49 protein-coding genes and 1 pseudogene (1 of these 50 running past the window's edge) are annotated in these 57,671 nt (G+C 37.7%); 36 read left to right on the plus strand and 14 right to left on the minus strand.

The features are described 5' to 3' along the window. The 6 genes from QK255_RS06475 to QK255_RS06500 all read left to right on the plus strand — a co-directional run. On the plus strand, positions 1–1,047 hold the 3' portion of the coding sequence (locus QK255_RS06475) for an amidase (RefSeq protein WP_002290740.1). It extends 405 nt beyond the left edge of the window; 1,047 of the gene's 1,452 nt are visible here — the last part of the coding sequence; the start codon falls outside the window, past its left edge; it ends in the stop codon at positions 1,045–1,047. Positions 1,048–1,068: 21 nt separating this feature from the next. Beyond that, on the plus strand, positions 1,069–1,905 hold the full coding sequence (locus QK255_RS06480) for a transporter substrate-binding domain-containing protein (protein WP_002290741.1): 837 nt from the start codon (positions 1,069–1,071) through the stop codon (positions 1,903–1,905). Further along, positions 1,905–2,564 (plus strand): amino acid ABC transporter permease, encoded by a 660-nt coding sequence (locus tag QK255_RS06485; protein WP_002290742.1) that lies wholly within the window; start codon positions 1,905–1,907, stop codon positions 2,562–2,564. The genes QK255_RS06480 and QK255_RS06485 overlap by 1 nt, the downstream gene beginning before the upstream one ends. Positions 2,565–2,687: 123 nt before the next feature. Beyond that, complete coding sequence (locus tag QK255_RS06490; protein WP_002290743.1) at positions 2,688–3,377, plus strand: hypothetical protein; 690 nt, start codon at positions 2,688–2,690, stop codon at positions 3,375–3,377. A gap of 5 nt (positions 3,378–3,382) precedes the next feature. After that, positions 3,383–4,378, plus strand: a complete 996-nt coding sequence (locus QK255_RS06495) for a sce7725 family protein (RefSeq protein WP_002290748.1) — start codon at positions 3,383–3,385, stop codon at positions 4,376–4,378. A 6-nt stretch (positions 4,379–4,384) separates the two neighbouring features. Further along, complete coding sequence (locus tag QK255_RS06500; protein WP_002290750.1) at positions 4,385–4,897, plus strand: GNAT family N-acetyltransferase; 513 nt, start codon at positions 4,385–4,387, stop codon at positions 4,895–4,897. A gap of 192 nt (positions 4,898–5,089) precedes the next feature. Here the strand turns inward: QK255_RS06500 and QK255_RS06505 are convergent, their stop codons facing one another. From QK255_RS06505 to QK255_RS06515, 3 genes are all read right to left on the minus strand, one after another. After that, positions 5,090–5,647, minus strand: coding sequence for a guanylate kinase (locus QK255_RS06505; RefSeq protein WP_024636323.1), 558 nt, complete (start codon positions 5,645–5,647; stop codon positions 5,090–5,092). A gap of 87 nt (positions 5,648–5,734) precedes the next feature. Beyond that, complete coding sequence (locus QK255_RS06510; RefSeq protein WP_002290754.1) at positions 5,735–6,916, minus strand: NupC/NupG family nucleoside CNT transporter; 1,182 nt, start codon at positions 6,914–6,916, stop codon at positions 5,735–5,737. 622 nt (positions 6,917–7,538) lie between these two features. After that, complete coding sequence (locus tag QK255_RS06515; RefSeq protein ID WP_002290758.1) at positions 7,539–9,047, minus strand: DUF1846 domain-containing protein; 1,509 nt, start codon at positions 9,045–9,047, stop codon at positions 7,539–7,541. Between the two features lie 158 nt (positions 9,048–9,205). Here QK255_RS06515 and QK255_RS06520 point away from each other — a divergent pair, with 158 nt between their 5' ends. The 13 genes from QK255_RS06520 to QK255_RS06580 all read left to right on the plus strand — a co-directional run bounded on the left by QK255_RS06520 (position 9,206) and on the right by QK255_RS06580 (position 22,483). Beyond that, positions 9,206–9,397, plus strand: a complete 192-nt coding sequence (locus QK255_RS06520) for a hypothetical protein (RefSeq protein ID WP_002290760.1) — start codon at positions 9,206–9,208, stop codon at positions 9,395–9,397. A gap of 213 nt (positions 9,398–9,610) precedes the next feature. Further along, entirely contained in the window at positions 9,611–10,528 is a 918-nt protein-coding gene (locus QK255_RS06525; RefSeq protein ID WP_002290761.1) for a coiled-coil domain-containing protein, read from the plus strand. Beyond that, on the plus strand, positions 10,521–11,594 hold the full coding sequence (locus tag QK255_RS06530) for a hypothetical protein (RefSeq protein WP_002290763.1): 1,074 nt from the start codon (positions 10,521–10,523) through the stop codon (positions 11,592–11,594). The genes QK255_RS06525 and QK255_RS06530 overlap by 8 nt, the downstream gene beginning before the upstream one ends. A gap of 147 nt (positions 11,595–11,741) precedes the next feature. Continuing rightward, on the plus strand, positions 11,742–12,260 hold the full coding sequence (locus QK255_RS06535) for a hypothetical protein (RefSeq protein WP_002290764.1): 519 nt from the start codon (positions 11,742–11,744) through the stop codon (positions 12,258–12,260). Next, complete coding sequence (locus tag QK255_RS06540; protein WP_002290765.1) at positions 12,241–12,633, plus strand: DUF4430 domain-containing protein; 393 nt, start codon at positions 12,241–12,243, stop codon at positions 12,631–12,633. The genes QK255_RS06535 and QK255_RS06540 overlap by 20 nt, the downstream gene beginning before the upstream one ends. Before the next feature lie 74 nt (positions 12,634–12,707). Next, positions 12,708–13,643 (plus strand): cation diffusion facilitator family transporter, encoded by a 936-nt coding sequence (locus tag QK255_RS06545; protein ID WP_002290766.1) that lies wholly within the window; start codon positions 12,708–12,710, stop codon positions 13,641–13,643. Positions 13,644–13,775: 132 nt separating this feature from the next. Next, a complete protein-coding gene (locus tag QK255_RS06550) occupies positions 13,776–14,555 on the plus strand; it encodes an AzlC family ABC transporter permease (RefSeq protein WP_002290767.1) in 780 nt (259 codons plus the stop codon). Further along, the gene (locus QK255_RS06555) at positions 14,548–14,865 is read left to right on the plus strand and encodes an AzlD domain-containing protein (RefSeq protein ID WP_002290769.1); all 318 of its coding nucleotides are present in this window, start codon (positions 14,548–14,550) and stop codon (positions 14,863–14,865) included. The genes QK255_RS06550 and QK255_RS06555 overlap by 8 nt, the downstream gene beginning before the upstream one ends. Before the next feature lie 243 nt (positions 14,866–15,108). Then, a complete protein-coding gene (locus tag QK255_RS06560; RefSeq protein WP_002290770.1) occupies positions 15,109–16,719 on the plus strand; it encodes a polysaccharide biosynthesis protein in 1,611 nt (536 codons plus the stop codon). Positions 16,720–16,876: 157 nt separating this feature from the next. Further along, a complete protein-coding gene (locus QK255_RS06565) occupies positions 16,877–17,725 on the plus strand; it encodes a DegV family protein (RefSeq protein ID WP_002290771.1) in 849 nt (282 codons plus the stop codon). Between the two features lie 233 nt (positions 17,726–17,958). After that, positions 17,959–18,438 carry a DUF6530 family protein gene (locus tag QK255_RS06570; RefSeq protein ID WP_002290778.1) on the plus strand — a complete coding sequence of 160 codons (480 nt, stop codon included), beginning with the start codon at positions 17,959–17,961 and terminating at the stop codon, positions 18,436–18,438. 32 nt (positions 18,439–18,470) lie between these two features. Then, a complete protein-coding gene (locus QK255_RS06575; RefSeq protein WP_002290780.1) occupies positions 18,471–20,711 on the plus strand; it encodes an AAA family ATPase in 2,241 nt (746 codons plus the stop codon). A gap of 128 nt (positions 20,712–20,839) precedes the next feature. Then, positions 20,840–22,483 (plus strand): glycoside hydrolase family 13 protein, encoded by a 1,644-nt coding sequence (locus QK255_RS06580; RefSeq protein WP_002290782.1) that lies wholly within the window; start codon positions 20,840–20,842, stop codon positions 22,481–22,483. A 63-nt stretch (positions 22,484–22,546) separates the two neighbouring features. On the opposite strand, the gene QK255_RS06585 is transcribed toward QK255_RS06580, so the two are convergent. From QK255_RS06585 to QK255_RS06605, 5 genes are all read right to left on the minus strand, one after another. Beyond that, positions 22,547–23,092, minus strand: a complete 546-nt coding sequence (locus QK255_RS06585; protein ID WP_002290783.1) for a TIGR01440 family protein — start codon at positions 23,090–23,092, stop codon at positions 22,547–22,549. Between the two features lie 21 nt (positions 23,093–23,113). Next, entirely contained in the window at positions 23,114–23,599 is a 486-nt protein-coding gene (locus QK255_RS06590; RefSeq protein WP_002290784.1) for an ECF transporter S component, read from the minus strand. Next, entirely contained in the window at positions 23,589–24,401 is an 813-nt protein-coding gene (locus QK255_RS06595) for a hydroxymethylpyrimidine/phosphomethylpyrimidine kinase (protein ID WP_002290785.1), read from the minus strand. Before QK255_RS06595 ends, QK255_RS06590 begins: the two co-directional genes overlap by 11 nt. A gap of 269 nt (positions 24,402–24,670) precedes the next feature. Further along, positions 24,671–26,203: an AMP-binding protein gene (locus QK255_RS06600; RefSeq protein ID WP_283341515.1), complete on the minus strand. Its 1,533-nt coding sequence runs from the start codon at positions 26,201–26,203 to the stop codon at positions 24,671–24,673. 103 nt (positions 26,204–26,306) lie between these two features. Continuing rightward, a complete protein-coding gene (locus QK255_RS06605; RefSeq protein ID WP_002292437.1) occupies positions 26,307–27,338 on the minus strand; it encodes a tyrosine-type recombinase/integrase in 1,032 nt (343 codons plus the stop codon). A gap of 211 nt (positions 27,339–27,549) precedes the next feature. On the opposite strand from QK255_RS06605, the gene QK255_RS06610 reads away from it, so the two are divergent. The 4 genes from QK255_RS06610 to QK255_RS06625 all read left to right on the plus strand — a co-directional run bounded on the left by QK255_RS06610 (position 27,550) and on the right by QK255_RS06625 (position 31,142). Beyond that, a complete protein-coding gene (locus QK255_RS06610; RefSeq protein WP_283341516.1) occupies positions 27,550–28,581 on the plus strand; it encodes a GtrA family protein in 1,032 nt (343 codons plus the stop codon). 12 nt (positions 28,582–28,593) lie between these two features. Then, positions 28,594–29,520, plus strand: a complete 927-nt coding sequence (locus QK255_RS06615) for a phosphodiester glycosidase family protein (RefSeq protein WP_002292435.1) — start codon at positions 28,594–28,596, stop codon at positions 29,518–29,520. 16 nt (positions 29,521–29,536) lie between these two features. Continuing rightward, positions 29,537–29,914, plus strand: a complete 378-nt coding sequence (locus tag QK255_RS06620) for a hypothetical protein (protein ID WP_002292434.1) — start codon at positions 29,537–29,539, stop codon at positions 29,912–29,914. 241 nt (positions 29,915–30,155) lie between these two features. After that, positions 30,156–31,142 carry a DUF2382 domain-containing protein gene (locus QK255_RS06625; protein WP_002292433.1) on the plus strand — a complete coding sequence of 329 codons (987 nt, stop codon included), beginning with the start codon at positions 30,156–30,158 and terminating at the stop codon, positions 31,140–31,142. A 199-nt stretch (positions 31,143–31,341) separates the two neighbouring features. On the opposite strand, the gene QK255_RS06630 is transcribed toward QK255_RS06625, so the two are convergent. Both QK255_RS06630 and QK255_RS06635 read right to left on the minus strand, forming a co-directional pair. Continuing rightward, positions 31,342–32,682, minus strand: coding sequence for a sensor histidine kinase (locus tag QK255_RS06630; RefSeq protein ID WP_002290385.1), 1,341 nt, complete (start codon positions 32,680–32,682; stop codon positions 31,342–31,344). Positions 32,683–32,686: 4 nt separating this feature from the next. Next, the gene (locus QK255_RS06635; RefSeq protein ID WP_002290386.1) at positions 32,687–33,361 is read right to left on the minus strand and encodes a response regulator transcription factor; all 675 of its coding nucleotides are present in this window, start codon (positions 33,359–33,361) and stop codon (positions 32,687–32,689) included. A gap of 158 nt (positions 33,362–33,519) precedes the next feature. Between QK255_RS06635 and QK255_RS06640 the strand changes: the two genes are divergently transcribed. The 3 genes from QK255_RS06640 to QK255_RS06650 are packed head-to-tail and all read left to right on the plus strand — an operon-like array spanning position 33,520 to position 36,779. Further along, entirely contained in the window at positions 33,520–34,254 is a 735-nt protein-coding gene (locus QK255_RS06640; protein ID WP_002290387.1) for a polyphosphate polymerase domain-containing protein, read from the plus strand. After that, a complete protein-coding gene (locus QK255_RS06645) occupies positions 34,244–34,918 on the plus strand; it encodes a DUF4956 domain-containing protein (protein WP_002290388.1) in 675 nt (224 codons plus the stop codon). The genes QK255_RS06640 and QK255_RS06645 overlap by 11 nt, the downstream gene beginning before the upstream one ends. Positions 34,919–34,940: 22 nt before the next feature. Then, positions 34,941–36,779, plus strand: a complete 1,839-nt coding sequence (locus tag QK255_RS06650; protein WP_002290389.1) for a carbohydrate-binding domain-containing protein — start codon at positions 34,941–34,943, stop codon at positions 36,777–36,779. A 209-nt stretch (positions 36,780–36,988) separates the two neighbouring features. Here the strand turns inward: QK255_RS06650 and QK255_RS06655 are convergent, their stop codons facing one another. After that, positions 36,989–38,413 (minus strand): AcpB/EbpR/MafR family transcriptional regulator, encoded by a 1,425-nt coding sequence (locus tag QK255_RS06655; protein WP_002290390.1) that lies wholly within the window; start codon positions 38,411–38,413, stop codon positions 36,989–36,991. Positions 38,414–38,624: 211 nt separating this feature from the next. Here QK255_RS06655 and QK255_RS06660 point away from each other — a divergent pair, with 211 nt between their 5' ends. From QK255_RS06660 to QK255_RS06675, 4 genes and pseudogenes are all read left to right on the plus strand, one after another. Continuing rightward, positions 38,625–42,014, plus strand: coding sequence for a SpaA isopeptide-forming pilin-related protein (locus QK255_RS06660; protein ID WP_002342198.1), 3,390 nt, complete (start codon positions 38,625–38,627; stop codon positions 42,012–42,014). Position 42,015: 1 nt separating this feature from the next. Continuing rightward, complete coding sequence (locus QK255_RS06665) at positions 42,016–43,437, plus strand: SpaH/EbpB family LPXTG-anchored major pilin (protein WP_002342199.1); 1,422 nt, start codon at positions 42,016–42,018, stop codon at positions 43,435–43,437. Continuing rightward, a pseudogene (locus tag QK255_RS06670) lies at positions 43,434–45,309 on the plus strand (SpaH/EbpB family LPXTG-anchored major pilin). The gene QK255_RS06665 and the pseudogene QK255_RS06670 overlap by 4 nt, the downstream one beginning before the upstream one ends. Before the next feature lie 91 nt (positions 45,310–45,400). Then, entirely contained in the window at positions 45,401–46,243 is an 843-nt protein-coding gene (locus QK255_RS06675) for a class C sortase (RefSeq protein WP_002342203.1), read from the plus strand. Positions 46,244–46,364: 121 nt separating this feature from the next. Here the strand turns inward: QK255_RS06675 and QK255_RS06680 are convergent, their stop codons facing one another. After that, positions 46,365–47,240: a MurR/RpiR family transcriptional regulator gene (locus QK255_RS06680; protein WP_002342204.1), complete on the minus strand. Its 876-nt coding sequence runs from the start codon at positions 47,238–47,240 to the stop codon at positions 46,365–46,367. Positions 47,241–47,446: 206 nt separating this feature from the next. Between QK255_RS06680 and QK255_RS06685 the strand changes: the two genes are divergently transcribed. From QK255_RS06685 to ulaA, 5 genes are all read left to right on the plus strand, one after another. Continuing rightward, positions 47,447–48,478, plus strand: a complete 1,032-nt coding sequence (locus QK255_RS06685) for a Gfo/Idh/MocA family oxidoreductase (RefSeq protein WP_002342205.1) — start codon at positions 47,447–47,449, stop codon at positions 48,476–48,478. Positions 48,479–48,574: 96 nt separating this feature from the next. Continuing rightward, a complete protein-coding gene (locus tag QK255_RS06690) occupies positions 48,575–48,880 on the plus strand; it encodes a hypothetical protein (RefSeq protein ID WP_002342206.1) in 306 nt (101 codons plus the stop codon). A 186-nt stretch (positions 48,881–49,066) separates the two neighbouring features. Further along, the gene (locus tag QK255_RS06695) at positions 49,067–51,082 is read left to right on the plus strand and encodes a BglG family transcription antiterminator (RefSeq protein ID WP_002342207.1); all 2,016 of its coding nucleotides are present in this window, start codon (positions 49,067–49,069) and stop codon (positions 51,080–51,082) included. Position 51,083: 1 nt separating this feature from the next. Continuing rightward, a complete protein-coding gene (locus QK255_RS06700; protein WP_002309270.1) occupies positions 51,084–51,368 on the plus strand; it encodes a PTS sugar transporter subunit IIB in 285 nt (94 codons plus the stop codon). 25 nt (positions 51,369–51,393) lie between these two features. Then, positions 51,394–52,767 (plus strand): PTS ascorbate transporter subunit IIC, encoded by a 1,374-nt coding sequence (gene ulaA / locus QK255_RS06705; protein ID WP_002313768.1) that lies wholly within the window; start codon positions 51,394–51,396, stop codon positions 52,765–52,767. Between the two features lie 82 nt (positions 52,768–52,849). Here the strand turns inward: ulaA and QK255_RS06710 are convergent, their stop codons facing one another. Beyond that, the gene (locus QK255_RS06710) at positions 52,850–54,865 is read right to left on the minus strand and encodes an alpha-L-rhamnosidase-related protein (RefSeq protein WP_002342208.1); all 2,016 of its coding nucleotides are present in this window, start codon (positions 54,863–54,865) and stop codon (positions 52,850–52,852) included. A 21-nt stretch (positions 54,866–54,886) separates the two neighbouring features. Further along, positions 54,887–56,092 (minus strand): MFS transporter, encoded by a 1,206-nt coding sequence (locus QK255_RS06715; protein ID WP_185953546.1) that lies wholly within the window; start codon positions 56,090–56,092, stop codon positions 54,887–54,889. A gap of 222 nt (positions 56,093–56,314) precedes the next feature. Between QK255_RS06715 and QK255_RS06720 the strand changes: the two genes are divergently transcribed. Further along, a complete protein-coding gene (locus QK255_RS06720; protein WP_024635189.1) occupies positions 56,315–57,259 on the plus strand; it encodes an AraC family transcriptional regulator in 945 nt (314 codons plus the stop codon). Positions 57,260–57,671 lie beyond the last annotated feature (412 nt).

Here is a 57,671-nt window from a genome sequence, read left to right on the forward strand (position 1 = left end):
CCCTGGAACCTTGAATGTACACCGGGCGGATCAAGCGGAGGCGCTGCTGCTGCAGTCTCAGCGGGAATCGTTCCTTTAGCTGGCGCTAGTGATGGTGGTGGTTCTATTAGAATACCCGCTTCGTTTTGCGGATTGATTGGGCTGAAACCTTCGCGAGGGACGATGCCAGTTGGTCCATATGCTTGGCGAGGATGGCAAGGAGCTGCTATTGATTTCGGTTTGACGGTTTCTATGAGAGACACGGAGGCTTTATTTTATGGGATGAGAAGCATCCATTCCGGTGCGCCATATCAAGTATCGCCAGTTGAATGGCAAACACATCCAAGAAAAAAACGTTTGAAGATAGCTTTTTGTGTTGATTCACCGATCCACTCACAGATTAGTGAAGAGGCAGTACTTGCTGTAAAAAAAGCTGTAGATTTCCTTGAAAAAGAAGGACATGATTTGACGGAGATTCCTTATCCACTAGATGGTCGTAAACTGATTACGTCTTATTATCAGATGAATGGCGCAGAGACAGCAGCAATGATCCACTCGATTGAAGCAGGCATCCAGCGAACTGTCAGAAAAGAAGAACTTGAGCCGATCTCTTGGACTTTGTTCCAATATGGTCAGAAACTTTCTGCCGCTACTTACATCGATTCTCTGCATGTATGGGATGAAGCAGCAATTGCCATGGAAAACTTGCATCAAGAATATGATTTATTCCTTTCACCAACGACTGCATTTACCGCCCCTAAAATCAGCGAAGATTTGCAAAGTGATACGATAAGAGCACAGATGGAACACATCCATGATTGTTCTGAAGTACAAGCTTTAGAAGTTGTTTCTTCTATGTTTGAGGACAGCTTGAAGATCACACCTTATACACAATTGGCTAATCTGACTGGACAACCAGCAATCAGCTTGCCTACTCATTTGACAAAAGAAAACATGCCTCTCGGAATTCAATTTATGTCCGCAAGAGGAAGAGAAGATTTGCTGCTTCAAATCGGCTATCTATTTGAAGCAAGTCACCAGTTCCATTTACCAAATCCATGGAAATAGCAGAAACAAGGAGAAGAAAAAATGAAGAAAAAAAGATTGTTTGCTCTAATAACTAGCACCTTTTTTATTTTAAGCGCTTGCGGTACAGCTGCCGCTAACCAAGAAGATCACAGCTGGAGTAATGTGGAAAAAAAGAAAGAATTGGTAGTAGCAACTTCTGGCACACTATTTCCCGCTTCTTATTATAATGATCAAAATGAATTAGTTGGTTATGACGTAGACTTGGCAAAAGAGGTAGCCAAACGTTTAAATGTCAAAGTCTCCTTTAAAGAATACAATGTGGATGGACAAATCACTTCTGTTTCAAAAGGAGAATCAGATTTTGCTGCGAACGATTTTGGTATCACAAAAGAAAGAGAAAAAAAATTCTCCCTTTCAGAGCCTTTCAAATATTCATTTGACAGTATGATCGTACGAAAAAAAGATGATTCAGGAATCCACTCACTTGATGATCTTAAAGGAAAAAAAGCAGCTGGCGAACCCAATACTAGCTATATGCGTTTAGCGGAAAAATACGGAGCTAAATTAGTCACTTACGATAACGCCACGAATGATCAATATTTAAGCGATGTAGCAAACGGTCGAACAGACGTTATTTTAAATGATTATTATTTACAGAAAATGGCCGTATCTGCTTTACCAGATATCCCCGTAAAAATCTTGGAGAACGTTTATTTCAATGAAAACGAAAGTGGTTTTTTATTGAAAGAAGGAAATGATGCTCTGAAAAAGAAAATCGATGGCGTATTAAAAGAGATGAAAGAAGACGGGACGACAAAGAAAATATCTGAAAAATATTTTCAAACTGATGTTTCAGTCAAACCGAAAGAAACGATGACTGAGTCGGTGAGTGATTGATGTACTTTCCTCTCATTGATTTTTCCCTCATGTGGACTTCACTTCCTTTCGTACTGCAAGGCTTGGTATACACATTAGGGATCGGCTTCGTGTCTTTTGTTTTAGGAAACTTGGTAGGGTTACTTTTGACAGTTCTAGGTCTTTTGGATTGGCTACCTCTGAATGTATTTATTCGTTTTTATTTATCGTTCTTTAGAGGTATTCCCGCACTAGTCTTGCTGTTCTTGCTATATTTCGGGTTACCTTATCAATTAAGTGCCTTAACGGCTTCAGTCATCTGCTTTACGATTACCAGCAGTGCATTTATTGGTGAAATCTATCGAGGATCACTAGCAGGCGTTTCTTCAGGTCAGTGGGACGCTGGTTTAGCTTCCGGTTTTTCTTTCTTTGGGGTATTGAAATATATCGTTTTGCCGCAAGCCTTTCGAATCTCGGTACCGGCACTCAGTAACGTAGCTATGGATTTAGTGAAAGGTACTTCGTTAGCGGCAACGATCACAGTGCCAGAAATATTTCAAAAAGCAAAGATCATAGGTGGTCGGACATTCGATTATTTTTCTCTCTATATTTTAGTTGCACTGATTTATTGGGTCATTTGTATCGGGATCGAAAAAGTGCAACAGTATTTAGAAAAACGTTCCGTCCATCAGTCAATCTGAAAAATAGAAATGGTGCTAGCGTGGCAAGCATCATTTCTATTTTTGTTTCTTGTGTATTCTGTCTAGTATTTTAAAATCATTTCATGTAAAATGTAAGACGAAAATATGTTCGGAGGTAAAAACATGAAAACCCCGCTAACCATCGAAATAGAATCCTCATTATACCAATATTGCATCGAGCAGGGCGGCTTAGTCGTAGAAGAAGTCACGATGCCTGATGACCAAGGAATTGTAGATACGCTTAGCTGCTTGACAAAATTTGATGGAAGCCGAGAATGGCGATGCTATGAGCTGAAAGTGACAAAAGCAGATTTTCGTTCTACAGCCAAACTGTCATTTGTCGGGCATTATAATTATTTTGTTTTGCCAAGTAAACTATATGAAGAAGTGAAAACAGAGATCCCTACAGGAATAGGTGTACTAGTATATCGCCCGTACACGATCGAAGAGGAAATGCCTGCATCTGGTACATTTATGATTGCGAAAAAAGCAGCAAAGAAGGAGCTTGCTGTACCGGAAGAAGCTTTGACAAACCGTTTTATGGCTTCTTTATTCAGAGAAGTAAGAAAAGCAAAGCAAATGGAGCGAGGCGTAAAATATTTTCCAACAGATCAATTGTACAAAGAATTGAAAAGACGTTCAGAAAACCAAGATCCATTTTCTAACGAACGATATTATGAACGGTTTTTAGAGGAAATAGCTAGTCAGGCAATCAATGAGTTGCAAGAAGAAGTTGCTGCGCTTCAACATGATTATGAATACTTAAGGCAACAACAGCAGATCCGGCGGTTGCCCACAGAGCCATTGGAGTGAAAAATATGTACTATCCTTATTTAAGAGGAAAACAATTTGACCTATTAGCATTAAAAGAAGCATTGTCGCGAGGACTGCTCTCCAATAAAATCCATCCGGTAATCGAACCAGTACGTGATTCCGCTACGCTTAAAAACGTGATCGAATTATTTCAAAAAAAGCACCATCCAATCGCTGTGATCCAAAATCCCCAAGTAGGACAATTCAAATTATTCGATCAGCATGTGCACAGTTGGACAGTCAAGGAACATAGCTCTGTCGTCTCTGCACAGATTTTAACGCCAGAAAATCTTAACGACGTACTGGATTCACCTCCAACGTTTCTGATTTTCGATGGACAACACTACCCAAAAGACGCAGAGGTATGGAAACAGCTGGCAGGAGTCGATTCGAAATTCTTGATACCAGATGCTAGCCGCTTTCGCATCTGGCTGCCCGAAAACAAAATTGTGATCCGTGACTCTTTTCAAACGAGAAAGCATGTTGAAAGTTATGCAGATAAAACAGACGACTTTTTTAGCGATGACTATCTTTTTTTCCACGAAGACGGATATAGTGGATTTTCTGATTTCACGATCGAAGGCAGCCGTTATTTCGATAAAGGGTTTCCTAGCCGAGCGCTTGCTATCCATCTAACGTATATCGATGCTTACGGTAATATTCGCGTAAAGCATTTTGTCTCTGACAGTAATGATTCCGCTAAAGATCAAGCATTGAAGTTTCTTGAAGCAGGAGATAAAATGAAAAAATGGATCATGCGTCACCATCATCAGCTCTTAATCACTTCAGGAATGATTGAATTACTGGCTCTCTACCAGCAACAAAAATTTCCAGGACTCGGAGTATTGAAAAAATGGTCGCTAATGCATCATTTGGAACTTATCAGTCAACTACTGGATCATCCAAAAAATTGGCTTAGAAGTTATTCAAAAGTTCCTGAACTGTATGAAGTGATTCAAAAATTAGAGAATATAAATGAAAACGAAACAGAAAAGAGGTAACTGGATGTGTATATTCGGCTAACAAGAAAAGAAGAAGTAGAAGAAGTGGTAAAAATTATTGATGCTGCAGCGGAATTTATTGCTTCGCAAGGCTCTCCCCAATGGCAGAACGGGCAGAAACCAACAAAAGAAACGATTTTGAACGATATTGAAAGAAAAGAAAGCTATGTATTAATAGTCGAAGATCAAATTGTTGGAACAGCTGCATTAGTCTCAGGCGTGGATCCCGTTTACACAAAAATAGATGGTAGTTGGAAAAAATCAACTGGTCCTTATTTATCGATTCATCGTGTTGCTTTAGCAGAAAGTACTCGAGGAAAAAAACTAGCAAAACCGTTCTTAGAACATTTATTGACGATTGCAGCCAGCAAAGATATTCAAGATGTCCGTATCGATACTTATCCAGCTAATGAACCGATGGAAAAGACCATCTATTCTGCTGGATTCACTTATCAAGGGATGATTGAATTCCCTTTTGAACATGGTGAAAGAAAAGCGTATCAAAAAATAATCAAGTGAGTATAAAAGCATCTTCACAAGGATGAAGACTTAATAATACGAAAAACAACTAGCTGATCGCTAAGAGAGTGGGACAGTAGTGGTGAGCTTCAAGAAATAATTTTCGAAGAAGCTACTTCTGAAACACCGTTCAACGAGAGGTCGTGACACCATTTTTGTCGCGGCCTCTCAGCTTATCTTATGGATATTTAGCTAATCTGTTTCTATCAATAATCCTTTTTTTATTTTATCTGCTGCTTCTTGGAACGCTCCATCGTTTGACACGACTAAAAGTGTGGGAATAGCTGCCAACCGTTCCAGTTGAGCTAAGTCTTCCGCATAAACTGCCATTCTGGCCGAAATCTGTTCGGGTGAATCTCCACGCTTTTTCAGGCGCGATTGTAATGTTTCTTTAGAAATCGTAATAAAGATCGGACGGACTACCGTGCCAAAATACTCGTATAAATGCCAAAAACCATTTGCCGTCAAAACGACATAACAATTTCCTTCCTTCAGTTTTTTGGTAATCTCTGCTTTGCTGGAACCATATTTATGTTGAGCATATTGATCCCACTCTGCAAATTCGTCTCGCTTGATCATCTGATTGAATGTATCGTCAGATACAAAATAATAATCCTCTTGATCTTTTTCTCCAGGTCTTGGTGATCGATTCGTGTAAGTAATGATCTTTTGTTCCGGCTGAAAAACAGCTTCTGCGAGTGAAGTTTTCCCAGAACCAGAAGGACCGATAAACACATAGCAATAATTCATCATCATTTCTCCTTTGATATTTGAGCAACTGAAAAAGCTTTGGAAATATTTCCAAAGCTTTTGAAAGCAACATTGCTTTTTTGTTTATTATACCAGTAATCCAGTCACAATAGCACTTAAAAAGCTGACTAAAGTCGCTGTTAACAAGATCTTCAACCCATGTTTTGCAACAAGATTTCCTTTTTCTTCGTTTAACCCCTTCATCGCACCGGAAATGATCCCGATAGAAGAGAAGTTGGCAAATGAAACAAGGAAAACAGATATGATCGCTGTTGTGCGTTCAGTAAAATGGAAATGACCGTTAGCTAATTCTGTCATAGCAACAAATTCATTTGTAACCAATTTAGTCGCCATGATACTACCAGCATCCACTGCTTCTTTCCATGGGATTCCACTGATGAAGGCAAGAGGGGCAAAGATATAACCTAAAATCTCTTGGAAAGTAATACCGAATATCCCATGAAAGATAGCATTGATCATGGCAATCAAGGCAACGAATCCGATAAGCATAGCAGCAACCGTGATTGCCACATGGAAACCATCAAGAATGTATTCTCCCAACATTTGGAAAAAGGTCTGTTCTTTGTTTTCTTCAATAATTAGTTCGTCTTCTTTTTCTTCTAATACATAGGGATTCACAATCGAAGCCAGAATATATCCGCCAAATAAATTTAAAACAAGGGCAGTGATCACATATTTAGAATCGATTAGTGCCATATAAGATCCGACGATTGACATAGACACGGTAGACATAGCCGAGACACTCATGGTGAATAAACGTTTCTCAGATAAGAAAGGTAATTCCTTCTTTATGGAAATAAATACTTCCGATTGCCCTAAAATAGCAGAAGCTACTCCGTTGTAGGATTCTAATTTGCCCATTCCGTTGATTTTGCTTAACCCAAGACCAACGGCTTTCATAAACAATGGAAGAATTTTGATGTAGCGTAAAATCCCGATAATAGCAGAAATAAATACGATTGGCATCAATACGGAAAGAAAGAAAGGTGCACTTCCTTTATTTGCTACACCGGCAAAAACAAAGTCAACACCTTGCCCAGCGAAAGCAAGAAGATGATCAAACATTTTTGCCAATACAGAAACAACCGCTGTACCAAAAGTTGTACGTAATAATACGAAACCAAGAACAAGCTGTAAAACGAACATCACAATTAGTGGTTTCAATTTGATTGCTTTTTTGTTGCTACTAATCAAATAAGCAAGACCTAATGTGACAAATAAACCAATAATACCTAATAAATAACTCAAATAATCACTCCTATTCCAAATTCCGTTTTATTTTACCTGTTTTGTAAATAAAATACTAATCTTTAGTGAAATTTTCATTACTTTTTTAGAGTAAAACGCATTCATTTTCCATTAGAATATAAAGCAACCAAAATAAATCGAAAAAACAGATAAAAGACGCTAAAAAACTGATGTTCCATTGTTTTTTTTACTTTCCAAAAGACTATTAAAGGACTAATTAAGAGGTTTTTGATAATTAATGGGTATGAAATACATTTTCTGATGTATGAAGGAAGTCGTTATGAAAAAAATTTTTTTATTATCGGCAGTATTCTTGTAGGAATTAAATGTTTTTCTATTCTAAAAAAAATAAAATGACAGATATTTAGTGTTTCCGTTAAAAAAATGATGGGTTTCAGATAGGAGACAAGATTACTGTTTACTATGAAGGAGGAATTTTAGAGGTATCTCCTGCAAAATTTCAACAGGTCCTAAGAATAGAGGAGGAAAGTCGGAAATGAATAAACAAATAAAGACATTATTGATAGCGTCAATGTTATTTATGCTATTAAAAAAGAAAACGAAACTATTGTTTAAGCTAATGCTAATAGTTTCGTTTTCATCCTTTATAAGTGAATTTTTTCTATTGGTAGTATAGATTTTCTGAAGGGTAGACAGGTGCGCAAGTAATATCGATTCCTAGTTTTTTCAATGTTTGTTCATCATTTTTATTGACCATCACAGTGGAGTGGGCTTGCGCTCCCTCAAGTTCAGCTAGTTTATCATAAGCAACTTGAGCGATTGGATTCGTTACTGCACTGATTGATAAAGCGATCAAGACCTCATTGATGCTTAGTGCATCCAAAGAGGAATGAAGTGTCTTTGACTTCAATCCTTGTATTGTTTCAAGAACTAATGGTGATAATAAAGGAATGTCATCTGCAATATGCGCTAAATGTTTTACTGCATTTAAGATGACTGCCGCTGACGCATCCATCAATGAGCTTGTACGTCCGGTAATAATGACTTCATCTGGTAATTCGATGGCAATCACAGCAGAAGGATCTTTTGTAGGACTTTGTGCTTGAATTTTATCTGCATAATCATGGGCAGGAACGACAACGTTTCGGTCTTCAGGGCGTAATCCGACTTCTTCCATAATCAATTTGATTCGATTAACTGCTTCTTCGTCAATCAATCCTTTTTTGAAGTCACACTCTGTTTGGAAATAGCGGCGGATGATTTCTTGTTTAGAAGCTTCTTGGACAACCGCATCATCCACGATACCAAATCCTACACGATTCACACCCATGTCAGTAGGAGATTGATAAACAGATTCTTTACCAGTAATTTTTTCAATAATACGTTTGATTACAGGGAAGGTTTCAACATCTCGATTATAATTTACAGCTACTTTATTGTAGGCGTCAAAGTGGAAGGAATCGATCATATTGACATCCTTCAAATCGACTGTGGCTGCTTCATAGGCAATGTTCAATGGATGTTTCAACGGAACGTTCCATACTGGAAAAGTTTCGAACTTGGAGTAACCAGCTGCATGTCCTTTTTGGCTTTCATGATACAGTTGGTTCAAACAAGTAGCGAGTTTTCCGCTTCCTGGTCCAGGAGCTGTCACTACAACGATTGGTTTAGTTGTTTCAATGTATTCGTTTTTCCCAAACCCATCTTCTGAAACGATTTTTTCTACGTTGACTGGATAGTCTTCGATTTCTGAATGTTTATAGACTTTGATATTTCGTCTTTCTAGTTTATTGATAAAGACTTTCGTGGCAGGCTGGCCGCTATAGCGAGTGATAACGACACTGTTGATCAATAATCCATAACCACGTAATTCATCAATCAGCCGCAAGATATCCATATCATAAGTAATCCCATAATCACCGCGGATCTTATTACGTTCAATGTCTCCGGCATAGACGCAAATCAGTATTTCAGCCTGATCTTTTAATTTTTGTAGCAGTTTGATTTTCGCATCTTCTTCAAATCCTGGAAGTACACGTTTTGCATGTTTGTCATCCACTAGCTTTCCACCAAATTCCAAATATAATTTATCATAGTGGTTCACTCGTTCCAAAATATACGCGGACTGCTCTTCAATATATTTCTCTGAATCAAAACCAATTTTTTTCACTGGGTTCCCTCCTTAAGTACTAAAGCATTTTTTCATTTTTTTTTGGATTCGTCAACTGGAAGAGCAAAATTCCTCAAAAAAACAAAGAAAATGGTTTAAACCAACTTGTCTATATAGTTATTCATTGGTATGATAGTTTTTGATAAGGAAGGTGCTACATGAAAAAAAGACAGAAAAAGAAAAACGCATATAAACACTATATCCGTTCGATTTTTACCGGTTATGAAAAAATGCTTGAAGATCCCGAATTAGAACAATTGACGTTTACTTATTTAAACGAAGAAACGCAACTAACTCGTGATGACCATCAGCGCATTCATTTCACAACAAGAGATCTGCCTAGTAAATAAAAGAATATGATAAAAGTCATTGCATTCGATTCTGTCCTATCAGATGAATCAGATATCAAAGACTAGTTGATCGAAAAAAAGGCTGTGCCAAATTTTGGTGCAGCCTGTTTTATGGAGCATTGCCCGCTCTTTTTTATAACAATTTTTTACAGAAAATGGTACTATTGAAGTATTAATAAGTGAAAATCAGATGAGTAAGAGGAGGCAAGTAGTATGAAAGAACCAGATACAAACACAAATTATGAGCAAGGCGAACTAGAGGAGACGAGCACGAATCAGGATACAGCAAAAGAATCGTCTTCTTTTTATGATATCAAAGAAAAAGCAAGCATGAATCTTTCCCAATTATTAGAAGATTTACAGGCTTTTGAAAAAGCTGTCCGCGAAGAAGATATTCCTGAGATCTACCGTTTGTACAACGGCCGATTGAACGAAGAATTAAAACGAAGCTCAAATGAAAATCACGAGATTGACCAATTGCTGATGCGTAAGATCCATGATCGTTTTTTGCAAGAATTTCCTTTTATGGAACAAGTAGAAAGCATCTCACCAACGATGAGCTATTACAAAATCGGCACTTATTACCATGATCGCCCTACAATTGGTATCGATGCAAGTTTGCCAGAAATTTTTGTTTTGCCTAGGATCGATGAAGAGTGGGAGAAATATTCCCAACCGGAGACAACGGACTATGACAAAAAAATCAATGAGCTAGACGCGAAGGTGATCACAGCCCAGACAGAGATCGAACGTCTAGACGAACAGATAAAAGAAATCAATCGGCAGATGACTGATTTGGACGATAATAAAGGATTCTTGAATCGTAAGAAAATCGAGGAAGAAATTCAAGAATTAGAGAAGAAGAAGCAAGTGCTATCTAATGAAAAATTAGGCTGGCTTCCTTATATCGAGACACCTGAAACAATCCAGCAGCAAAAAGAAGCATTGAAACAAGAAGCAAGAGCGGACCAACTTCGCGCAGCCATCGTAGAAAAAGAGCAACGGCAAATCAGTCGCTATTTCGGTAGCAAAGAGGGGTTTGGTCAAGCAATCCATGAATTCTTGATGAATTATCTTGGTAATGAAAATCCTAATAATCAATCTAATGAAGGAGGTTCCGAGTATGAATGAACACGATGAAGCAGAATGGACAAAAAATGAAGCACAGACAGAAGATCATGAAGAAACGAACACTTCATTAGAGGAACAAACAAGTAAGCCACTGGATGACACAGAAGAAGTCCCTATGCCAGAAGAAACAAAAATCCATGAAAAAGAAAAAGTAACTCCGACGAATACGGATACTTCAGAAAACACGCATGCTTATGAAGTATCTGAAAATCCCGGGTATTTAGAAGGAAAAGAGCAAGATCATCAAGATATCGTCAGTTTGATTGAAACAGCGGAAGCAGAATTAGCGGATTTACGTATGAGAAAATATTTGATTGAATCAGATTTTCCCGAATTATTAGAATCATATGACCGCTTTATATTGAATGAAGAACCGATCTCAACGATTGGAAAGACAAGTCTGATCGAATACTTCACATATGAATTACTGAAACCGTTGAATGATATTGGTCTGGAACGATCAAATTCAGCTTATGACACATGGAAAACAAGACATTTCTCTATCAATTATACGTTGAATGGACAAAACGAATTAGTCTTTTCCTTTGTATTACCGACCATCGATCAACGATACCAAGTGGAATCGATGAGTCTTCTAAATGTATCACCAGAGACGATGGAAATCGATGTCCAGGATGATCGAGTGCTTTCTTTGATCCGATACTGGTCAGTTGATCGAGTATTCTCAGCAGGACAGATCACGATCTTCAATCACAAATTGAATCAATTATTAGCCCACGCTAGAACACTTGGTTTTACAGTTAATCAGACACTACTAGACAATACGAAGCCACTTCGTTTGAACCTTCAGAGCGAATTTGAATTGACGAATGAAGTATTGGATGATATTTTTATCGTGGCGATGAAAAATCCATCCTATGATATGGAAAAGATCAACGAAACTACTTATCAAGTACGATTAGATAAAGGACAGTCTTTAACGATAGCAACAAACGAAAAAGATCAAACGGTCTTGTCGATCTCATCTGGAGATTACCCACGATCCGTCATTGATTTCTTTATCAATTACGAATTCTTGGTTCCGTTAATGGTGAGAAAGTCCTGATTGGATAAGTTGGATTACCAGAGGTCATTCAGATAATTCTGTTCCAAAGGACTTGCGGCAGTTATCCAGAATAATTGTCACAAGTCTTTTCTGTATGTACTGAATGAACGTGAATCATCTGCTGGTGAAGGAGGAGTTACATCAAGAATGTCCACAAATAAAATCGCCCAGCTTAGCTTATTGTCTGCTGCTTGTGTAGCAGGTAGGATCGCTTTTCAATTTATTCCGAATTTCCAGCCAATGACTGCTATTTTTTTGTTTATAGTTCTTTACTTAAGCTTGAAAGATGCGCTAATTGTCATGAGTCTTTCTATCGCAATCAGCAGTTTTTATTTTGGTGTGGGTCCATGGGTCTTCGGTCAGTGGCTCAGCTATACCGTCGTTCTGGCGTTGTTTTCAATTTTCTGCTCGAGAAGAACAATCCGAAGGAATCTCTGGTTAAAAGGAACCTGCTTTTTTCTAGCAGGTATAGTTTATGGAATAGGGATGACTGTTTTCGATACGCTGCTCTATCATTTACCTCAACCTTGGGTCTATTACCTTCAAGGGGTGTCGTTTGATCTGATGCACAGTATAGGTAATGTTGTGTTCTTCCTTGTTTTTCTGCCAGTCGTCAAACGTTTTTACAATCATTCAGGAGGAAAAAATGAAAAAAATAATTTATAGTCTGCTTGCAATGAGTGTCAGTGTACTCATGTTGACAAGTTGTAGTACAACCAACACACCATCGACTTCCAACCAAAAGGAGGAAGTAAAAACATCGCAAAAAGCAACGATCACGTTACAAGAAAATGGTCAAAACTTTTTGAAAAAAGAAGTGACTTTCAAAAAAGGAGAAACTTTGCTGACTATTTTGAAACAAAATTTTGAAGTCGAGGAAAATGATGGCTTCATCACTTCGCTTGAAGGGCATTCTCAGGATGAAAAGAATCAAACCTATTGGATGTTTACTGTGGATGAGAAAAGTGCTACTACTGGGGCAAAAGAGATCGAATTGAACAATGGACAATCGGTCATTTTCAATTTATCTAAACTATAAGTTTCATAAAAACTGTTAAAGGGCGGATATTGCCGCACTTTAGCCAGTTCACTTGATGAAAGAAGGAAAAGAATATGGAAAATTTTAAAAAAAGCGGAATGTTTTCCGTAATTGCTGCTCTAGGGGCTAATATTCTAGTCGCTATCAGCAAATTTGTCGGCTATGCAATCAGTGGCAGTGCCGCCATGCTGAATGAAAGCATCCATAGTATCGTTGATTGTAGTAATCAGATTTTGCTGCTATTTGGCGATAAACAAGCTAATAAAGGTCAGAGCGACTTGCATCAATTTGGTGAAGGCCGAGCAAAATATTTTTTTAGTACGATCGTCGCAATGATGCTTTTCTTCGGTGGGGGAGCACTAGGGGTGATGGAAGCTTTTGAAAAATTGACGCATCCATCCCATGAAGTTGGTAATCCAATCATTGTCATTGCCATTTTGTTATTTGGTTTGGTAATCGAAGGAAGTTCTTTGCGTGTCGCAATGAAGGAAATCAAAGAATTGAATACTGAAAATCTTTCCACGATGCGCTTTTTGCGCGAAAGTCGACATAGTGAAATACTGATTATATTTACGGAAGACTTGTGTGCTGTAATCGGTTTGGTCTTGGCTTTAGCGGGAACAATCTTGACTTATGCAACCGGGATTGCTGCATTTGATGCTATCAGCGGATTACTGATCGGTTTCTTACTGATGGGAGCTGCGATTTTCCTAGCAAAAGAATTTTATAGTCTGATCATTGGTGAAAGTGTGACAGCAAGCGATTTATCAAAAATCAAGTTAGCCTTTGAACGACCTGAGATCAGTCGGCTAATTGATATCAAAACCGTTCATTTAAGTCCAACGGAAATTTTAGTCGCTGCAAAAGCAGATATTGTTGGAAACAAAGAAAATGAAACGTATTCGATCATCAATGATATTGAAAAAAATATGCGTCAGTCTCTTCCTGACAAGAAGATGTATATATACATTGAAACAGATAAATATGACCCAAATTATTCTCACAAATAAAACGTATGTTCATGAATTGAAGCAAAAATGAGAAAAATATAATCTTGTTTTTAAATAAAACGGCTACAATTTAGCGAATTTATGTTACAATGAGTCCGCTGTTTATTTGTTGTAATTAAAGGAGATATTTTAATGAACAAAAAAAAAAGTGCGCCATGGCTTCAAGCTTTGCATGCAGTGATGCCGCTTTGTATAAGCTATATACCAGTGGGATTAGCTTGCGGAGTATTGTTGCAAAAAGTTGGATTTGATCCTCTCTTATCAGGGCTGTTATCGATTCTGGTCTTTTCCGGCGGCGCGCAGTTTTTAGTTGCATCTATGCTTACGACGCAAGCATCATTTGCAACGACATTATTGATGGTTTTCTTTTTAGAATTACGCTATACATTATTAGGAGCAAGTCTTGCCGGTTTTATGAAAAAAGAAAAGCGGACGTTTTTAGCTGTCTTTTCTCAATCACTGAATGATGAAAACTATGCGGTGAACTACTTAAAGTTCTCAACTGACCCCTCTTGGAACAAAAGAAAGGCTTTATATGTCAATTGGTTCTCAATGGCTGCATGGGCCGGTAGCAACATGATCGGTAATTTTTTTGGCTCGGTGATTCGAGTAGATGCTGACCTTGTCCATTTTGCTTTGACTGCTATGTTCATATTTATGTTTGTCATGCAAATGAAAAACGCACTACTGATCTTTACAGGTTTGTTTTCAGGTGTATTAGGGGTGATCTTCATGGTATTATTCCAAAACACATTCGGCTTGATTGCAGCTACTGTTATTGCTTCATTTGCCGGATTTATGTTGGAGAAGGTATTTAAAAAAGAAAAAGCCAAGAAACTAAGGGATCGCGGCAAAGATGTCAATGAACCGCTCTTCAACTTCCCGGAACAGGAGGCCAACCATCATGACTAAACTATATTTGCTGTTTTTAGTTGCTTGTCTGTTCATCGTTGCGTATATTCCGCGCTTGTTCCCGATGCTTTATTTTACTCATCGAAAAGTGCCATCTTGGTTTAGTGACTGGATGAAGTATGTACCAGTAGCATTGTTTGCGGCGTTAGCTTTCAAAGATGTCTTCATTACTCATGAACATCTGGATATTGCTTGGAATATCAAAATAGCTGCAATGATTCTAGTAGCAGGTGTGGCTTACAAAACACGTTCGATGGCATTGTCAGTTTTGACAGGACTTGCGTCTGTCTTTTTACTGTCCATGCTTTAAACTGTTTTATTCCCTAAAAAAACAGAGATTGCGACATAAGTTGTTCAAACTGATCTATCCAAACTGCATTTGCATCAGCCAATTGTGGATGCAAGTTCATTTATTCGGAGAAAAAGATTAGTGTTGACTTATGATGCAAGCTCTTTTTTGTTTTAAGAATTAAAGAGGGATTTGTCCTTCTATGTTTTTTTGCTATAATAGGGAAGATGTTTATTTTATGAAAGAATAGTTGAGGGAAATTAGATGAATAAAAAATTGATGCAAGGAACATTTTGGCTAACCTTTGCTAATCTTCTATGTAAAGTTTTAGGGGTAGTCTATTTGATTCCCTGGCTAAGTATGATGGGGAACAATCAAGATGGTATGCTTGCTACGACATTATACAATGTTGGCTATCTTCCATATGGATTGTTCCTGATGCTTGGTACAGTCGGATTTCCAAATGCGATTGCAAAAAAAGTAGCTGTAGCAACAAAAGAAGGAGATAACGCTGCTTGTCGGCTGATTTTTCGAAGTACGATCAATATCATGTTCGTCATCGGTATCGCCTCTGCTGCGTTGATGTATTTATTTGCTCCTTTACTAGCCGGAATCAGTCCAATCGCTAACGTTAACAACGGGATACTAGCTATCCGAAGTTTATGCCCATCTTTGGTTGCTATCCCGATTTTGAGTGCAATGAGAGGATACTTCCAAGGGAAAAACGATTTACGACCTTATGGAACTTCTTTGATTATTGAACAAGCTGTACGAGTGATCGTTATCTTGGCTGGTACTTATTACTTGCGCGTATTGACTGACGGAACCATATTAGAAGCTGTATTGATCAGTACAGTTGCTTCTTTCTTTGGTGGATTAGCTGCGATTATCCATATGTATATAGTCGGACGCAGAAAAGACTTCTTTGAACTTAAAGACTTTTTGATTTCCAGCCGTTACTTCGAAAGAGAAAACCGATCTGCCTCTGTCTCTATCATTCGGGAAACACTACCGTTCATTTTTGTCGGCTCCGTCATTACTATCGTTCAAATGATTGACCAAGTAACGATGAAACCACTGCTTCACTTTTTCCGTCCAGAGATTGCAGATCAGCAACTGGAATTCTTATTCAGTCGTGCTTCTGTTAATCCAAACAAACTGACATTGATCCTGATTTCCATGGTAGGAACAGTTGCTATAAGTAGTTTGCCAATACTAAGCACAATGAAGAAAAAAGATCGTTTACAAATCGAAAAGACAGTAGGAGACAGTTTTTCGATTGCGTTATTGATCCTTCTTCCTTCATTGACCGGGATGTCTTTATTAGCTGGTCCATTATACACATTGTTTTTTGGTTATGATCCTGAAAGTGTTGGTTATTTCCAAATGGCTTTGTTAGCTTCTTTGTTTTTCTCTTTATTCACGATTCTGTCTACGATGCTTCAATCTCTGAACCACCATCGTTTTGCGATTCGACTAACTGTAGAAGCAATTATCCTGAAAGTCATCTTCCAAGTAATCGGACTAGGTCTAGTTGGCGGATACGGGATGAGCTTATCAAATGGCTTGGGATTCGGCATCGTCTTTGTTCGTGGTTATCACTTTATGTGCAAAGAATACCGAATAGCACCTTTAGCAAAAATCAGCAGTTTTTTCTTAAAAACTTTCCGATCTACCTTGATTATGCTTGCGGTATGTTTTATCATTTTCTTTTTGCTGAATCAGCGATTGTCAATGGAATCAAAAAGTTATGCAATGGTTTATTGTGTGGCTTTAGGAAGTATTGGGGGTTTAGTATTTTTATTTTCTCAATTCGGAAAAAATGGGTTCCGAATGTTGAAAAATGTTAAACATCGTAGCGGAAGCAAAGAATAGGCTAACTAGTCGTCTTTTTGCTGTCACTAGAAAAACGGCAACTCGTATGATTACGCTTGTCGTTTTTCTATTTTCCAATTTTAGTTTCATATCTAATCTTACTTATGATATAGTTATGAGGTCTGGAAAAATTCTTTGAAACGAGGAAATTAAACACATGAAACTTGCAGTAGTTACAGATAGTTCGGCGTATCTGCCGGAACGTATCAAGAACCATCCCGACTTATTCGTGATTCCAATCCCTTTGATTATGGATGGGAAAATTTATAACGAAGGAATCGATATCGAAGCGGATGAATATTATGGACTTTTAAAAAACAGTAAAGATTTTCCTACTACTTCACAACCTGTCGTAGGGGAAGTTTTGGCTTTATATGAGGAATTGAAAGAGAAAGGGTATGACACGATTTTAAGTATCCATCTTTCTTCAGGTATCTCTGGTTTCGTCAACACCTTATTTGCGATGAAAGACGATATCAGTGGAGTAACGGTCATTCCTTATGACTCTAAGATCACTAGTATGCCGATGGGACATATGGTAGAAGCTGCCTTAGACTTAAATGATGAAGGTCAGCCCCTTGATGAGATACTTGCGCATGTCGATCGAATTCGAGATAATACTTACGCTTATCTAATTGTAGATGATTTGAACAATTTAGTACGGGGAGGGCGATTGACCAATGGCGCTGCACTGATTGGTAGCCTATTGAAAATCAAACCGATCCTGACATTTTCTGAAGGAAAAATTGTTTTATTCGAAAAAATCCGTTCAAGTAAAAAAGCATTTGCTCGGGCTGAAGAAATCATTGGCAAAAGAAATAACGAAATACAACCGCCAGTCAAACTTTACGTGATACATGCAAACAATTTAGAAGTAGCGATTGCGGAAAAAGAGAAATTGCAGAAAAAATATCCAAATGCAGAAATCGAAGTTGGTCATTTTGGACCAGTCATTGGTACACATTTAGGCGAAAAAGCCATCGGCATCGCCATTTCAGCGCAATAATTCCTTTTATTCAAAAAACATACCAAAAATATTCTACATCATCTTGCTCTTTATTCACGCGATAAATGAACGTGCAGAAGAGCAAGATGATGTTTTTATATATTTCTAACAAACAGGCTCTTTTTCTTTGCATTTCTTTCTTCTGTCATTTATAATGTCGCATATAGTTTAGTAAATTAGTAAACTACTGATTTACTAATTTACTAAAAATAGAAAGACGAGGAGTTAAAATCATGGAAATACCTACAAATTTAAAACATAAACCAGTGCTCGTTGTAGAAGACTACGATAAAGTTGATGGAAGAAATGCATTGAATACGGACGCAAAAGGTCTTTCTTTGGGTCTTGCTCAATGGAATGACCGTGGAAAAGTCGACATATCAGGCAAAGTATGGCGACATACTGGAGAAAAATGGTCTCGACAATCAGAAGAATTACCAATTACACGTATTTTAGATTTAGCGATCTTAGCTGCACAAGGAAGTTTATACTTTCAAGATGCTTATCGTTATGAAAAATTCTATGATCCAGAAAATCCAGTTGTGGACATCATTGGTTTGCAGGGAAACCGGATGACAGTCGAGGTAGATACCAAAAATCCAAAGATCGATGAAGACATTATTTTGTATTACGATACACTACAAAAAGACGGAGAACTGATTGGGGAACGATTCCGTATTTTAAAACGTCTTTTAGATGAGTTAGGATATTAATAGACAGAGATGATCAAAAGGGGAAGAGAAGCATGGAGAATTTCTCACTAACAGAAAACCGGACCTTTTCACGGCTAGAAAAGCAAATGATCTGGAAGAAACCGAAAAGCCATCGGACAAGTGCAGAAGAGTGGCGGATCGCCTCTGAAATCAAAGAAAATTGGCAAGATCCTGAAATGAAAATCAGTAACGTTCTTTTAGAAGGAGACGCCGGATCGGGTAAGACACAGTTAGCAAAAGCACTATCTGCTGATTTGCAACTTCCCTATACAAAAGTGACATGTTTTGCAGATATGGATAAATCAGATGTGTTCGGCGCCTTATTACCTGTAGTAGATTCCGATAAAGAACAAGACCAAGAATTGCTGGAAGCTATTTACCAAACAGATACACTTGAAGCTGTACTGACACTGATCCAGAACCATTACGGCATTGATTCTTTTTCTGCCAAAGAAAAATTAGCAGAGTTAGTTCAAAGAATCGAAGCCGATTATCCAGATGCAATCCATTATAGTTATTATCCTTCTGAAATCGTTCGAGCGATCGAAAAAGGATATCTATTAGAGATCCAAGAGCCGACTGTCATCCGTGATGCTTCTGTTCTTGTGGCACTTAACTCAGCGCTCGAACCCAATGGGATGTTGAATTTGCCAACAGGAATCATTCGTCGCCATCCAGATTGTATTATTGTCATTACCACAAATCGAAACTATCAAGGAAATCGACCCTTAAATGAATCCTTAAGAGATCGGATGCAGCATGCGGAAAAAATGGATCTTCCTGCCTTAGAAGTCATGGCAGAACGTGCGATGGCGAAAACCCAGATTCAAAATCAAGAACTCCTTATGAAGATGGCAGAGATTATCCGTTTATTGGATGAAACTGCAAAAGCAAATGCCATCAAAGGTGTAGCAGGAATGCGTTCATATTTTTATTGGGCGAATACCTATAAGCAAGGACAAGATTTACTCCAGTCGATTTATCCAAAAGTTTTGTATAAATTATCCACTGATCCAGATGAATTGGCGATCCTTGAGCAAGCTTTGTCTGAGAGTGGATTGCTATTGGAACTTCAAGACATTTTGAGAAAAGAAAAATGGGGCTATCCTCAAATAGAACCTCAATCTGAGCATGCAAAAGGAAGAACTATCAGCGCCGAAGAAGCAAACGAACGAAACATCACTGAAGATGCTGAAGAAACTTTGCGCTTAGATGAAAAGAAACAACTGTCTGCTGAAGAACCAAATGAGGGAGCAGAGAGACTAGAGAAAACAACAGAAAAAAACGAGATGCCTCCTCAAATGCAAAAAGAACGCAAGAGCGATATCGAAGGGAAAAATCAAAAGGAACAACAAACAGAAGAGGATTCCCAAGAAATGTCTGCTTCTGACATGGAAACACATGATAAGGAAATCAAGAAGCAATTAAATAAAGAAGCGCGGCAAATCATGAAGGAAACGATTCATGAAAAAGAAGGTCTCATCGTTCACCGACCAGCTTTCCAAGGAAAAACGCAAGAAGCACGTGAGCTACAAATGCAAGTCATGCCGATAGTAGAATCACTTAGCCGACAAATTTTAGAATTACTGGATAATGAACAAACAGAGACGTACCAAAAGGGAAAATATGAAGGACAGCGGTTTAACGCAAGTAGAGTAGCATATGGTGATTTGAGAAATTTTGACAAAAAGAACCCGCCACATGAGCAACCTTCCTTAGCGGTAGCTGTGCGGATCGATGAATCTGGATCAATGATACGGGATGATCGGATCGAAGCGGCAAAAAAAGCAGCGATCGCCATTGCCGAATTTGCTAAGAAAGTCGATATCCCCTTGTTGATTTACGGGGATACAGCAGACCGCTCAGCAAGAGAAAAGACTTCTTTGTTTTCTTATAAAGAATTTGAAGACGGGTTTCAATGGTTAAATGAAAAATTAGTCACTATGAAACCAAGACAAAACAATCGTGATGGAGCGGCACTTCGTTTAGCAGCGGAAAAATTAAACAGACAATCCGCCACAACCAAACTGTTGCTTAATATTAGTGACGGTCAGCCAAAGGCGTTGCCAGATTATACTGGCAAAAAAGCAAAAGAGGACATCCAGTCTGTTTTGAAAGAATACGAGCGTCAAGGCATATTATTTGTTTCCGCAGCTATTGGTCAAGACAAAGAAGAGATCAAGTCGATCTACGGTGAAAGCCGTTTTGTAGATATTACTGACCTAAATGAATTTCCCAAGCAAATGATTCAATTGATTGCCCGTTATCTATGATAAAATAAAGCTCAACGAACGCACTTAGCAGATTCGTTGAGCTTTTCGTTTCTAGTTACCGGTAACAAGGATACTTCTAAAATAGAATCGGTTATAATCAAGAGGGACCGTTAAAGGAGTGAAACGATATGATACAAGAACAAAAATGGTGGAAAGAAGCAGTAGGCTATCAAATCTATCCGGCCAGTTTCAAAGATAGCAACGGCGATGGACAAGGAGATATCAATGGGATCCGCGAAAAACTTGGATACTTGAAAGATCTTGGCATCGGATTTATCTGGATCAATCCAATCTATCAATCTCCATTTATCGATAATGGTTATGACGTAAGTGACTATCAAGACATAGAAAAGCGATTCGGAACGATGGAAGATTTTGATTTATTGCTGAAAGAAGCACATGAACTAGGAATCAAAGTCATTATGGATCTTGTCATCAACCACAGTTCGGATCAGCATCAATGGTTTGAAGAATCGAAGAAATCCAAAGAAAGTCCTTATCGAGATTATTACATTTGGGTCGATGGAGTAGATGGCAAAGAACCAAATAATTGGACATCGATTTTCGGCGGCTCTGCTTGGGAATATTCTCACGAAACTGGACAGTATTATCTGCATGTCTTTGCGAAAGAACAACCAGACTTAAATTGGGAAAGTGAGAAATTGAAAGAAGAACTATTCAATATGATTCGATGGTGGCTAGATAAAGGGATAGACGGATTTCGCTTAGATGCGATTTCTCATGTAAAAAAAGATGAATATTCAGTAAAAGCCACAGAGAACCCTTTTTCACCCTTTCAAAATGTCTCGGGAATCGAAGAACATTTGACTGATTTAAAACATGTTTTCGAAGAGTACGATATCATGACAGTCGGAGAAGCAAGCGGCGTCACTGCAGAAGAAGGGCCGGAATGGGTAGGAAAAGACGGTTATTTCGATATGATATTTGAATTCGATCATATCCATATTTGGCAGCAAGAAAAAGAAGGGCAATTAGACGTCCTTAAGTTAAAACATGCATTAAGTGCTTGGCAAACTTCCCTAGATGGTATCGGATGGAACGCTTTATATATGGAAAACCATGATGTTCCTCGTGCCGTTTCTGTGTTCGGAGATACCCGTCCCGAATTTTGGGCTATGTCTGCAAAAGCAATCGCTATGATGTATTTCTTTTTGCAAGGAACGCCATTTATTTATCAAGGACAAGAAATCGGAATGACGAATATGCCTTTTGAATCGATCGATCAAGTTGATGCAGTGGATTCGAAAAGACTTTATGAAAGGCTTCTTGCGGAAGGTAAGACAAGAGAAGAAGCATTGGATATTATTCGTGAAACCACCAGAGACAATAGCAGAACACCCATGCAATGGACTTCAGAAGAATATGCTGGCTTTTCTACACAGGAGCCTTGGATGATCACTAATCCAAATACCAAAACGATCAATGTAGAACAACAAGAACATGAACCGGATTCGATCTTGCAATTCTATAAGAACATGATCCGCATTAGACAAATCAATAAAGGCCTGATATATGGTTCTTTTAAAGAATATCTTCATGAACATCCACAACTATATGTCTATGAAAGAGATTTAGAAGATGAACAGTATCTTATTATGGTAAACTTGACAGAATCATTTGCTGACTATGAACTCCCAAAAGAAGCAGATCAGTCATGGACATTACTCTTGTCAAATTCTTCTAACGGAAACTTTGAAAAAAAAGGAACACTAGCACCTTATGAAGCTTGTCTGTATAAAACAAACAATTAAAAAACTTCCTCGTTAAAGTTCAATAGTTGGACTTTCCGAGGAAGTTTTTCTGATTTACCCATCTTAATAATTTGCTCTAGGACCACCGATATATTTAGGACGAGAGCGAAGGGCTGTCACATGGGCTTGTCCCAAGGTTTTCAAACGAGGTCTGACAGGCACTTGGACATGTTTGATATGCATACCGATCGAAGTGTCACCGATATCAATGCCGGCTTGCCCAATTACATGCTCCACTTCGACAGGGTCATTGAACTGTTCAAAAGCAGCAACAGAACAAGCACCTCCAGCATGTAATGCAGGAATAACAGAGACGATTTCGAATTTTTTTGCTTCTGCCACTGTTCGTTCTACCACCAATGCTCGATTCAGATGTTCGCAACCTTGGACAGCTAACGCAATTTCTTTAGGATCTAATAGCTCTTTTAACGTACGGATGATCCACTGACCAACTTCCGCACTGGAATTTTTTCCAATATGTCCACCGACGACTTCGCTTGTGCTGCACCCTAAAACAAAGAGATCTCCTTTTTTCAAGTGTGCCTCAGCCAATACGTCATTAACTATTTCAGTCAATTGAACTTTCAATTCTTTTTCTGACAACTTCATTCTCTAAAACCTTCTTTTCAATTAATATTGCTTCCGTGCTTGAATACGTTGAAGACTTGCAGTTATAGGAAAGGCAAGGCCCATACCGATAAGATTTTGAAAGATATTCCCTGGGATAGAAGCCACTCCAGCCGGCCAATCATACAAAATCCAACCGGCGATACCATAGCCGACGATCATAACTAAGCTTCCTAAAAAAAGACCAAATAGCCACATGCGAGTAGAAGATTTACTGAAAGATCCGGCAACATATCCTTGTAATCCGTGAATCACTAATGAAAAAATAGCCCATTGCGGATACCCTGAAATCAAATCGATTAATAGTCCACTGGAAGCACCGACAACTAATCCACCCATTGGACCATAAAGAAAAGAAGCAGTATAGATTCCAGCCTCACATAATGTCACAAAACCGTTCGTAGCCGGCACAGGGATCAAAATAGTTAATGAAAGTGCAACGGTCAACGCAATCAGCATTGCATAGATTGTTAGTTGTTTAGTTTTCATTTATCGTTCCTCCTTTTTGGATACCGCCAGACCAGACGCTTCCCGTATGATCATTCATCAGCACACCATTGGAAATACAATGGGCAACAAATTTTTTACTTTCTGCTACGGCTTTTGAAACATCTAATCCTAATACAAGATTCGCTGTTATTGCAGAAGAAAAGGCACAACCGGCACCATTTACTGTTGGGGTGTCGACTTTTTTCTGAGAAAACACCTCATGATGGTCAACTGAATAGAGAAGATCCACAGCTTGTTCGCCAGCCATCCTTGTGCCGCCTTTTATTACAATTTTCTTTGCTCCTGAAGCAGTGAGCTCTTTAGCGAGATGGATCATTTCTATCAACGAAGAGGGGAGAGCTTGACCAGAAAGTAAAGCAGCTTCTGCCAAATTAGGCGTAATCATCGTAACAAGTGGAAAAAGTTCTTCGATGAGCTGTGAAATATACAATTGATTGATCACAGTTTCAGTTTCTTTGAATGCCAAAACCGGGTCTAAGATGATTGGGATATTTTGTTTTGCTTTTATGAAGTCTCGAACAACCATGATTGCTTCACTTGAATTTAATAACCCGATCTTGATTCCATCTAATGTAGTCATTTGATCAATTGAAGCCAACTGTCGTTCAAGCAACTCTGAAGGAATAGATTCCAAGATAAATTGCCCATTCGTATCTAGTACCCCTATAGATGTCAGGGCGCTTAGCCCGAATAGACCAAAATCTTCAAAAGTTTTTAAGTCTGTTTGGATTCCTCCGCCAGCAAATGGATCAGAACCACCAATCGTCAAGATTCTTTTCATAACATTTCCCTCCATGAATAAGAGTATAACGAAATTTTCAAAAAAGAAAAACAGCCAATTGGCATATTTTTATCTCATCCAATTTTCAAAAGAAGCGAAAAGGGAATGTGACAAAAATCGTGTCACATTCCCTTTTTCCAAATAAACGATGTTCAATTAGCTGGTCCTCGATATTAGCTCAACAAACGGCAAAATATGAGGAACCACTTTTGTTTGGCTGTTCTTATTACTTGATGCAGGACAGCTTTTTCACAACCACTTAAAAACGATTAGTTGTTTTGTGTTTTTAATTCTTTCTCGATTTGAAGCCGCTGAACTTTCATTGTAGCTGTTCGCGGGATTGCATCAAAGTCAAGGATGATAGGGGCGTTCAAACATGGAAGTTCATGGACTTGCTCCCACCAGCGATTCCAATCCATTTCTTTATCAGGGGCTAAAGCAATAATCGGCTGTGGAGAATGATTTTTATCCCTTACAATCACTACTTCTGCCAAAAAATCTAACGAGTCTAATAAAAAGTCTTCAATAGCTAATGTACTGTTGATCGTTTCGATCAAATCTACTTGCCGATCTTTCAAAAATAGGTGACCACGATTATCCATAAAACCGTAATCTCCGCTATCCCACCAATCGCCATAAACATTTTCCTGGAACCGTGCATCTTCCTTATAATAAGTCAAAGCCCGTCCTTTAGACAGTAATTGTATATGACCATCTGTATTTTCAGGAAGGACATTCCCAACTGAATCTGTGATCCGAGCGCTTGTCATGTCTTCCAGTCCAACGCCCATATCTCTTGCATCACTCGTTTTCAAACTTTCCAGTGTATGAGCCTTAAGAATCATTGGTCCACATTCACTTTGGCCATATACTTGAAGGAATACCGCATCTTGTGTTATTGATGTTCGCAAAAATGTTTCCATTGTCTGATTGTTTATGGCATCAAAAGTAGAGTGATAATAACGGATGCCAGAGAAAGCTTCTGGATGTTCTTTAGCAGTAAAACTCCACTGAACAAAGTTATTCGGATGAGTCTCTAATGCGATTGGTCGGTGGGTTTCCAACATACGAATAACTTTTGAACTTTGTGCGTCTGCTAAAGGCATCATAGGAAAACCCATGGACATCAAAGAAGAGATGCCAATATTGAATCTAGAATGTACGGGGGAAATGTGAAAAGCGATTAATTTCTTTTCTGAAATTTTCGCAAAAACAGTTTTTTGCCATTTCGTTCGCCAACCCATAGAATGAGCAGAATGACAAATAAGCTTAGGGATACCAGTTGTACCAGAAGTATGGGTCATATAAGAAATTTCATTTTTAGCTAAAAACGATTGGGGAACAGGAAAAGTAGGTTGCTCCAGTAAATAAAAAATAGGAATCTGTTTTGACTTAGTCCCGTTTGAAATTTCTCCCACTCGTTTTTTTGTCTCATCATCAAATAAAATGAAGGGGTCTTCTAAACGGTCGATAAATACTTCCATTGTCGCTGTTGGTAGATGATAAGAAGTCATGACAGGCACTGCACCAAGGTAAGACACAGAAACAGCGAGAAGGTATGTGTCAAAAGCGGAACTCTTATAGATAATGACTTTGTCTCCAGATTTCACACCAAGATGGGCTAATTGATAAGCTCGATCTAACACACTTTCAAAGCATTTTTTGTAGGTTGTTTCAAGTCCTAACTCAGGAAAAGCAGAAAGCGGCTGATCACAGATAATCAGGGTCTCGGAAAAGCCAGCTGCAGCTTCTTGAAAATTCGTAAATAAATTCAAAGGGGAATACGTTATGGTCTCCATCATTCACACTCCATTATCTTTTGTTAAGTAATATACAAACTCAAGATAATCGTAACATAAACCTTTATACAATAATATAGTTTATTGTGAAAAAAAGTTCAGGTTCCTATGTGACAGAAACCTGAACGAATGCCGCTAATTCGTGATAAGAAAAATCAACCATTTTTTCCCAGATTTCTTGAAAAGAGTGGGAAGATAGGTATCGATTACCGCATAAATAGTTTACCGCGTCAGCATCATCTAAATATAGTTCGGTATAATAGCGATAGGTTTTTCGGCATAATTCTGGTGATACATTCTTATACACTGTGATTTTGCTCAAAATTTGGCGAATAGTCCGAGGAGAAATTTGTTGATCATGCGAGGAACGAAAAACAAAAGAATTTTCGTCCGTATTTTGTGCGGTTAACTTAAAATAGTTCTCCAGAAACGGCATCGCTTCTTTTGGTATTGGTACTTTACTCAATCTGTTTTCTTTTCTATTCAGATTAAGAATCTGCTTGGTCAAAGATACATCTTTACGTTTAAGTTCTACTACTTCATGGATCTTTAATCCGCAATACAGAAGAATGGCAGTAATCGCAAGGTTCCTCGGTCTATTCTTTTCTTCAAAGCTAGCTTCTCTGCTTGTTTGAAAGCCTTCAATCGGGATAAACAAATGCTCAAAATCTTTGAAAAGTTCTGCATCGATATATCGCGGAGCTGCTTTAGTTGTTTCCGGTAAACTTGTACCCAAAAGAGAGATCTCTTCTTCAATTAGTCCTTTTTGATATAAAAATCGTAAAAAATGATTTAATGAATATTGCTTCCTCGAAATCCCGTAATAGCTATTTTCAAACAATTGCTCCGTTTCTTGGTTCGCTGTAGTTTGGAACGAACGAGTATGTCGATAGATTTTAGCTAAGAAATTCTGATAATCTTGTTTTTCTAAACGGATAATCAGCTGATCATCCACTTCTTCAGAAAATACTTTTCTCAAATAATCAGTAAACAAATGGAAATCTTTTGCATATTCATAGCGACTACCTAATGATAAAGAAGAGCGATTTTCTTCTAAAAACTGTTGAAAGACGGAAGGGAGCAAATGTGTACGTTGTTTTAATTTTTCTTGCAGTTGTTTTCTAGTTTTGCTGTCCAATACAAATCCCTCCAGTTATTGTTCATTTCCTTTATTTTACCGCATTTCCTCAAATGACGATAGGGAATTTGTCTTGCTTTGATAACGAACATCCATGTAACTGTCTTTTAAAAGTCTTTACAAAATCAGAGGTGATTCTCTTAGTTTTTAAGAAGCCCTTAAGTTTCACTTGCAACAATAACTACAATTTCAAATAAAAGCAGGTGAGTATATGTCAGCTATTCTATTAATTCCAATCTACGAACCCACAGAAAACACTGTATTCTTCATTAATCAATTAGCACAATCTGTAAACGTACCGATTATCATTGTTGATGATGGAAGTGGGAAAACCTATCAAAAACTGTTTCAGCGAATGGAACATCCTAATATCACTAAAATCAGCTATTTTGACAACAAAGGCAAGGGATATGCATTAAAATTCGGCTTTTCAGTTATACTTGATTCCTATCCAGACATTACTGGCGTTGTCACAGCAGACAGTGATGGTCAGCATGAAATCGAAGACATCCAAAAAATGCTAGTGGCAGTAGATCGATTAGCTGGTCAGGAATTCCTTTTGGGTGTAAGAGATTTTTCGTATGAAAACACGCCCTTTCGAAGCTATTTCGGGAATCGAATGACGAGCGGTTTTTATTATCTTTCCTCAGGTATCCACTTACAGGATACACAAACAGGACTGAGGGGATTTTCTATCTTTAGTTTATCTGAACTGCTCAAAATCGAAGGAAATCGGTTTGAATATGAAATCAATCAACTGCTAGTTTTACCAAAGATCGGCTATCGAATGACTACGATCCCTATCAAAACAATATATAGCGATGGAAATAAAGGTTCCCATTTTCGAATATTCCAAGATTCCTATCTTGTTTATCGTCCGTTCATTCGTTTCTTTTTTTCTTCGATTTCCTCTTCATTGGTGGATATTGGACTATTCTATTCCATTATATTTTTTATTGGAAATCATACAATGGCTTCTTTGTTGATTGCTACCGTACTTTCTAGAGTACTATCAGGAATTTTCAATTATCAAATGAATCGACATTATGTGTTCAGAAAACAAAGAGCCCGTACTGCTTTTTATAAATACAGCTTGCCGTTTCTCCTTCAACTGATTTTAAGTTGGCTAGGTGTGTCGATCCTTTCGGTTATTATTCAGTCGCTTTTGCTTTGTAAGGCCGTTGTGGATATTTTATTGTTTTTTGCCAGTTTTTCGATTCAAAGACGCATAGTCTTTTGTTAGGAGGAAATCTTTATGAAACATTTTTTACGAAAAAAATATATGTGGGCATGTCTATCGAGTGTTTTCTTGTTAGGAAGTTCAAGTTATATATTATTAAAAACATTTGTTTTGCCTCAGGAAATAGCAGCAGTAGAATCGGTATCCAATGAGACTTCCACTTCGACAACAGACACAAAAAATACGAGTAACTCAAGTTCTTTTGAACCAGTGATTACAGATAATAGCTACCAAGATGAAAATATCAATATCACATTATCTTCAGAACGTGTTGATGAAACCACAGTTTATGTTGCTGATATTACAGTAAGCGATTCTAGCTATTTAAAAACAGCTTTGGCAAACAATACGTATGGACGCAACATCAAAGAAACTACATCTGCGATCGCACAAGAACAACAAGCGATTTTAGCGATAAACGGAGATTATTATGGTTTTAGAGATACAGGATATGTACTTAGAAATGGCACACTATATCGTGATACACCTAGTGAAGATGAAACAAAAGAAGACTTAGTAATTGATAAAAATGGTGATTTCTCAATAATAAAAGAAGCAGAAACATCTGCTGAAAAGCTAGTAGAAGAAGATGTACAACAAGTTTTATCTTTTGGTCCTGCTTTAGTTGAAGATGGAGAAGTCACTGTTTCTGAAGATGAGGAAGTGTCGCAGTCGATGCAAAGTAATCCACGAACCGCAATTGCTCAAGTTGGAACAAACCATTATCTCGTTGTTGTTTCAGAAGGTCGAACAGATGATAGTCAAGGGTTGAGTCTCAGCGAACTAGCAACTGTATTGAAAAATCATGGAGCAAAAACCGCATATAATTTAGATGGTGGAGGGTCAACAACGCTTTATTTCAATGGAAAAGTCATTAATCAAACAGTCGGCGGAAGTGGAAACTCTGAACGATCTGTCAGCGATATCGTTTTTATAGGTTAAGAAAAGGGGTATAATTATGAATAAGAAAAAAACGTTTTATAGTTATTTTATTAGTTCAGTCATTCTTTTCATCTTTCAATTGGTTTATCATCATTTTAGCCACGGGGTCACTTCACAAGCACTGAAATGGGTCTGGGTTATTCCAATGGTAGGAGGGGCATTCCTTTTTATTTTCGAAAAAATATTAAATACTTTTCGAAATCGCCTAGCTTTCAATTTATTCAATACGGGTTTGGCTAGCTATATCGTCGGAATGATTCTTAAAGGAATATTAGAAATAGCTGGAGCTTCATCACCTTACATAGGAATTTATCCTATGATAGGAACGATTATACTAGGAATCAGTCTATTTATCTATATAAGTAGCTTGCTTATTCAAGGATTGGATAAATAATACAATCGTAATAAATGGAAAATATAAGAAATTTTTCAAAAAATTTCCTATAGGAATAAATGCACAAATGACTATTTTAGTGATATATATTTTGCTATTAGCATAGATATTCCAAAATTTCAATTAAAATATTTTAATCTAATTCCAATCTAAATATTTGTAGAAATCAATCGTCTCCTATAGAATAAATTTATAAGTAAAAATATACCAATCATAAATCTATTTGCTAGGAGGAATTTACATGGAAGACAAAAATTTAACAGTCATCGGTAGCTACAGTACAAGGGATGAAGCATTATCAGTAATCGAACGGTTGCGTAACGAAGGGTATGATCGAGATGATATCGTTATTTATACTACTGATGAAGCAGCAACTAGACTGGGATTCGACGGATTATCCGGTATAGATGTTGAAACAGACGAGAATCGGATGGATGGCGAAGAAGATCGCTCTTTATGGGAAAGAATAAAAGACACTTTTTCTTTTGATACCTATGATTCTGAGACGGCTACGCCAGAAAATGATCCTTTATATCAGTATAGAGGAGATATTTCTGCTGGAAAATTTGTCATCACAGTAAAAGGCTATCGTCAGCCAGAAACAACAGAAGACACAATGGATACACAAGATACTGTTAGCCCAGCAAGCACAATGGGAACAGGACTAGGGACTGGGACTGGCACTGATCCAATGGACGTAGATGGCACGACAGGCTTTCAAAATACAACAGATCCACTGAATATGACACCAGGAACTGATCCGATGGACGTACCTGGCGAAGCTGATTCTATGGGTACAAAAGAGACGGAAGACATCGATCGCAAACCAAATCTAGATGATGATACGATTCAACTAAAAGAAGAAAAATTAGATGTAAATACACATGATGTTACCACTGGAGAAGTCGACATCCACAAACATGTGGTCAACGATACTGAAACGGTAGAAGTACCGGTCAAACGTGAAGAAATCGTCATCGAGCGCAAACCAGTAACAGATCCATCTTCACAGGGTACAGACGAAAACTTGGAAGATGACACGATCACTATCCCAATCAAAGAAGAGCAAGTAGATGTTAGCAAGCATACAGTTGTTCGTGAAGAAGTGGGAATTCATAAAGAAGAACATGAAGACGTTGAAAAAGTGACAGAAGATGTTAGCCGAGAAGAATTGGATATTGACACAAGCGGTGATGTACACATTGAAGACCGCAATAAAAAATCTTAAGCGTAAGCTAAAGAGGTTGTGACAGAAGTGGTCAGCTTCAAGAAATAAGAAGGAGTTTACGAAATTTGTTTCTCAAATTTTTGTGAAATTTCGGCTTATTTTCGAAGAAGCTACTTCTGGAACACCGTTTATTCGGAAAACAGGGTTGTGACAAGATTATTGTCACAGCCCTTTTCCTAGTATGTTTTAGAGTTAAGCATTATTTTTTAGGCTTCAACGGTAATTGGACTTTAAAATCAACTCCTTGTGGAAGATAATTGGATACAGAAATTTGTCCGTGGTGCTGTTCGATTATCTGTTTTGCAATCGCCAATCCAAGTCCGTAACCGCCAGTTTCCTTCGCACGAGATTGATCTTCCCGATAAAATCGATCAAAGATTCTTACTTGATCTTCTTCACTGATAGAAGGGCCAGTATTCTTTACGTGAATCAGCCATTCTTTATGGTTAACAGACGAATCTAAAATAATTTTATCTTTTGGATTCGTATATTTTAAGGCATTATCTAGCAAAATAACCAAAACTTGATGGATCTTTTTTTCGTCAATTGGTACTTCTGATGTTGCCTCGTTATGAAGGATAAACTCCTTTCCGTCTATGGTGGCCATCTCTTGAAATGGTTTAACAAGGTTTTCGATATATTCCTGTGTATTGATCATTTGTTTTGAAAGTAGCTGCTGATCAGAATCATTTCGGGCAATCGTCAGCAGATCTGAAGTCAATCCAGTGAGCCGTCTCGTCTCTGACAATGCTTGAGCAATACTTTCAGATTCCTCAATGATGGTATGATCAGGTTTGGTAAACAGATGTTCCAAACTATTTTGAATAATCGTTAACGGTGTACGTAATTCATGAGAAGCATTTTCGACAAATTCTTTTTGTCTTCTCCAAGAAAGAATGATAGGGCGCATGCTTAGACTAGACAAGTAATAACTAATGCCAATTGAGATAAGCCAGAAAACAACCATACACAAAATCATAATTGTGCGAAAAGTTGCTAATGAATTTTTGATTTGATTTGTATTTTCTAAAATTTGGATATAGGCAACACCAACTTGATTCGTCTCTGCTTTTTTCGTTATCGAGCGGAAGGAGAGGGTAGATGAGTCGTTTTCTTCATTTAATTCAATATTTTGGATGGTATTCAGATTTTTTGTATCCATTTTTAATTCTTTGATCTGATTGAAGCGTCCACCAATAGCTGCCTTATTCAATATCTCACCATTTTCAGACCACAAGATCACTTGAGTGTTAAATCGGTCATTTGATGGTTCCATCAATGGTTGTTCCATGTTTGTTCTGTTTTGTTCCATTTGATTCGGGTTCAAAAAGGGATCACCTTGCTGATACCTTTGTATCTCTAATTGTACTGTCCGAGAATCAAAATCTGTTTTCTCTAATGAAAGATCCGTTTCTCTATACGCAGATTGGTTCAATATCTGTAAAGTAATAAACCCCAGAAGAAAAAAGATCAAAGCAAATGCAGCTACATTCGTTGCAAAAAAACGGCTGCGCTGCTTGCGTGTAATATCTCCATTCATTGCATCACACCCCTTGCAATATATAACCAACATTACGTAAAGTTTTGATTTCTTTATCTAGTCCAGTACTGCGTAGATGTTTCCGTAAATTGCTCATGTAAACTTCAACAACTGTAATCGTCGTATCAGAATCAAATCCCCAGATCCGATCAAATATCTGCTCTTTTGTCAAAATGATTCCTTTATTTTGTAAAAAATAAACGAGTAATTCAAACTCTTTTCCTTGTATGGGCAAAACTTGTTCTTTATACAATACTTCATTACTTTTTAGATCACAACTGATATCCTTATACTTCAGAATGTTTTCATCAAAGAGACCAAGCGATCGTTTCAATAATGCTTTCACGCGCATGATCAATTCTTCTCGATAGAACGGTTTTGTCAGATAATCATCTGCACCACGTTCAAATCCTTCAATCTTATCTTCCAAACTATCTTTTGCTGTCAAAATCAATACAGGAGTCTGTATTTTTTCTTTCCGTAACTTTGCTAGGACTTCATAACCATTCATTTCCGGCATCATCAAATCCAAGATTGCAAGGTCATAAACACCGCTTTCCAACTCAAACAGTCCTTCACCACCGTTATAAACTTGTGTTATCTCACCAATTGTTGTGAGTATTTCTTTTATATTGTTTGATAATACTTTATCGTCTTCTACTACTAATAGTTTAATCATTTTCCCACCTCATTCATTTGATCACTTTAGTTTAACATGGATAGCATAAAATTGGCTTAAATAATCAAAGAATCCACTTATGTATTAAATTAAGGAGAATTTAAGTTTGTTTACATAGACTCGTTGTTATAATCACCAAACAGTAAAGGGGAGAAAACATGAAACTAAAAAAAGTATTTCAAAGAAAAGAAAACAAATATTTATTGACCGAACAGCAATTTCCTCTTTTTTTCGAGCAACTTGAAAAAAAGATGGCAATAGACGAATACGGGCTTCATACAATCATGTCTCTGTATTATGATACGAAAGATTTTCAGTTTATTCAGCATTCGATGGATAAACCAATATACAAAGAAAAATTCAGAGTAAGAAGCTACGGAATCCCTAGCGAAGAGAGTACTATATTCTTGGAAATCAAAAAGAAAGTAAATGGGATTGTCTATAAAAGAAGGCTGCCTGTGGATTACTCAACATACGAATGTTGGTTGAAAAGTAAAGATTTTTATTTAAGAAACAACGTAGACAGTAATCAAATCAACGAAGAGATCTTTTGGTTGTTCAAGCAGCACCCAGATTTGACTCCACAAGTATTGATCTCTTATGACAGAATATCTTTGTTCACTGACGAAGAAGTAGAATTCCGAGTGACCTTTGATCAGAAAATTCGTTTTCGAGATACCTGTCTTGATTTAAAAAAAGGAAGTGGCGGACAGCTAGTTGCACCTGAACTTGGTGTGCTAATGGAAGTAAAGGCAATGGGGGCTTATCCTTTATGGTTTGTTGAACTGTTAAATAAATTTACAGTACGAAAAAGCAGTTTCTCAAAATATGCAGAAACGTACAAAAGACATCTATTTGTTCAACATAAGGAGGAAGAAATCCATGCTATCTAGTCTGTTTGAATCAGGAACAACCATTCAGTTTACCGATTTGCTTTTGTGTATCATTGTCTCATTAGTTTTAGGATTATTAGTTGCATTTATCCATATGCAGCGAAATGTTTATACTAAAAGCTTCGTCGTAACTTTAGCTGTTTTACCGGTGCTTGTTCAATCTGTCATTATGCTAGTTAATGGTAACCTTGGCACTGGTTTAGCAGTAGTAGGCGCCTTCAGCTTAATTCGTTTCCGCTCTGTTGCAGGTGGTTCTCGTGAAATTACCAGTATTTTTTGGTCAATGGGTATCGGGATCGCTACTGGAATGGGATACGTAGTTTATGTTGTGTTATTTTCTGTTATTGTAGCTTTATTTTTACTGTTTCTATATTTATCACCTTTTGGAAGCAGAGAAAAAATTGCCGAACGAGAATTAAAAATAACAATACCAGAGGATTTAGATTACCCAGAATTATTTACAGATATATTTGAAGAATATACTTATACCAATCATTTATCTTCTGTGAGAACAACAACAATGGGAAGTTTATATGAACTACGCTACGTTATTCTGATGAAAGACCAAGGAAAAGAAAAAGAATTGATTGATCGAGTTCGTGTTAGGAATGGAAATCTGCCTGTCGTATTAGGAAAAGTCGCTACAAATCGCGATGAATTGTAACATTGAAAGGTGAGGATACTAGATGAAAAAAACAATTTATACAATGCTCCTTGCAAGCTTGTTTCTTGCTTCTTGTTCACAATCATCATCTAGCAACAAAACGAGTAATACCGAAACAAGTAACTCATCGTCTCAAACAAGTAATAGTACATCGGAAGAGTTAGCTAATTACTATGGGAAGTACGAGGAAGAAGATTTATCAACAGAATACGATGAGACCTCAGCAGCAAAAATAACGTTAGATGAAGAACCGGTTATCAATGGAAACGGAGCAACAGCAGAGGGAGAAACAGTAACGATCTCAGAAGAAGGAACATACGTCCTCAGTGGAACGCTTTCTGATGGCCAGCTCATTATCAATGCGTCGAAAGAAGCAAAAATCCATTTGATCTTTAACGGTGTCTCTATTACTAATACAAGCGGATCAGCCGTCAATATCCAGCAAGCAGAGAAGGTGATCCTAACATTAGCTGACAATAAAACGAACAATCTAAAAGATGGTGAAAATTATTCTTTTGCTGAAAATGAAACAGAACCCGACGCAACATTATACAGCAAAGAAGATTTAACGATTAATGGAACCGGCACGTTAAAAGTCAATGGAAATTACAGCAATGGAATCAGGAGCAAAGATGATCTTGTACTCGTTTCAGGAACATATGAAGTTACTGCTAAAAACAATGCTATCAAAGGAAAAGATTCTGTTTCTATTCGAAACGGGAATTATAACTTGAATACAACAGAAGGGGACGCTATCCAAGCAAACAATACAGAAGATGAAACAAAAGGATACGTAGCAATTGATGGTGGTACTTTTGAAATTAGTAGCGGAAGAGATGGCATTCAAGCAGAAACAAATACAACTTTACAAAACGCTGAGATGACAATCAAAACTGCAGATGGGGCAAATAGTCAAACTATAAATACAAATGAAAGTTACAAAGGAATCAAAGCTGGAAATCAAGTAAAAATAAGCAGTGGGACCTACTCCATAGACAGTGCTGATGACAGCATCCATTCCAATAACACTTTTGAACTTACTGGCGGTACAATTACAGCTAAAACTGGAGACGATGGTATCCACGCAGATAATGAATTGACAATCAGTGCAGGTGTTGTTGACATCCAACAGTCTTACGAAGGAATAGAATCAGCTGTGATTAACTTCAAAGATGGACAAACAAAAATAGTAGCCAGTGATGACGGGGTAAATGCCGGTGGAGGAAATGACACAAGTCAGGAAAATGGAAAATTTGGTGCTGATTCATTTGGCGGAGCTCCAGATGAATCAGATGACAGCAAACAAATAACGATTAGCGGAGGGACTCTGTCAGTCAATTCTGAAGGAGATGGATTAGATAGTAACGGAAATATCACTATGTCTGGCGGAACAGTTACTGTTGATGGACCGACAAATGGCGGAAACGGCGCATTGGATTATGGAGGAACATTTGATGTATCCGGTGGCTCACTGGTAGCTGCGGGTGCAAGTGGGATGGCGCAAACAGTTAGCGATTCTTCTACACAAGGTACCATTGCAATCACGTTTGATTCGGTTCAATCAGCTGGTACTTTGATAAGCATCAAAAATAGCAGCGGTGATACTGTGGTCACATATCAACCCGCAAAAGATTATCAAACAATTGTTATTTCTACAAAAGAATTGATCACTGGAGATACTTACTCGATTGTCAGTGGTGGTACTGCAAATACAGAACCACAAAATGGGTTATTTGATACCGGATCAGAAACAACTGGAACTGAGCTTGGTTCATTTACACTCTCGGAAAACACAGCAAGTGTCTCACAGTCAGGTGAAACTATTTCAATGAGTCAGATGGCGGGACCCGGAGGAAGATAACAAGTAAAATGATCCTAACATTATGAATCAACAAAAGATGTTTCATAAACAGATAATTATGATTGAAAATGAAAGAATAACTATTGATATACTTTCGCCCTAAATCTCGTTGGATTGCAAAAGGTATCCAATAAAAAGAAACAGCTATGTCTATTTCTCATGATATTTTTATCAGGATGGTAGAGTATACATAGCTGTTTTTTGATTGTTTATAGCTCAAATAAGCGGATCAGTTCTTCTTCATTTGCGAATGACACACTATCATCAATCAACATATAAGGAACATGGGTATTCGGAATTGGTTGATTCGTGACGATCAGGTCATACTCAAGAAGATTGTACTTCGAAAGTTGATCTTCAGTGATAGCAGTTGTTTCAGAGTGAATCTTATGCACAGCAAGAACATCACTGACATATTCTTCAATGTATCGACTATGTCGAAGACTTAAGTCACTGACGATCAGTATTTTTTTATCGGAAGTATAATGGTGTATTTCAGGATTACCAATAAGCATCCAAAATATATAGCTAGATAAATAATAAATCAAATTTCGATTCAGTAGGGTGTAATAAAATTGAAGTTCTGCACGAAATCCAGCATATAGACGGATATGACGATGTTGCATCTGTTCCGCAAAGAAAGTGGCACGAATCGTCAAATGAGTCGTATCGTATGGAAAAATACGTGAGAAAAAATAAATTTGAGTTAAGAGTCGAACAACAAATTCTTCGTTTTTTTCTTTGCAATCAGCAGATGAAAATGAACAGTAGGATATATTTTTTCGTATCTGTTCACTGATTTCATTTTTTTCTTTCTCCGAAAATTCCGAAAAAATCGTATTGACAAAATAGTTCACTACTTTTATATAGCTGCTGTACTTCAATTTCCCTAAAAGATTTTTCAAGATCAAAAGGTCTTTTTTATCTATATTTATCAACTTTACGTATGGGTCTCCAGCTTTCCATTCGAATGGATTTCCTTGTGATTCCCGCATAAGATGCACAACAAAATACATAATAAAGAAAGATTGCTCATAAGGACTTTCTTCTTGGAATAAATTCAACTGACAATTGTTCTTTGACATAATTTCTTTGATCTTCTTTTTTTCGATTGGAAATGGCAAAGTACGTCTTCCATAGTAGCTTAAAAAGAAAAAGGTGACAAAGATACGCAGCTGGAGCTCACTTTTCAGGCTAGTCAACTGAAACCCTTGATCGACGATTACTTTTAATAAATAGCTTTCTAAAATTTGATTGCATTGTTTCAACTTACGCGTAAAAGAAGAACGACTAATCGAGATTTTTTCACAATAATACTCGATCGTTTTACCCGGATTGACAATGATTTCATTTAATAGACGACTATTTGTAGAACTTTGTGACATTTCCATTAGCACATTTAAATAAGCCGGTACATTCAAATGTTCAAGTCGATACCCCAATTTTTGTGAAGACTGAATCGTTACATCCGTTCCCCAGCGGATTTTGATTTCTTCGATATACCTTACAAACGTAGATTCCGAACTACCGATTCGTTTGGCAAGTTCTTTTTTAGTCATCCACTTGTCAGAAATGGATAGAATCCGAATGATTTTTTCCATCTTTCTATAGTTTCCTTCCAGCAACCTGATCATATGTTTTTCTCCCTCAACCCTTTTCTTTAATGAAACGCTCATTAATCAAAGGAATCAACGTCATAAATGAAACCAATTGGTATGAAAATTGGTGTGATTCCCTCTAGTGCCCTTCGTATAATAATTATCATATTAGAATAAATACGTTTATTTATTTTAATAATCATCACTATTCACGTCAAAACAGAAAAAAATAAAAAGGAGGGGAAAAATGACGACCACAGGGAAGAAGCTGAAAGTTGTTTTTGTGCTGATATTATTGAGTTTATCGAACATTCTGCCTGTAACTGCAATAGCAGAAGCTACAGATAATCCAACAATGTTAGAAATCATTTCAGCTGAAATCACTTCAGATCAATCTGGGAAAAAAGCACTGAACGTCAAACTAAATGCGAATAACAACAGTACAGAAAAGGTAGAGAAAGAAATTGGTCTAGTTGAGAATTACTTAAGTGATGTGGAAAGAAAGGAAGGAGATGGCTATGCTTATCAGGTAAAAAGCGGGAAAACCACGCTGGAAATCTCTCCAAACACTAAACAAACGATCAATCTAAGTCTTCCAATCGATCCAACACTTTATCACAGCCAGACAAATAAGCTGATCGTCGATAATAAAGAGTATGACATTACTGATGCGACAGAACACAAGAAAGAGACAGAAGTGTCAACACCAAATACAGACGAAACAAAAGAAGGAGTACCAGAAGAAAATGAAAATTCTGTCAGCCCCTTTACATTGCCTACATTGTCTTTGCCAGCTATGACTGTTTCAGCTAACCAGACGATTCCTACAGAGTATACGACGGATGATCAAGGCACTTATCCTAAAGCCAATTGGCAACCTACAGGAAATACAAATGTTCTTGATCACCAAGGTAATAAAAATGGATCAAATCAATGGGATGGGATAAATTCTTGGGATGGAGATCCTAATGATCGGACTCATTCGTATATCGAATACGGGGGAACAGGCAATCAAGCAGACTATGCGATACGTAAGTTTGCAAAGGAGACAACTACACCTGGATTGTTTGATGTTTATTTGAATGCCCGTGGAAATGTACAAAAAGATATCACACCTCTTGATCTCGTATTGGTCGTAGACTGGTCAGGAAGTATGAACGACAATGATCGGATCGGTGAAGTAAAAATCGGTGTCGATCGTTTTGTCGATACTTTATCAGATAGCGGTATCACAGACAAAATCAATATGGGATATGTCGGCTACTCCAGTGATGGCTATAACTACAGTAACGGTACTGTGCAGATGGGTTCATTTGATTCAGTAAAGAATCAAGTAAAATCCATCACACCTTCATGGACAAATGGCGGTACTTTTACACAAAAAGGACTAAGAGATGCAGGAGACATGCTATCCGTTCCAAACGGACATAAAAAAGTGATCGTCTTGCTGACGGATGGTGTACCGACATTTTCCTATAAAGTACAGCGAGTACACGCACAACCAAGCAACGATTATTACGGTACCCAGTTTTCCAATACTCAAGATCAGCCGGGAAATACTTCTCGAATTGCAAGAAGCTATTATGCACCTGACCAAAACAACCAATCCAGAAGAATAGACAGCACATTTATCGCAACCATCGGAGAAGCGATGGCGCTTAAAGAACGAGGAATCGAGATACATGGTCTTGGTATCCAACTTCAAAGCGATCCAGCAGCTGGTCTATCTAAAGCAGAAGTAGAGTCTCGTATGCGGCAAATGGTTTCAGCAGATGAAAAAGGTGACCTTTATTATGAATCAGCCGATCATGCAACAGATATCTCTGAATATCTGGCTAAAAAAGCTGTACAGATCTCTGCAACTGTAAGTAATGGACAAATAAATGATCCAATCGCAGAACCATTTATTTATCAACCTGGTACACTTTCAGTCAAAAGCGTGGGAACAAACCCTACAACAGTTACTCCAACTATTTCTATAGATGGAAATACGATCAAGAGCAATCAGATTTATTTAGGAAAAGACCAAGAAATCCAAATTCATTACCAAGTGAGGATCCAGACAGAAAATGAGGACTTCCAACCGAATTTCTGGTATCAAATGAACGGTAGGACGACTTTCCAACCAAGTATTGACACTGACGAATTAGCTGAATTCGGTATACCATCTGCTAAAGCTCCCGGAGTCAATCTTCACATCAAAAAATTATGGGAAGAATTTGACAATAATCCAGCTAATCGTCCAGATCAAGTCACTTTTGAAATCCAACGGAACCATACAACAGATGCTGCAGCTTGGAAAAACGGATATATCCGCATCACTAAACCAGCTAAAGATACTGCAAATTCGTGGGAACGTGCAGACGTCGACAAACTCTCTGCAAATAGTGGAGAAAGTTATCACGAGATACTATCACTGCCTCAATATAATAATCAAGGTCAAGCATTCAGTTACCAAACAATCAAAGAACTACCTGTACCAGGATATGATTCTCAACAAATAGATGCACTGACATGGAAGAATACTAAACAATTCACACCGTTAGACTTAAAAATAACGAAAAATTCCTCTACAGGAGAAAAGGATCTCATTGGCGCTGTTTTCAAATTAACAGGAGATTCTATTGATACTTTACTAACTGATAATGGTGATGGGACCTATTCTCTTCCGGAAAATGTCAAATTGCAAAAAGAAATGACTTATACACTGACAGAAACAAAAGCTCCAGAAGGTCATGAATTAAGCAAGAAGACTACTTGGGAAATCAAGATTGCTTCTGATGGTACGGTAACCATTGATGGAAAAACAGTCACTACTTCCGATGATACGATCCAGTTGACCATTGAAAATCCTTTTGTTGAAATTCCTATAGCAGTACGTAAGTATACGATGCAAGGGACGGGCAAAGAGATGAATCTTAAAGGTGCAGCTTTTGCCCTACAGAAAAAAGAAGCAAACGGTGCTTATCAGCCAATGGACAGCCAAACAACGAATGAAAAAGGTCTTGCCATTTTTGATTCACTCACACCTGGAGAATATCGAGTCGTTGAAACAGCTGGTCCTGTCGGATATGATACTTCACCGGGAAATTATGAATTCCAAATCGACAAATATGGAAAGATTATTTACACGGGGGAAAACACCGAGACAACGAATGGCATGTGGACGCTCACTCATCAAAATCGATTAAAAGCGTTTGACCTGACAGTACACAAAAAGGAAGACAACGGACAGGCATTAAAAGGAGCCAAATTCAGACTGCAAGGACCAGAAATGGACTTAGAGTTGCCAAAAGCTGGACAAGAAACGGACACCTTTCTATTCGAAAATTTAAAACCTGGAACTTATAAGCTGACCGAAACCTTTACACCAGAAGGATACCAAGGACTAAAAGATCCAGTTACTATCATCATAAAAGAAGATGGATCAATTCAAGTGGATGGACAAGAGTATGAGTCTGTTCTTTCACCAGGAGCCAAAAACAACCAGATTTCTTTAGACATCACGAATCAGGCAAAAGTACCATTACCTGATACGGGAGGAATTGGCCGCTTAGGAATCTATCTAGTAGGGATGATTGGTTGTACATTTTCTATTTGGTATCTTTTTTTCAAAAAAGAAAGAGGGGGCAGCTAATATGAAAAAACTTGGTTGGCTTAGTATGTGTCTCTTCTTATTACTGTTTAAACCTGCTTTTACTCAGGCAGTAACAGCAACAGAAACAGAAATGGTTCAGATTACTTTACACAAATTGCTTTTCCCAAACGGGCAACTGCCGAAAAATCATCCAAATGACGTACAAGAAAAAGCGTTATTACAAACGTATCGAGGATTAAATGGTGTCACATTCCAAGTTTATGATGTCACAGATTCTTTTTACCATCTACGGGAAAAGGGCAAAACGGTAGAAGAAGCACAAACAGAGATCGCAAAAAACGGTGCGTCTTCCGGTACGTTTACCGCAGAAGCAACAACCGAAACTCTGAACAACGAAGATGGTATTGCTTCTTTTTCTCTACCTGCCAAAGATCATAAAAAAAGAGAGAAAGCGTATCTTTTCATTGAATCCAAAGCACCAGAAGTCGTCAAAGAAAAGGCAGAGAATATGGTAGTTGTTCTTCCTGTACATGGACAAAACAATCAAAAACTTTCAACTATCCATTTGTATCCTAAAAATGAAGAAAACGACTACCCTGATCCACCTTTTGAGAAGGTATTAGAAGAGCCTAGAAATGATTTTACGATTGGTGAAAAAATCACTTATTCCTTGCATACGACAATTCCTGTAAATATCCTTGACTATCAAAAGTTCGAATTGTCAGATAGTGCGGATGAAGCATTAACGTTTTTACCTAATAGTTTAACGATGTCATCGAATGGACAAAAGCTATCCGAAGGATTTGTCATACACACGAAACCACACGGATTTGAAATTGCATTTTCGATTCCTTCGCTAGAAAAATATGCTGGAAAAAATCTGACCATTTCTTATCAGATGCAGCTAAACAGTACAGCTCAGGCGAACAAGGAAATCAATAACAACGGAACACTAGATTTTGGTTTTGGTATCAGCACAAAGAAAGTCTCTGTATATACAGGGAGTAAGCAATTTGTCAAAATCGAGACAAATAAACCAAACAAACGATTAGCTGGCGCAGTATTCCTTATTAAAAACAAAGCAGGAAATTACCTGCAGCGAACAGCCAACGGATACAAGTGGACAAGTAACGAATCAGATGCGCTTCACCTGACCTCCGATAAAAATGGCGCTTTTTCAATTATCGGGTTGAAAACAGGAGATTACTGGTTAAAAGAGATCAAAGCACCATCTGGTTATATTTTAAGTGAAACAGAAATTCCGTTTACCATTTCAACTAGCCTCTCTGAGGAGAAAGAGACTGTCGGTAGATTGAAAGTAGTCAACAAAAAAGAAAATAGTCGTCCATTTCTTCCTAAAACAAACGAAACGAAAAACATCCTTCTAGTCGTTGTTGGCATGGTGTTCGCAAGCCTTGCAATATGGTTGTTTATTAAAAAAAGAACAGGAGTGACAAAATGAAAAATCATAAAAAAATAAGCATTATATTAGGTGCACTTTTTCTTATTTTACCATTAATCACAAGTAGCTTCGGCGCAAAAAGAGTGTTTGCGGAGGATACAGCAGCTCAAGTCATTCTCCATAAAAAGAAAATGACTGATTTACGATCCTTTGATTCAAAACAGTGGGAAAGAAATGAGTGAATTCGATCAATACCAAGGATTAGCCGATATTTCATTTTCCGTTTATAACGTCACTACAGAATTTTATGCGCAACGGGAGAAAGGAGCGTCGGTGGATGCAGCAAAACAAGCAGTCCAATCTTTGACTCCTGGTACACCAATTGCATCAGGAACGACAGATGCGGATGGAAATGTGACTTTATCTTTACCTAAAAAACAAAATGGGAAAGATGTAGTCTACACAATCAAAGAGGAACCAAAAGACGGAGTGACAGCTGCCACAAACATGGTGCTCGCTTTTCCTGTATACGAGATGATCAAACAAGCAGATGGCTCTTATAAAGACGGGACAGAAGAATTGGACACTATCCATCTCTATCCTAAAAATATAGTTGGTAATGATGGAACATTGAAAGTGACCAAAGTCGGTACTGCCGAAAACGAAGCACTAAACGGTGCAGCATTCATTATTTCTAAAGAAGAAGGAACACCAAGCGTCAAAAAATATATTCAAAGCGTCACAGATGGATTGTACACTTGGACAACGGATCAAACGAAAGCCAAACATTTCATTACTGGTCATTCTTATGACATCGGCAACAATGACTTTGCCGAGGCAACGATTGAAAAAGGTCAGTTGATCGTCAATCATTTAGAGGTTGGAAAATATAATTTAGAAGAAGTAAAAGCTCCTGATAATGCAGAAATGATTGATAATCAAACAAACACGCCGTTTGAGATCTTGGCAAATAGTCAAACTCCTGTAGAAAAGACAATCAAAAATGATACGTCCAAAGTTGATAAGACAACTCCACAATTGAATGGAAAAGATGTCGCAATCGGAGAAAAAATCCAATATGAGATCTCTGTCAATATTCCTTTAGGTATCGCTGATAAAGAAGGAACACAAAACAAGTACACGACATTCAAACTCATTGATACTCATGACGCTGCTTTGACATTTGATAATGATTCTTCAGGAACGTATGTTTATGCCTTATATGATGGAAATAAAGAAATCGATCCAACAAATTATTCTGTCACTGAACAAACAAACTGATTCACGGTTTCAGTTGACTCGAATTATATTCCTTCACTCACTCCTGGTGGTACGCTGAAATTTGTTTACTATATGCATTTGAACGAAAAAGCAGATCCAACAAAAGGGTTTTCTAACCAAGCAAATGTCGATAACGGACATACAAATGATCAAACGCCACCGTCAGTCGATGTCGTTACTGGCGGCAAACGATTTGTCAAAGTAGATGGTGATGTTGCATCAGATCAAACACTTGCTGGAGCAGAATTCGTCGTTCGTGATCAAGAGAGTGACACAGCCAACTATTTGTCGATCGACCCATCTACAAAAGCCGTCAACTGGGTTTCGACGAAAGAATCAGCAACGGTTTTTACAACCACAAATAACGGTTTAATCGATGTGACAGGTCTAAAATATGGCACGTACTATCTGGAAGAAACGAAAGCGCCAGAAAATTATGTTCCATTGGCAAACCGCATAGCATTTACTGTCGATGAACAATCTTACGCAACAGCAGGACAGTTGATTTCTCCTGAAAAAATACCAAATAAACACAAAGGTACACTTCCTTCAACAGGTGGTAAGGGAATCTATCTTTATATTGGTGCAGGAGTGATCCTTCTATTGATTGCTGGATTGTACTTTGCTAGACGCAAGCATAGTCAGATTTAATCTTTGTACATGAATTGGAAAGAGGAGCAGTGGCTTACGCAATTGCTCCTTTTTCTTTTATTAACAACTAGTCAGCACAAGGAGAACACAAATGAAACAAAAGAAAAGGAACTATCTAGACCTGCTAATGATCCTTCTGCTTCTGTCAGGGATAGGCGTCTTGGCTTATCCATTCGTTAGCGATGCGCTGAATAACTACCTGGATCAGCAAATCATCTCTCATTATCAGCAACAAGCAGTTAAAGAAAATGAAGCAGTCATGGCCAAAATCCAAAAAAACATGACAAAGAAAAACCAGCAATTAGCAAAAAAAGGAGGAAATCCCGGTGTTGATCCCTTTACTAAGAAAAAGGAACCAGTGAAAACAGACAAAACCTATTTTGAAAAACATACGATCGGCGTTCTGACGATTCCTGAAATCAATGTCCATTTACCGATTTTTGACGAAACAAATACCGTGCTGCTAGAAAAAGGCGCTTCGTTATTGGAAGGGACATCTTATCCTACTGGGGGAGAAAGTACACATGCCGTTATTTCTAGTCATCGGGGACTGCCTCAAGCAAAGTTGTTCACTGACTTGCCAAAACTGACTTTAGGTGATTCTTTCTATATCGAGATCAACGGACAGACACTTGCTTATCAAGTCGATCAGATAAAGACGGTAGAACCAACTGATACAAAAGACCTGAGAATCGAAAAAGGAAAGGATTTCGTGACACTACTGACTTGTACACCTTATATGATCAACAGTCATCGCTTACTTGTCAGAGGACATCGCGTTCCTTATCATGCAAAAGAAGTGCAGAAAGAAGTGCAGAAAGTATCTGAGAACAAACGTTTCTTCCTGTATGGATTGATAGCTATAAGTATACTGATTTTTCTGTTTCTTATTTATCTTTTTCGGCAAACATTTAAAATAAGAAACAGAAGGTAACTGTGTCTCTTTTCTATGATAGATGTATTCAAAGCAATGCGTAAACAAATAAACTGGCTGAAGTTTGAAAAAGAAAACTTCAGCCAGTTTATATTTATAACGATATCAAAGAAAGCTTGTCTCAATTTTTCCGATATTCTTTAAGAAGGCCTTTTTGTATCAATTCTTGTTTGTTTTTCAAGTTGCGGATATTCTCTTCAAAATTTTGAGAATATATCACTGAGAATAACGTATTTAATACGTAATCGAAGGCAATTTGAGAGGAGAAAGTCGCTACTTTAGCAAAATCATATTCCTCCTGCGATATAACAAGACACATATCAGCCTGTTTGGCCATTTCTGAATGCTGATTTCCGGTAATCAATAATGTTGGAGCTCCTACATGCTTTAGATAGGTCATTATCCGTTCATAATGATGGATACGACCGCTGTAGCTAATAAAAACTGCGCAATCCTCGCTAGTCAAATTGGCTGCATTCCAAGAAGAATCGCTATATTCTTCGGCCAAGATCAAAAATTTATTCAACTTGACCATTTTATTCTGGAACTTCCTTGCCGTGATTTGGGAATCGCCTTTTGCAAAAAGAAAAATTCGCTGTGCGTTGTTCAATACTTTACTGATGTGATCCAAATCTTGATGCTCGATCTGCAATTGCGCTTTTTTTATTGACTGGATCGACAAATCTGCCATTTTCTTTGCAATTTGCTGTGTGTTATCTTCACTTGAAAAAGGAAAATTAGGATCGACCGTTTGATTAAACTGGGCAATCAATTGATGAACTTCCCGTCCTAGTTCGAAACGAAATTCTTTAAATCCGCTGAAGCCCATTTTTTTGCATAAACGAATGATAGCTGAATGGGAAGTATACGTAGCTTTTGCTAATTCTTCAATCGTCATGTAGACTGCGGCTTCGATATTCCTCCGAATATAATCAGCGATCCGTTTCTCTGTCGTGGTAAACAACTCTTGTTTGGTTAATTTTTCTTCAATAAGCATGATCTGACCTCCAAATTCTATCTTACTGATAAATGCTTGGTTCCGCCACTCTCTTTTTGATTTTTTACCTTACTTTGAACATAAATTTCACCAAACCAAATGATAACAAATGTTTTTCTGAACTTTTTTGCCAGAATAGCTATTATAGATACTTTCTATATTTTTCTAAGATATACTGAAAACAACAATAAAAGGAGGTACAAATCATGCTTACAATCGCTTATCTCGGTAATGGAAAGAGTACAAATCGCTATCATTTGCCATTTTCAAGAAAACTTACGGACAAAATCAATATCAAAAAAATTTTTTCCCCATCTAAACCAGTGTGGGAAACATTTGAAGACATTGAATATACCGATCAGCTGTCTGATCTTTGGAATGATCCTGAGATCCAATTAGTTGTCATTACTACGCCAAGTCAATTTCATTATGAATATGGAAAAATGGCACTCGAACATGGAAAGAATGTATTGGTAGAAAAACCTTTTGCAGAAACGTCAAAGGAAGCAGAAGAGTTATTTGCATTAGCAAAAGAAAAAGGGCTATTTATCCAATGTTACCAAAACAGACGGTTCGATTCTGACTTCTTGACAGTCCAAAAAGTAATCGAAAGCGGAAAATTAGGGGATATTTTAGAAGTAGAAATGCATTACGATTATTTCAGACCAGAAGTACCAGAAAATACACATGAATTTTCTACTGCAAACAGCTATTTATATGGACATGCTTGTCATACAGTAGACCAAGTTCTTTCTTATTTCGGCGAACCAGATGATATCCGTTATGATGTTCGTCAACTATTAGGGAAAGGACGAATGAATGATTACTTCGATTTGGACTTTTTCTACGGAAACATGAAAATTTCGATAAAATCCAGCTATTTCCGTGTCAAAGAACGTCCGAGTTTCGTCGTTTATGGAAAAAAGGGGATGTTCGTGAAACAAACGAAAGATCGGCAAGAAGAACATCTTAAAATGTTTTATATGCCTGATCATGAAGACTTTGGGATCGACTTGCCCGAACACTACGGTGTATTGACTTATATAGATGAACAAGGGGATTATCATGAAGAAAAAGTGATTTCCGAGGTCGGTGATTATAGTCGCGTCTACGAAGGCATTTACGAGACATTAGTCAATGGCGCTGAAAAAGTCATTAAAGATGAAGAAACAATCTTACAGATGAAAATTTTGGAAGAAGGAATCAAAGGCATTCAAGAATCAGAAAATAAAAGGTGAAAACATGACATATTTGTAAGAATCGGGTTTGTTTTTTGACGCACAAACTGTCTTATTGTACGATGAAAAAGTATAGAATTACTAGGAGGAACCAATATGACAAATTATGATGGTGAAAAACACAAACGATTAAGAGGTTCAATGGCCCCTAAAACGGAAGAGGAAGTAGCTCTAGCAGGTACTAATTCTGGTGAAACAGAAGATAAAGAAGAATCATTAGCTGGCACAAACTCCGGTGAAACAGAAAACAAAGAAACAGCTTTATCCGGTTCCAATTCTGTAGAAGAAGAATCAGAGCCTAACGAACCTAATCGCTTTGAAAAAGATATCGAAAAAGCGGTTGAAGAGGTCAAAGAAAAATTTGAAGAACTGACTTCAAAAAAGAAACACGATCATCATTGATTGAACCAAATTGATTGAAATTGATTCATAAAAGCAGGGAGCCATTTGGTCACCTGCTTTTTTTATGTAACCCGATAGAGGTCGTTTGGTACAGTCGTAAAAAAAATCTAACTGTAAGTTGTACCAAACAACCCTCGATTTAAAAGCGGTATCATACTAGAATACAAATAGGAGGTGAACAGCGCTGTGAACTACAAAATTAGTTATCTCCTGAAAACACCCAGAGAAATCAGTCTAGAAAGAGCAGCCGAGATCATCGAAGTAAATATAAACGAGGCAATCAAACAACTTGCTCCCTTTGCCGAATATATGGATGAGACCCATATCCGTCTGAAAAAATTTCGAGCGATCGACTGGGCAGAAAAATACGTGAATATCACTCGCTTTGAAGCGGTGTACACCGAACAAGAGCGTAGAGATCTTCTTTATTTGATGGTCTATTCGAATACCATACCTATTTCTGTATTTCATTTTCAAGACTTTCTTCAGGTTTCTAAAGGAACAGTCCTATCGGATATCAAAAAAGTAAGAAAGGAATTAGAAGGGGAAGAATGTCAGCTGACATATACTAGAAAAGCAGGCTTTAGGCTACTAGGGTCAGAAGTGATATTGAGAAGGGAAGCAAAAAATCGCACTGCTCATTTAATGCAATCGCTTGCTGGAAGATTTGGTCTCACGTATTTAACCGCAATGCTCTCTCTTGATTGTTATGCAAAAGCCAGAGATTTGTTAGACAACACAATCTCTCTATCAGATCTTCGCTTTGCACCCAATCGAATGGATGAGTTAGCGTATTATTTAAGTTTGACCACTAATCGAATCGGAAAAATATCTGTAGAAAAGGTAAAAGATGCTGAACTTTTAGCTTCTCTTGCGATCAATGACATCAGCCGACAAATATTGACTGGCTTAGGCTATTCCGAACATCTAGAGTCAGAGATTCTATTTCTCTCTCTTTGCTTAGCCTCCATTGTTGAAGGAGATATCCAGGAGCCTGCGCTTGATTTTTTGCTGGAATGTTCTTCAGAAGTCATCCATCGCATGGAATTCCTAATGGCCATAGAATTTGATTCATTTCGTGAATTATTGATGAATGTCTTTTATCACTTGGTACCTGCCTATTTTCGTATTTCTTATTCTTTTTATTTGCCTAATGTGATGATTGATCAAATCAAACATCAATATGCTTCCATCTATGAAATGACAAGAAAAGCATTGCGTCCGTTAGAAAAACGGATAGGAAAGAGCATCCCTGAAGAAGAGGTTGGGTTTTTCACTATACTATTCGGCGGAGAAATAAGAAAAGTAGATGAAGAAGAGAGAAATAGAAAAATAAGAGCCGTGATCGTCTGTCCAAGTGGCATTAGCTCTTCATTGATCTTAAAAAGCGAACTTCAGCAATTATTCCCGATGATCCTTTTTACAGAGACCAATTCAGCTGATCGCTTGCACGAGGTTGATGAAACTTCTTACGATATCGTTTTTTCTACTGTGCCTCTCACGCTTACGAATAAGAAAAAGTCACTGTATGTCCTACAACCAATCATGACTGACTTGGAAAAAAACCAGCTGATCAATCAAGTACAAAGAGATTGGCTGATACCAGGATTCTCCATGCCTTCTGCTCAAGAATTGCTAGCTGCGCTACTTCCATATATCGAATTAAAAGAAGGTGTAGATGAAGAAAAGCTCTATCAAGTCTTAAATCGTAAAATGAACAAACTTTTAGAAAAGAAGGAGGATCAACGTCCTATGCTATCTGAATTATTAACAGAAGAAATGATCCAATTATCCGATCAACCAAAAAAATGGCAAGAAGCAATCACACTTGCCGCACAACCACTATTATTAAAGAATAAAATAGAGGAGAGTTATATCAAAGCGATGATTGAACGTGTGGAGCAGTATGGTGCGTTTATCCACATCGGCGACCACATCGCACTGCCGCATGCTCGTCCGGAAGACGGTGTAAACGAAGTAGGGATGTCTTTGCTGAAACTTCAACAACCAGTTGATCTAATCGATGATCCTGCTCATCCCATCAGCTTATTTATCTGTTTAGCCGCTATCGATAACGAGGCACATCTTCGGGCGTTGGCAAATTTAACCAAGCTACTTTCTAATAAACAAAATCTTCAAGAACTATTACAAGCCTCAACAAAAGAAGAAATACTAGCAATTATAAAAAAGGGAGACGAATAACATGAAAATTTTTGCAGTGTGTCAAAGTGGATTAGGAACAAGTTTTATGGTAGAGATGAACATCAAACAAGCTCTTGCAGATCTTGGAGCAGATGTGGACGATTTCGAAGTAAGTCATACGGATGTTGGGAGTGTATCTAGCGATATGGCGGATTATTTCTTCATTGAACATTCTTTGAAAGATACACTTACTTCTATACCGGATGAAAAACTTGTGCCGTTGCAATCGATCATCGACAGTGATGAAGTAAAAGAAAAAGTAGAACAGATCTTGTCAAAAGAATAAAAATGATTCAAGGGAGGAAATATCAATGGATAAATTGTTGAATTTGTTTGTTTCAATCGTCAGTCAGCCCTCCATCCTCGTTTCTCTGATTGCACTGCTTGGGCTTGTTCTGCAAAAAAAGAAATTTTCAGAAGTGATCCAAGGAACCATCAAAACATTTGTCGGATTCTTAGTATTGATTGGCGGCGCTGGACTGATCAGTAATTCATTAACCCCTTTCGCTTCGATGTTCCAAACGGCTCTGCATACCCAAGGTGTAGTTCCAAGTAATGAAGCAGTAGTGGCGATTGCTTTACAACAATTCGGCACACCTACTGCCTTGATCATGCTAGTAGGGATGATCGTGAATATTCTACTTGCTCGATTCACAAGATATAAATTTATTTTTCTTACAGGTCAAGCGATGCTTTATGTTTCTTGTCTGACAGCAGTCATTTTAGTAAGCGCTGGATTTACTGCAAACGTGTGGATGATCTTATTAGGAGGGATTTTTGAAGGGACACTATTAACTATTACGCCCGCTCTTTGTCAACCATTCATGAAGAACATTACTGGGAACAACCAAGTTGCGCTGGGGCATACCGGCAATATCGGTTATGCGTCTAGCGGGTGGATCGGTAAGTTCTTTGGAAATAAAGACCGCTCTACAGAGGACATAAAGATTCCTAAAAGTTTCAGTTTTTTGCGAGATTCTACTGTATCGATCATGCTCTTGATGTCAATCGTATATGTCGCACTTGCCTTATTAGCAGGTCCTGGATTTGTTGAAAGAGAATTAAGCAATGGAGATAATGCTGTAATCTTTGCATTGATCCAAGCTGGAACATTTACAGCAGGGTTTGTTATCGTCCTTCAAGGGGTTCGGATGGTGTTGGCAGAAATCGTTCCAGCATTCCAAGGAATCGCTAAAAAGCTTGTACCTGATTCTAAACCAGCGTTAGATGTCCCTATCGTTTTTCCATATGCACCTAATGCTGTATTGATTGGCTTTTTTGTCAGCTTCTTTGTAGGAACGCTATCGATGTTTGCCATGATAGGCTTGCAGACTACAGTCATCATCCCTGGAGTAGTTGGCCATTTCTTTTGCGGAGCTGCTTCTGGTGTTTTCGGCAACTCGACTGGCGGTAGAAGAGGGGCGGTATTAGGTTCTGCTTTCAATAGCTTATTGATTAGTTGGTTGCCATTATTTATCCTTCCGGTATTAGGAGATCTTAAAATCGCTTCTTCTACATTTGCCGATACTGATTATCTAGTACCAGGACTTGTACTTGGGAAACTAGGAGAATACGGTCAAATGGCATTGACAGTCGGAATCATCGCTTTCTTTTTACTTGTCGTATTATCTAGCTTTCTTTTTGCCGGAAAAAGAACAAACATTGTTTCTAAAGAACAGAATTAAGCAAGCTTCAAAATAAAAACTGCTTGGACAATATCAGAAGACGATCGAATGTTTTCTGATATGTCGCAAGCAGTTTTTTGTTTTATGCATTTATTTTTGAATGGCTTGTTAAGGCAAGTGGCTGTTTTGCTAGAAGAGGATAACTTTTACCATTCATTTTCACTGTTCCGCCTGTTCTATCAGAAGTAATCACGATCTTATCTTCTGTTTTTTCCAGCGAAATCATTCCATCTTTGATAGGTAGCGTACAATTCAGTGTTTCAAATGAATCTAGATTAGGTTGTATCATAAATTCTTCATAACCTGGCTTTGTTGGATACAAACCGATAAAATAGCGTCCTAAAAGATAGATTGGGCTTGCTCCCCATGCATGGCATAAGCTTTTTCCATAAGGATCTCCATACATACTGTACTTTTCATTTCCTGTTTGAGTAGGGTCGTATTCTTCCCAGAAAGTTACCGCATCATGTGATAACATCCCTCCCCAATAATCAAGAATCGTTTGGTAGACGATTTCCGTCTGTCCTAGTTTGCATAAGGCATCTTGTTCATAGAATTTAAAATAGGGGGTAGTGATCTGTGTGATCGAGTCATTCAACAAGACATTCTTTAAAATCGATTGCTGTTGTTCTTTGTTAGCAAAATCGAATAAAACAGCGAAAATATTCGCATGACGCGTCACATTTCTTCTCCCAGATTCATAGCAATCGATAAAAGCGCCAAGTTCTTCATCCCAAAAGTAGTCAAATAGGTTTTGTTTCAATACCTGGTATTTTTCTTGATAGAGATCAGTAGGATAAATTTCAGCCTCTCCATATGTTTCAGCTAAGATATTTCTGCAAGTGATCATAGAGTGGTAGGCTTTCAGTAATAGGACTTGTTCTGCAGCAAGCGTTCCTTCTTTATCCATTTCAGACCAATCAATAAAGATCCAATCTTTTGCTCTTCCATAAATAAACCCTAATTCATTCGTTTGTTCCATCAAGTACCCTATCAATGATTGCATCTTAGGATAGACAATACGTAAAAATTCGCAGTCTTTCGTCATCATATAGTGGTTTTCGATGCCAATCAGCCATAAGATCGAATAGTCGACAATCGTATTCATATGTTGCTTGATTTCATTTTGTCCTCTTAATGCGAATATCGTTCGCTTATTGATTTCCTCGTCAAAGAAAAGATATTGATTGATCATAAATGATTGATACGCATCTCCAGACCAAATCCAGCGGTCTCGTTTGATACCGTCGATAAAAAACAAATCACTACATAACTTGAAAGTTTCTTCTGATACTGACCAGATCTGATTCAATAAAGAAGAATCGCTTGAAAAAGTAGCTTGTTTCGAAAGAGATAAAAATTCATGAAAAACTTGAAGTTGAACCATTCCAGTAGAAACCTCCGGTATAAACAAATAGCGAAAAGCGCGTTTACGAGCTTTCATTTTTCTTGTCATTCCAATTTGTTTATAGTAACAATACTCGATATCCATAGCTTCTACATCGGACTCTCCATAACATAGAGTGATGGATTCGATAGGATTGTCCAGAGATATTAGTTCTACACAGCCATTCACTGCTCGTCCAAAATCGAATAAGACTCCTCCATTAACCTCCGTTTCAGTAACTGGATGGACACATTCTTTTTGATAATAGATTTGATTTGGATCTTTAGCGATATCGACATAGAGTGGACTCCAGCCAGCTGGGTATTCTTCAATAAAGTTGCTTGCTGTCCAGCCGATATCTGATTTTATTTCATCTCCCTCGATAAACATCGCTGGTAGCCCAGATGTATGTCCAACGAAGATCCGGATTTTTACTTTACCAGCCGGACAAGTCAGCCATTTTCCACATGGATGCTTTTGCCCATTAATTTCTACGTACCCAACTCCTTGGATCGTCACTTTGAACATGGAAGGATGATCAAGAAAGTAATATCTCTTAAACTTGACATTCCGATGACAATCATCCATGTACCAGTACGCCGGCCAGTCGAAACCTCGTTCTTCTCGTTGGAAATTTTGTAGCAGTCCATGGCGGATCTCAAAGTCTCCAGGATACCAAAGCCATCTATTTTGTGATTTTTCATTTGTCATTTTGCGCGACCTCCATCAAAATTATTTTGTTGTCAATTGTTCTTTTATTTCTTCATCTACTCTTATCACTGTCTTTCTATTCGTCCTGTATACCACTAGAACGCTAACAAGCGCGCTAATCAACAGCAAGATACTGCCATTAACGAAAACAGCAAGTGTCTTACTTCCAAGAGAAACAAAAGAGAGAAAAAGCAAACCATATGGTGCAATGAAAGTGCCTAAATTAGCGCCAACTAGTAAGATCGAAGTATTGAAACTCTCCGCATGCTTAGGCGCTTGGATACTCACTTGGTTGAATAAATAAGGAATGAATAACGAAAAAGAAATCCCAGTTAAAATCGCGCCAAATCCAATCACATACAGATTCATGGCACTGGCAATCAATACAAAGCCAATACCCATCAGTAGTAAAGAAAGAGTAAGCATATAACGATGTGCTTTTGCCTGAAGCCAGCCAAAACAAACTCCGGCGGCCATACTTGCCAACTGCATGATGGTCAAGATATTCGCTGCATTGGTTTCGTCTCCTAGAGAATAGGTCGTCAAGACTGTGGCTAATTTGATTGAGACAGCATTATATACCACGATGATCAATAAGAGAAAAATACCATAACTAATCATTTTGGGATTTGTTTTGATTACTTGTCTTGCTGAAGCTGTGCCTTGTACTTGAATCTCAGTTGTTTCAGGTCTAGGAACAAACAAGATTAAAATAGGTAAGCTGATGGCGTAGACTAAAAAAGTATATTGCCAGCCGAACTGTACTAGTTGTCCTGCAACAAATGTCATTAGAGCTGCACCAAATCCCTGAAATGCACTTTGAAAACCAATCATAGATGCACGTTCATCTCCGTGATAAAAGGCAGCAATCATGCTGACCGCCAAAGAATTGATCAATCCGAAGCCAATGCCTAGCCCAGCTCGTGAAGCTAAGACGATACTGTAACTTTGCGAGAAGAGGGGGAGGACACCACAAATCGATGCAATCACTAACCCGATGATCACAGTCTGTTTTTGTCCGATTCTCCTAGCAATAAAACTACTAAACAAAACGAAAATAGTGACCATAAAAGATGGAGCAGTCGTTAATAATTCAACAGCAGATAAAGAACGCGTGGCATAAGTAGCTGACATACTGGGAATCGCTGATGTGACCGCACCAGCAGAAGTCAAAATAAGAGAGACTGACAGTAGAGAAAATTTCATCATTTTTTTATTCATACACATATTCCTTTCACTTTTTTTGTAAGCGCTTATCAAAAATATAGTATGAAGTAGCTCTTCACTCAATAGCGGAACCACAGGAAATTCATGTCCCAACCATAGAAAGTCTTTGTGAAAACCAAAATAGCTTTGCATATAATTGCAGTACAGCGTAAACTAATAAGCGAAAGAAACTGCTTACAAGAAGGAGGAAGTCAATTGGAACTAGCTGAATTAGACACTTTTTTGCGTAATGAAGAATCAATCGAAACTCTGCAGCGTGAACAAGGAAAGAATGTCAATGACTTAAACTTAGCTTATCATCTTCAGACACCACCAAAAATCCACCGAGGAGATTTATTTCAAAACGGAAATATTCATATCAGTAAACACCGTCGATATGCGGAAGTTCCTGAGCATACACATGATTTTGTTGAAATCAATTATATGTATAGCGGAAGATGTTCACAGGTCATCAATGGAGAAAGAGTGGATATGGAAGAAAGTGACGTGGTAATCATTGATAAAGAAGCTACTCAAAGAATTGAATACACAGGTCAAGAGGATATTTTAATCAACATCTTATTAAAGGAAGAGACCTTATCTACAGAAATATTGAACCATTTGGCAAGCACCAATAATCTGCTTTCTTCTTTTTTGATCAATGCGGCAAAAGAAAAGGGAGAACATACGCAATTCATTCATTTTCATGGCGGAAAAGCGAGTCGTTTGACGCATTTGATTGAAAATATGCTGTTGATTTATTTTGATACATACAGTCATAAAATCCGTTCACTAAACCTATATATATCACTACTACTAATCGAATTGACTCATTTATTAGAACAGCAAACCTTTTCGTCAGCAGATGGATACGCAGAAAACGAGATGCTTGGTATATTGGATTATATCGATAAGCATTTTACTTCTTGTACGTTAAAAGAAACAGCGGCTCATTTTGGCTACAATCCGGTCTACCTTAGTAATAAATTGAAAATGTATTTTGATGCTTCTTTTCAAGAATTGGTTCTACAAAAAAAATTTGACTTTGCATTGGAATTGATTCAAGAAACGAGTTTTTCGTTGGAAGAGATTGCTAATCGCATCGGATATAAACAAACCACTTCTTTATTCAAATTATTCAAAAAGTATTCAACATGTACACCCAATGAATGGAGAAACACCCGATAAGAAGAACAGTCTGACATGTAAAAAACAGGTAAGACTATTCAAAGTCTTAACCGCGTATTAACTAAACTCAATCAAGAGAAGAAGGAAAAAGTTGATGGTACCATATAGGAGATAAGTTGCTATAAATAGATGTTTTAGTAGTGGCTGTTTCCACTTTTGCCTTCTCTTCATTTGATAAATACTCACTAGTAAGCATACAGTGATGATAGATACGCTGATCTTTCTAACTTGGAAGATTAGCGTCCATAGATGGGAATCCATTGTTAATTGGACACGTGGCAGAAAAAAATAGAGGACACTCAAAAAGACATACTTTATCCAAGATGAACCATTGGACTTATTCTTCATAATATTCACTCATTTCAATAGGTTAGTCAGACAGATAGACTTTTGTTTGGTACATATCATAAGG

It is taken from the genome of Enterococcus sp. ZQ21 (assembly GCF_030053755.1).
GTDB classification, from domain to species: Bacteria; Bacillota; Bacilli; order Lactobacillales; family Enterococcaceae; genus Enterococcus_B; species Enterococcus_B lactis.

Bases quoted from the DNA above. Each gene is read 5' to 3' on its own strand.
- QK255_RS06480 (WP_002290741.1), top strand. From the start codon at position 1,069: ATGAAGAAAAAAAGATTGTTTGCTCTAATAACTAGCACCTTTTTTATT.
- QK255_RS06485 (WP_002290742.1), top strand. From the start codon at position 1,905: ATGTACTTTCCTCTCATTGATTTTTCCCTCATGTGGACTTCACTTCCT.
- QK255_RS06490 (WP_002290743.1), top strand. From the start codon at position 2,688: ATGAAAACCCCGCTAACCATCGAAATAGAATCCTCATTATACCAATAT.
- QK255_RS06495 (WP_002290748.1), top strand. From the start codon at position 3,383: ATGTACTATCCTTATTTAAGAGGAAAACAATTTGACCTATTAGCATTA.
- QK255_RS06505 (WP_024636323.1), bottom strand. From the start codon at position 5,647: ATGAATTATTGCTATGTGTTTATCGGTCCTTCTGGTTCTGGGAAAACT.
- QK255_RS06520 (WP_002290760.1), top strand. From the start codon at position 9,206: ATGAAAAAAAGACAGAAAAAGAAAAACGCATATAAACACTATATCCGT.
- QK255_RS06525 (WP_002290761.1), top strand. From the start codon at position 9,611: ATGAAAGAACCAGATACAAACACAAATTATGAGCAAGGCGAACTAGAG.
- QK255_RS06530 (WP_002290763.1), top strand. From the start codon at position 10,521: ATGAATGAACACGATGAAGCAGAATGGACAAAAAATGAAGCACAGACA.
- QK255_RS06535 (WP_002290764.1), top strand. From the start codon at position 11,742: ATGTCCACAAATAAAATCGCCCAGCTTAGCTTATTGTCTGCTGCTTGT.
- QK255_RS06540 (WP_002290765.1), top strand. From the start codon at position 12,241: ATGAAAAAAATAATTTATAGTCTGCTTGCAATGAGTGTCAGTGTACTC.
- QK255_RS06545 (WP_002290766.1), top strand. From the start codon at position 12,708: ATGGAAAATTTTAAAAAAAGCGGAATGTTTTCCGTAATTGCTGCTCTA.
- QK255_RS06550 (WP_002290767.1), top strand. From the start codon at position 13,776: ATGAACAAAAAAAAAAGTGCGCCATGGCTTCAAGCTTTGCATGCAGTG.
- QK255_RS06555 (WP_002290769.1), top strand. From the start codon at position 14,548: ATGACTAAACTATATTTGCTGTTTTTAGTTGCTTGTCTGTTCATCGTT.
- QK255_RS06560 (WP_002290770.1), top strand. From the start codon at position 15,109: ATGAATAAAAAATTGATGCAAGGAACATTTTGGCTAACCTTTGCTAAT.
- QK255_RS06565 (WP_002290771.1), top strand. From the start codon at position 16,877: ATGAAACTTGCAGTAGTTACAGATAGTTCGGCGTATCTGCCGGAACGT.
- QK255_RS06570 (WP_002290778.1), top strand. From the start codon at position 17,959: ATGGAAATACCTACAAATTTAAAACATAAACCAGTGCTCGTTGTAGAA.
- QK255_RS06575 (WP_002290780.1), top strand. From the start codon at position 18,471: ATGGAGAATTTCTCACTAACAGAAAACCGGACCTTTTCACGGCTAGAA.
- QK255_RS06580 (WP_002290782.1), top strand. From the start codon at position 20,840: ATGATACAAGAACAAAAATGGTGGAAAGAAGCAGTAGGCTATCAAATC.
- QK255_RS06585 (WP_002290783.1), bottom strand. From the start codon at position 23,092: ATGAAGTTGTCAGAAAAAGAATTGAAAGTTCAATTGACTGAAATAGTT.
- QK255_RS06590 (WP_002290784.1), bottom strand. From the start codon at position 23,599: ATGAAAACTAAACAACTAACAATCTATGCAATGCTGATTGCGTTGACC.
- QK255_RS06595 (WP_002290785.1), bottom strand. From the start codon at position 24,401: ATGAAAAGAATCTTGACGATTGGTGGTTCTGATCCATTTGCTGGCGGA.
- QK255_RS06600 (WP_283341515.1), bottom strand. From the start codon at position 26,203: ATGATGGAGACCATAACGTATTCCCCTTTGAATTTATTTACGAATTTT.
- QK255_RS06610 (WP_283341516.1), top strand. From the start codon at position 27,550: ATGTCAGCTATTCTATTAATTCCAATCTACGAACCCACAGAAAACACT.
- QK255_RS06615 (WP_002292435.1), top strand. From the start codon at position 28,594: ATGAAACATTTTTTACGAAAAAAATATATGTGGGCATGTCTATCGAGT.
- QK255_RS06620 (WP_002292434.1), top strand. From the start codon at position 29,537: ATGAATAAGAAAAAAACGTTTTATAGTTATTTTATTAGTTCAGTCATT.
- QK255_RS06625 (WP_002292433.1), top strand. From the start codon at position 30,156: ATGGAAGACAAAAATTTAACAGTCATCGGTAGCTACAGTACAAGGGAT.
- QK255_RS06630 (WP_002290385.1), bottom strand. From the start codon at position 32,682: ATGAATGGAGATATTACACGCAAGCAGCGCAGCCGTTTTTTTGCAACG.
- QK255_RS06635 (WP_002290386.1), bottom strand. From the start codon at position 33,361: ATGATTAAACTATTAGTAGTAGAAGACGATAAAGTATTATCAAACAAT.
- QK255_RS06640 (WP_002290387.1), top strand. From the start codon at position 33,520: ATGAAACTAAAAAAAGTATTTCAAAGAAAAGAAAACAAATATTTATTG.
- QK255_RS06645 (WP_002290388.1), top strand. From the start codon at position 34,244: ATGCTATCTAGTCTGTTTGAATCAGGAACAACCATTCAGTTTACCGAT.
- QK255_RS06650 (WP_002290389.1), top strand. From the start codon at position 34,941: ATGAAAAAAACAATTTATACAATGCTCCTTGCAAGCTTGTTTCTTGCT.
- QK255_RS06655 (WP_002290390.1), bottom strand. From the start codon at position 38,413: ATGATCAGGTTGCTGGAAGGAAACTATAGAAAGATGGAAAAAATCATT.
- QK255_RS06660 (WP_002342198.1), top strand. From the start codon at position 38,625: ATGACGACCACAGGGAAGAAGCTGAAAGTTGTTTTTGTGCTGATATTA.
- QK255_RS06665 (WP_002342199.1), top strand. From the start codon at position 42,016: ATGAAAAAACTTGGTTGGCTTAGTATGTGTCTCTTCTTATTACTGTTT.
- QK255_RS06675 (WP_002342203.1), top strand. From the start codon at position 45,401: ATGAAACAAAAGAAAAGGAACTATCTAGACCTGCTAATGATCCTTCTG.
- QK255_RS06680 (WP_002342204.1), bottom strand. From the start codon at position 47,240: ATGCTTATTGAAGAAAAATTAACCAAACAAGAGTTGTTTACCACGACA.
- QK255_RS06685 (WP_002342205.1), top strand. From the start codon at position 47,447: ATGCTTACAATCGCTTATCTCGGTAATGGAAAGAGTACAAATCGCTAT.
- QK255_RS06690 (WP_002342206.1), top strand. From the start codon at position 48,575: ATGACAAATTATGATGGTGAAAAACACAAACGATTAAGAGGTTCAATG.
- QK255_RS06700 (WP_002309270.1), top strand. From the start codon at position 51,084: ATGAAAATTTTTGCAGTGTGTCAAAGTGGATTAGGAACAAGTTTTATG.
- ulaA (WP_002313768.1), top strand. From the start codon at position 51,394: ATGGATAAATTGTTGAATTTGTTTGTTTCAATCGTCAGTCAGCCCTCC.
- QK255_RS06710 (WP_002342208.1), bottom strand. From the start codon at position 54,865: ATGACAAATGAAAAATCACAAAATAGATGGCTTTGGTATCCTGGAGAC.
- QK255_RS06715 (WP_185953546.1), bottom strand. From the start codon at position 56,092: ATGTGTATGAATAAAAAAATGATGAAATTTTCTCTACTGTCAGTCTCT.